This window comes from Paracerasibacillus soli, assembly GCF_042432965.1.
Lineage (GTDB): Bacteria > Bacillota > Bacilli > Bacillales > Amphibacillaceae > Paracerasibacillus > Paracerasibacillus soli.
Genome location: NZ_JBHLWL010000010.1, coordinates 115,343 through 169,791, shown reverse-complemented (window position 1 = coordinate 169,791; position 54,449 = coordinate 115,343). Strand labels below are relative to the sequence as shown.

Here is a 54,449-nt window from a genome sequence, read left to right as displayed (position 1 = left end):
CTGTTTATCCTGCCGCTTAAGTGGCAGGATAAACAGATCCCGAATCATTAATATTTTAGCGACCTTAATTCAGCCACCAACACTATTTGACAAAGAGCCGCTTTTTAAAAATCGACATAAAAAAAGACAACCGGAGTTGTCGTATGTAATAAAAGCGTCCCAGGCAGGATTCGAACCTGCGACCCACAGCTTAGAAGGCTGTTGCTCTATCCAGCTGAGCTACTGGGACAAATATGTATGGAGCGGGTGAAGGGAATCGAACCCTCGACAACAGCTTGGAAGGCTGTAGTTTTACCACTAAACTACACCCGCATCATCGTTGTAAGTTTTTAGAAACCTAATAGCGATTAGTACACAAAACGAAATTGAAGCTTTAAGGTAACTTATCTTAACCACAAAATATATTATATGCATATAGACTTTTTTTGTCAACATTTAAAACCAATCTTTTTTGATCGTTACAAATCGATCTTCATTATCTAGTTCAATTCGATATTTTATGTACCGATCATGTGGAACGTCATGAAATCAATTGTTAGAAAGTATAATTTTTAGGATTTATAAACAATTACTGGCAAATATGTTAAAATAACTAAAGAATCATAATTGATTTTGGGTTTAGATTTTCTTTATCTGGGTACTTTTATATAATAACTGACTACTGAAGACATGAGGAGGAAGTTCATGCAACAACCCTCGCAAAATATAATTCTTTTCCCAAAGTGGAAAGAGCAATTAGAAAATGAGAGTTTACAGGCATTACATGAAAAAAGATATAAAGAAGCATTAGAGAAATTTAATAAATTAATTCACTATGCTATTACCAGTCATGAAATATTAATTGGAAAAATAATTTGTTTAATTGAACTTGAAAAATATGAAGAAGCAGAAGAAATGTGTCTACATGCTATGAGTCAACGGGATACGAATTATTATCATTTTGTTCACATTTATTTAACTATATTATTTCAAACTAATCAATACGATTTACTTATGGATACAGTCGAGGAAGCATTATCAAATAAAACAAAAATACCTGTTATTATCCAAGAGCAGTTTCAACAGTTATATGATATGAGTGTGAAAATTAAACAGGATCTAATTAGCGAACAATCAGTCGAGTTAATCAGTGAGTTGTTTGAAGCAATACAGACTAATGATTTTATTAAACAATGGGTGCATATCGAAAACCTGCGATCAATTAAAGCAATACCAACTAAAAAAGTAATCCAATTATTAAAAAATGACGATATCCATCCAGTAGTAAAAACAGCTATTTTTCAATGGTTACAATCGGTGAACTTTTCGGATTTTATACATATTACAAAGTTTGGTGCGAGCCTCCACTTAAACCCATTAGATATTCCGGATTTAAAAGCATTATCAACCATAAAACAAACGATGCTCTTATTTGCTAACCTTGAACAAAAAAATCCATCTCTATTCGATATACTAGAACAACTATTGTATCGATATGTTTACGTATGGTATCCATTTATACCATCACACCAGGATGTGATGGAGATTGCAGAGGCGCTAAAGTATATTGGAAACCAATATTTATACGGCGAAAACGATGCATATGAGGTAGAGATGGAAAGTAAGACAGGAAAGTACATAGAAGAAATAGAAATGTGTGAAAAACTATACCTAAGTATAATTGATGCATAATATGGATTTAACCCAAAACTGTCTGTAGAAGCGATATTTTCAACGTAATATAGATAGATTTGGGTCTTTAGTATGTATATAAGGGACTAAAGCTTGAAAAAAACTTGAAAGCAAAGTAAATTATGATATAATATAGTGGTTGAAATTTGATAGAATATAGTTAATCGTGTAGATTCAAAATTCATCAAATCTAGTACATCTGTTTAACGTTTATATTTTATAAAATTGGCACAAACAATCTACTAGGTAACCAATCATATATATGCAAAACATAATGTATGAAATAATAGTTTTTTGGAGGGAACACAATTATGTCAGCTAAATGGGAAAAGCAAGAAGGAAATGTAGGTGTTTTAACGTTTGAAGTCGAAGTTGACGAGTTTGAAAAAGCTTTAGACAAAGCGTTTAAAAAAGTAGTAAAAGATATTCAAGTACCAGGGTTCCGTAAAGGGAAAATGCCTAGAGGACTATTTGAAAAGCGTTTTGGCGTTGAATCATTATATCAAGATGCCATTGATTTTGTTTTACCAAATGCTTATTCAAAAGCAATTGATGAGACAGGTATTGAACCTGTAGATCAGCCAGAAGTTGATATTGAAGAAGTTGAAAGAGGTAAAAACTTAGTATTCACAGCTAAAGTTACTGTCAAACCAGAAGTTAAACTTGGTGAATATAAAGGACTAGACGTTCAAAAGGAAGATGACAAAGTTTCCGCAGAGGATGTCGATCATGAATTAGAACATCTTCGTGACCGTTATGCTGAACTCGTTGTCAAAGAAGAAGGCACAGTTGAAGAAGGCGACACGGTAGTTATAGATTTTGAAGGATTTGTTGACGAAGTAGCTTTCGAAGGTGGAAAAGGAGAAAATCAATCTCTTGAAATTGGTTCTGGTCAATTTATCCCAGGGTTTGAAGAACAGCTTGTTGGGAAATCAGCAGGAGAAGATACAGAAGTGAATGTGACTTTCCCAGAAGACTACCATGCAGAAGATTTAGCTGGTAAGGAAGCTATCTTTAAAGTGAAAATTCATGAAATTAAAGTGAAGGAATTACCTGAACTAGATGATGAATTTGCAAAAGATGTAGATGACGAAGTTGAAACATTAGAAGAATTAAAAGCTAAAAAACAAGAAGAACTATCTGCTCAGAAGAAACAAGATGTAGAGAACAAAATGAAAAATGAACTCATTGAAAAAGCAACTGAAAATGCTGAAGTTGACATACCTGATGCAATGATCGAAACGGAATTAGAACGTATGATGAATGAATTCCAGCAAAACTTGCAAATGCAAGGAATGACGATGGAAATGTACTTCCAATTTTCAGGCCAAGATGAGGCTGCATTGAAAGAGCAGATGAAAGACGATGCTGCAAAACGTGTAAAAACGAATTTAACACTTGAAGCAATTGCTCAGGCTGAAAACATTACGCCATCTGATGATGACGTGAAAAAAGAAGTCGAAAGAATGGCTGAAATGTACAGCGTTGAAGTGCAACAAATTGAGCAAATGCTAGGTGGTAACACAGAATTATTAAAAGACGATCTTAAATTACAAAAAGCAATCGATTTTCTTGTTGAAAATTGTAACGCTAAGTAAAGTTAAAAAAACATGGTGAAATCGTACACCATGTTTTTTTTATGATTAAAATTCATATCATTATAATTTTATACGCCCTTCAACATACATTATTAATACGGATGATTTGACATTTCTTAAAAACCCTCCATAATAAAAAACATAAACATAACAAATACTAGGTTAACCTTCATGAATAAAGGGAATATTTATAGTAACAGTTGAAATATAATAAATGGACCTATGCTTTTATTTTGTTTTCCAGATTTGTTCTGATATGATAACATTGACAGATACATTGTTATGGGACAGAGAAGCTGATATATATCTTTTAGGGGTGAAAATAAGCATGTTTAAATTTAATGATGAAAAGGGACAATTAAAATGTTCATTTTGTGGAAAAGGCCAGGAACAAGTTCGAAAGCTTGTTGCAGGACCAGGCGTTTATATATGTGATGAATGTATAGAGCTATGTACAGAAATTGTAGAAGAAGAACTAGGTACCGAAGTAGAAGCTGAATTTAAAGAAATTCCAAAGCCTAAGGAAATTTGTGAAATCTTGGATGATTACGTAATCGGTCAGGATAATGCAAAGAAAAGTTTGTCTGTAGCAGTATATAACCATTATAAACGGATTAGTTCGCCGAAAAAGCCAGATGAAGTAGAACTTGCAAAAAGTAATATTGCGCTTTTAGGACCTACAGGTAGTGGTAAAACATTACTTGCTCAAACGCTAGCGCGTATATTAAATGTACCTTTTGCCATGGCAGATGCAACCTCGCTAACTGAGGCTGGATATGTTGGAGAAGATGTTGAAAATATTTTATTAAAGCTCATCCAAGCTGCAGATTATGATGTCGAAAAAGCAGAAAAAGGGATTATTTATATCGATGAAATTGATAAAGTTTCCCGTAAATCAGAGAATCCATCTATTACAAGAGATGTCTCGGGTGAGGGTGTTCAACAGGCTTTGCTAAAAATCCTCGAGGGTACAGTAGCAAGCGTACCGCCACAAGGTGGTAGAAAGCATCCACATCAAGAATTTATCCAAATTGATACGACTAACATTTTATTTATTGTTGGTGGGGCGTTTGATGGAATTGAACAAATTATAAAACGTCGTTTAGGTAACAAAGTAATTGGATTTGGTGCGAATCTAGAAACTGATGACTTGGATAAAGGTCAGTTACTTGCAAAAGTACTTCCAGAAGATTTGTTGCGCTTTGGTTTAATTCCAGAATTTATTGGTCGTTTACCTGTTATTGCGAGTTTAGAGCCATTAGATGAAGATGCTTTAATTAAAATTTTAACATTGCCGAAAAATGCACTTGTTAAACAGTATAAAAAGCTATTTGAAATGGATCATGTTGAATTAGAATTCGAAGATGAAGCGCTAGTTGAAATTGCGAAAAAGGCAATAGAACGTAAGACTGGAGCGAGGGGATTGCGTTCTATCATCGAAAGTATTATGCGCGATGTTATGTTCGAATTACCATCAAGAGATGATATTGACAAATGTGTCATTACTGAGGAAACCGTAATAGATGAAAATACAAATCCAAAGTTGATATTCCATGATGGAACAGTGCAAAAAGGAAATAGTAAATTACCAAAAGAGAGTGCATAATCAAATTATCAGCTCAAATTTATGAGACTGACTTGGCCTATCAGCTCCTTCTCTAGATAAAGAGATGTGTGTATGGGGATGCCTATGGTCAGTCTCATTATTTATATCATAGTCTCTAATAGGATTGGACATACTATATACGATATAAAAGCATTTCTACTATAAAATACATATATTATACAATCAAATAATGGAGGTACATTTATGTCACAAGAAAAGCACTTATTACCCCTCCTTCCTTTACGTGGCTTATTAGTCTTTCCAACAATGGTTTTGCATTTAGATGTAGGACGTGAAAAGTCAATTGCTGCTTTGGAAAAAGCAATGATGAATAACCAACAAATTCTGCTAGCTGCACAACAAAAAATAAGTATTGAAGAACCAAAACCTGAAGATATTTATCGAATTGGTACAGTGGCGGAAGTTAAACAGATGCTAAAACTACCAAATGGCACGATTCGTGTATTAGTAGAAGGGATGTATCGCGCAGAAGTAACTCGTTTTGAAGACGATGCAGACACATTTGTCGTTGAATATGAAAAGTTGGAAGAAATAATAGATAATCAAAATGAATTGGAAGCCCTAGTTCGGAACCTATTAGATCAATTTAAAGCGTACTTAAAGGTTTCACGAAAAATAACAAAAGAGACATTTCACACTGTATCTGATATCGAGGAACCAGGTAGGTTAGCTGATGTTATTGCTTCACATTTACCATTAAAAGTGAAAGAAAAACAAGGGATTTTAGAGAAGGTTAATGTTAAAGATAGATTGAAGCACTTAATTCGGTTGATTTCTAATGAACAAAAAGTACTTAATTTGGAAAAGAAGATTGGCGAACGCGTAAAGAATTCCATGGAAAAGACGCAGAAGGAATATTATCTACGTGAACAAATGAAGGCAATTCAGCAAGAGTTGGGGGATAAAGAAGGAAAAACAGGTGAAATTGAAGAACTTAGAAAAAAAATTCAAGATTCAACTATGCCAGAACGGGTTGAAGAAGTTGCGTTAAAAGAATTGGAGAGATACGAACGTGTACCGCAAAGCTCTGGAGAAAGTTCTGTTATTCGCAACTACTTAGAATGGCTACTATCATTGCCATGGACTGAAAAAACTGATGACACGATAGAAATTACGAAAGCGAAGAAAATTTTAAATCAAGACCATTATGGATTGGAAAAGGTTAAAGAACGGATTTTAGAATATTTAGCTGTACAAAAATTAACCCAATCTATAAAAGGCCCTATTTTGTGTTTGGTTGGCCCACCTGGTGTCGGTAAAACATCACTTGCAAAGTCGATATCGAAAGCAATTAATCGTAATTTTGTTCGTATTTCGTTAGGTGGTGTCCGCGATGAAGCAGAAATTAGGGGACATCGTCGTACATATATTGGGGCAATGCCAGGACGAATCATTCAGGGAATGAAAAAGGCAAAATCTGTTAATCCTGTATTTTTATTAGATGAAATTGATAAAATGTCCCATGATTTTCGAGGAGATCCATCTTCTGCGATGTTAGAAGTACTTGATCCAGAACAAAATCATACTTTTAGTGATCATTTTATTGAAGAAAGCTATGATCTTTCTAACGTATTATTTATTGCAACTGCAAATTACGTTAATAATATTCCAGGTCCATTATTAGATAGAATGGAACTTATTTCGTTAGCTGGATATACAGAAGTGGAAAAACTACACATTGCAAAAGAGCACTTATTGCCAAAACAACTTAAAGAAAATGGATTACAAAAGAGTCATTTACAAGTAAGAGAAGAAGCAATATTGAAGTTGATAAGAAGATATACACGAGAAGCGGGCGTACGAAGCTTAGAACGGCAACTTGCCAATTTATGTAGAAAAACAGCGAAAATTATTATTTCCGGGGAAAAGAAACGAGTTATTGTAACGGAAAATAGCTTGGAAGAATTACTTGGGAAGCCTATTTTTAGATATGGACAAATGGAACAAGAAGATCAAATTGGTGCTGCAACTGGGCTAGCCTATACTTCAGCAGGTGGAGATACGTTATCTATTGAAGTGGCCCATTATCCTGGAAAAGGTAAATTAATTTTAACAGGGAAATTAGGAGAGGTCATGCGAGAATCAGCTCAAGCAGCTTTTAGTTATATTCGCTCACGAGCAAAACAATTAGATATTGACCCAGACTTCCATGAAAAATATGATATTCATATTCATGTACCGGAAGGAGCAACACCTAAGGATGGTCCATCAGCAGGAATTACGATGGCAACCGCACTCGTTTCTTCTTTAACAGGTCGTGCTGTAAAAAAAGAAGTCGGAATGACTGGAGAAATCACACTTCGTGGTCGGGTGTTACCAATCGGAGGGCTGAAAGAAAAATCATTAAGTGCACACCGTGCGGGGATAACGACAATTATTATTCCAGAAGAAAATGAAAAGGATATTGAAGATATACCAGAGAGTGTACGTAAGGATTTATCATTTATAAAAGTAAATCATCTTGATCAAGTACTAGATCAAGCGTTAGCGGGGAAAAAGATAAAATGAAAGTAACACAAGCAGAATATGTCATTAGTGCAGTTAGTCCAAAACAGTATCCAACAGAAAATATACCGGAAATTGCTTTAGCGGGTCGTTCCAATGTTGGAAAATCGTCTTTTATTAATAAACTTATTCAAAGAAAAAGCCTAGCAAGAACATCATCAAAGCCTGGTAAAACACAAACACTGAATTATTATTTAATAAATGAACAATTTTATTTTGTAGATGTCCCAGGATATGGCTATGCAAAAGTATCAAAAAAGGAACGTGAAAAATGGGGTAGTATGATGGAAACATATTTCCAGTCACGCAAGCCTCTAAAAGCAGTTATATTAGTAACAGACATACGACACGAGCCGACAAAAGATGACATTCAAATGTATCAATATTTAAAGTATCATCAATTACCAGTAATTGTGATTGCGACTAAATTGGATAAAATACCAAAAAACAAACAAGCACAATTTAAAAAGCGCACTCAGACAGTGCTAGAATTGGATAAAGATGATCATTTGATTGCTTTTTCATCTGAAACAGCTGAAGGAAAAGAGCAAGCTTGGGCAGCGATTAGGCACTATTTAGCGAAGTAAAAAATGAGGTTGAGACAAAATAAAAGGTTAGACCCTTCCACACTGTAATTAGTATTTTTGTTAAAATTACAATGGTGAAACGAGGGGGGGGCAAAGCCTTATGTCTCAGCCTCTTTTTGCTTTCTTATTTTCTTTTGATTAAGATATATGCACCAATCAAGATTAAAACAATTGGCCAGTACTGCTCTAAAAATCCAAGAACAGTGTAAATCCATTGAAACCATTCGGGAATTTGAATTGTGAAAATCATTAGTAAAGAAATGCCAATTAAAATAATACTAATGAAAAAACCTCGTTTCGTTTTTAGTGCGCGAAGAAATAATGCAATCCCAACGATTAAAGGATAAGCAGCCCAATGATCAATCCAAAATGAATAATGTTCAAGTCCATGAAAATGGACACCTAATCCTATCAATAGCACGCCTGGGAAAATTTGATCATAGTCCTTTGTTTTTATACTATGTATTAAAAATACAAGGCCAATAATAATGAGTAAAGTAGTCCACGAATAAAAATCTGTGATGATTGGTATTTTAAACTGTCTAAGTAAAAAGAATGTTCCTATCCCTATTAATAAATATCCTGAAAATCTATAAGGCTTTTTCACTTTGTATTCTCCCCCAAATTGATATCTTACTATTTAATACGTTTATCGTAACATATAGTTTCATCTTTCATGAAAGAGAAAAGCTTTTGTTTTTATGATAGAGAAATTCACTGTAAAAGCATATCCCCTCATTCTGATTCATATAGATAATTATGACTTTCGTGTAGATTTAGTTTTATAGAAGGGGTGATAAATATTGTTTAACGATCAATCTGTTTTTAGTTTTGACTTGGAAGAGTCTTTGTATTTTGAAAGGGAACAGGAAGTGGCCGAGATTGTTAGTATTTCACTGGATCCAGAAATATCCATTCAATCTTTTCATGATTACATTTCTATTCGAGGTGTAATTAGTTTACAAGGCCAATATGTACCTGTTCAAAATCAAGAAGCAGAAGAATCTTCTTTTCAAGAATTTCAATCTAAAAGATATATCGAAAAGGTAGAAAAAATTAATGATACATTTGCACAATTTTCACATCGCTTTCCAGTAGAGATATCAGTACCAGCTTATCGGGTTGCTAATTTAGAAGATGTGACAGTAAATATTACAACATTTGATTATGAATTACCTCACACAGAACGATTAATTGTGAAATCGACTGTTGAAATCCATGGTATTTCAAATGAAGCAGATCCAAACAAACAAAGAATGAAGGAAAAAGAAATTGTAGAAAGAGTGGTTGAACATGACGAAGTACTTGAGGTGGAACAAGCAGATGACGATGTAAACGAAGCACAAGTATTACAAGAACAGGGTGAACTTACGGATACATTTGAATTTGAAATCAAGAAAAAGAAAGAGGAAGAAAAAGAAATTGTTCGAGAATCTGAACCGGAAGCACATGTAGAAGAGAAAAACGATGTTCAAAACGATTCTACTGAGGAAGAGGAAGACCCGGAGCGGTGGAAGAAAAAGAAAACACAAACATTAGCGGAATTCTTTGGAACGGATTCATCTGAAGAAACTGTCGAGAGTCCACATTCATCAGATATTGATCAAGATGATTATGACGATTATGATGATACAGAGAATGATGATGATGGATTGGAAACAGTTGAATATGATGAATATGAAGCGTATGACGACAACTATGATGATAGAGAAGTAGAGGTTGCTGATTTAAGTTATTTATCAGATATGATTCGGAATCATGAAGAGACATACACGAAAATGCGCCTTTGTATCGTTCAAGAAAACGATACTTTGGAGAGAATTGCTGAACGATATGAGACAACTACCATGCACATTATGAAGCGAAATCATATGCAAGATGAGGATGTTGTTATCGGACAATTATTAAATATTCCAGTAAAGAAGAAAAGAGAGAATAAATAAAGGAACTATTATACCTTTTCGTACCCCTTGATTGCATTGCAAGGGGTTAACTTATGTATTGTTAGAAATATGAATGTGTGTTGGTATGTGAAATAAAGTGGAAGGGTCTTTGAACACAAGTTATACTCGTATTGTTTTGTAAATGACCTAAAGATAATATGTGAGGAGGGCGTGATATGGAGAAAATCTGGCATGTTCTAGAACAGTATAGCATACGTCCGGACACAATAGAGCAAGTTACAGATCGCGTTTATAAAATCAAGGTGGGACAACAAGTATATGCCTTAAAACGAAGTAACTTAACGGAGCAAACAGTTAAAAATTTAGAGAACTTTTATCATGTTGCTTACTATGAAAGACTCCCATTAGTTTTGCCAGTTTATTTAACAGTAGCAGAAAAGCTTTATGCGGAATTAGACAATGAATTTTATTATATAGCACCATGGATAGAACAAGAAGAGCACCATCGACAGCAAGATTTTTATACCGCCTTTTTCCGTAGTATCGGTCAATTTCATCATAAAACAATGCAAAAACATACATTTTCTGTTGATAAAATAAAAAGTTCATTTACAAGTTATAAAATCCAATGCCAAACAGACTACAAAAAACTTTTGTCAATGGTAGAGAGATTTGAGCATCATCCTTATATGTCGCCATTTGAATTATTAGTTTGTTCACAATTTCATTATTTGGAATATGTGTTTAAGAATTTGGAACGAGCAGTTGATGAATTTTTAGAATGTGAAATGGATGCATGGCGAACATCTTTATGCCATGGAAAGTTAGAACAGGAGTATCTGTTCTATCGAGAATATTTTTGGGTGATAAATTGGGAGCATGTCCGTAATGATAATCCGATATCTGATTTGCATTATTATTTAACAGAGCAAGCAAATCGATACGATATAGAAACTACGTCCATATTTGAAACATTTCATGCTTATATGGAGGAAAATGAGCTAAGGCGTGAAGAACTACATCTGCTTTCAATTTATCTTTTAAATCCACAAAAGTATATAGAAACAGTTTTGGCTTATGTCGAAAAGGGGAATGAAACCGATATGATCGGTTTCATTCAAAAATTACAACAAGCATTTCGAAACTTACGTTTTGGTTTAGAATGGACTGATTTTGTGAAAGAAACGTATATTTACCGCATAGACTTAGAAAGTAAAGAAGAAACTTAAAATGGATATACATCAAACTTTTAAATCCATTTTAGTTGAAAAGCAATAAATAGCCCTACAAGTAGACCGAGTAGAAGTACATCAAGTGTTGTTGGAAAGAATAAAGTGCGTATAAGTTGAAAAATCATGATTGGTAAAGTGACACTTTCAATTACAATTAAACAATGTCTCGCCCATGGAGGAAGGCGGTATCGATAATATCTAGCCATCATCATCCTCCTTTTTGCAAAATGCTTCACTTTTTTGTTATTATTTAATATGATATGATTAATAGACACATATTTGTGCATACTGTAGAAATAAACAGCTAAAATAATTAAATATATAAAATGCAAATGATAGGGAGTAGTACAAATCTGATGGCCTTTCAGAGAGGGAAATATATGCTGAGAGTTTCCTAGGTACATGATTTAGAAGTCGTCCTTAATGCAGCTTCTTTGAAATAAGTTTGCTATGAACATCCAAACTTGAATTAGAAGAATGCCGGATAAATACCGATATATTTAAGTGTTCAAGTGTTTCACTTGTGAACAAAGGTGGTACCGCGGAAAATAGCCTTTTCGTCCTTTTTATAGAAGGATGGAAAGGTTTTTTATATTTCTCAGTATGAAAGTACAAATTATTTCGTAGGCAAAGGTCTAATATGCTTAATAAAGGCATGTTCCTAACAACAAACAAGCAAGCATTTTTAAAGGAGGAAATGAGATGGAAGAAAAAGGATCATTACCATCGAAATATAACCCAAATGATGTCGAAGCAGGCCGCTATCAATTTTGGTTAGATGGGAAGTATTTTGAAGCAACTGGTGACAAGAAGAAAGAACCATTTACGATTGTTATTCCGCCACCAAATGTTACTGGAAAACTGCATTTAGGACATGCGTGGGATACGACCATGCAGGATACGATTTCTCGTATGAAAAGAATGCAGGGATACGATGTTCTATGGTTACCAGGTATGGACCATGCTGGGATTGCTACACAAGCAAAAGTAGAAGCAAAACTAAGGGAACAAGGTACGAACCGATATGAATTAGGGCGTTCAAAATTTGTTGAAAAGGTTTGGGAATGGAAAGAAGAATATGCTGATTTTATCCGCAGTCAATGGGAAAAGGTCGGACTAGGTTTAGATTATTCACGTGAGCGATTTACCCTCGATGAAGGATTATCTGTTGCAGTTAGAGAAGTATTTGTGAAGCTTTACGAAAAAGGATTAATCTACCGTGGAGAATACATTATTAACTGGGATCCGAAAACGAAAACAGCACTATCAGATATTGAAGTTATTTATGAAGAAGTGAATGGTCATTTTTATCATATGAAATATCCAATTAAGGATAGTAAAGAAACGATTGAAATTGCAACTACTCGTCCAGAAACAATGCTAGGGGATACTGCTGTTGCTGTACATCCTCAAGATGAACGCTATCAACATTTAATTGGTAAAACAGTTATTTTACCAATTGTAGGTAGAGAGATAGAAATTGTTGCAGATGATTATGTTGATATGGAATTTGGATCAGGGGCTGTAAAAATTACACCAGCACATGACCCAAATGACTTTGAAATTGGCAATCGTCATCAATTAGAACGTGTTCTTGTGATGAATGAGGACGGAACAATGAATGAAAATGCCGGTAAGTATGAAGGGTTGGATCGGTTCGAATGCCGTAAAAAAATTGTAAAAGACCTACAAGACATGGGGGTTTTATTTGAAATCGAAGAACATGTCCATCAAGTGGGTCACTCTGAACGAAGTGGTGCAGTTGTAGAGCCTTATTTGTCCACACAATGGTTTGTTAAAATGGATCCATTAGCAAAAGAAGCATTAGCTTTACAAGAGAACGAAAATGAAAAAGTTAATTTTGTACCAGAACGATTTGAAAAGACATATTTCAATTGGATGGAAAATATTCGTGATTGGTGTATTTCCCGTCAATTATGGTGGGGACATCGCATTCCAGCTTGGTATCATAAAGAAACAGGCGAGATATACGTTGGAATAGAAGCACCGGAAGATCTTGAAAATTGGAATCAAGATGAAGATGTGTTAGACACATGGTTTTCTTCTGCTTTGTGGCCGTTTTCCACGATGGGCTGGCCGGATGAAGATGCTGAAGATTTCAAACGTTATTTTCCAACAGATGTTTTAGTTACTGGATATGATATCATTTTCTTTTGGGTAGCCCGGATGATATTCCAGTCGAATGAATTTACAGGTCAACGTCCATTTAAAGATGTGCTCATTCATGGTTTAATTCGTGATGCGGAAGGGCGAAAAATGAGTAAGTCACTGGGTAATGGCGTCGATCCAATGGATGTCATTGAAAAATATGGAGCAGATTCATTACGTTATTTCTTATTAACTGGTACAACTCCCGGTCAAGATTTACGCTTTAATTGGGAAAGAGTTGAATCGACTTGGAATTTTGCTAATAAAATCTGGAATGCATCGCGCTTCTGTTTAATGAACATGGAAGGATTCACGTACGAGGATATCGATTTAACGGGTAATTTATCACTTGCAGATAAGTGGATTTTAACCCGCTTAAATGAAACAATTGAACAAGTAACGCGTAATAACGATAAATACGAGTTTGGTGAAGCCGGTCGTTATTTGTATAACTTTATTTGGGATGACTTTTGTGACTGGTATATTGAAATGGCAAAAATTCCATTGTATGGTGAGGATGATTCCCAAAAACAAACGACTCGCTCTGTACTGGCACATGTACTTGATATGACGATGCGTATGTTACATCCATATATGCCTTTTATCACGGAGGAAATATGGCAAAAGCTTCCTCATCAAGGAGATTCTATTACGATTGCAAAGTGGCCTGAAGTAAACGAAGTATTTCATGATGAGCAAGCAGCTGCCGAAATGAAGCGACTCGTTGCCATTATTAAAGCGGTCCGTAACATTCGTGCTGAGGTAGATACACCAATGTCGAAACAAATTACATTACTTATTCAAGCAGAAAGTGAAGAAATTGTGCATGAACTTGAAGCTGAACGTCACTATTTAGAACGTTTTGCAAATCCGAGTGAGTTAGTTATTGCGTCAACAATTACAGCACCGGATAAAGCGATGTCAGCAGTTGTAACTGGTGCAGAACTATTTTTACCATTGGAAGGATTAATTGACTTCGATAAAGAAATTAGCCGTCTAGAAAAGGAATTAGAGAAATGGACAAAAGAAGTAGAACGTGTTCAGAAAAAATTATCAAATCAAGGGTTTATCAATAAAGCACCAGAACAAGTTGTTGAAGAAGAACGGGAAAAAGAAAAGGATTACTTGGATAAACAAGCAAAAGTAAAAGCGCGCTTAATGGAATTAAAGGGTTAGTAAAAAGCACTAAAGATAAAAATTTTGTTACAAGTAAGAGGCTGGGACAAAATCAAAGTGTCAGGCCCCTCGACTACTACAGCTAGTATTAAAAAAACGGTGAGTTTTTTTACTAGTTATATTAGTTGTACGAGGGGGGTCAGATCTTTATGTCCCGGCCTTTTTTTCGTTCATTATGGATTGGTGCTGTTTCGATTACTATGAATAAACTTATTTGGAGATTGAGGTAAGGATACTGTATCAATAACGAATATAATATTTAGATCATAAAATAAATAGATTATAAAAAGGCTCATAACAAACATTAGTCCAATTCATTGGACTAATGTTTGTTATGTTAGCGGGATATTTCATTTTATTTCAAACTTCGTAAAATCCAAGTTACATAATGTTCTAGTAAATTGATATCTGAAACTTTACTTAATGTTCTTGAACCAACAACATCTTCTATTTCGTTAAATAGTATGTTATTTTGTTTATCGATTAGAAAATCAATGCCAACCATTCCAAAATCAAAGTGATTGATAATCGTTTGTACAATTTTACGTTCAGATTGCGATAAATTATACCATGTTGCAGTGCCACCAAGCGTAAAATTTGCTCTGAAATCTTTATCACTTTGTCGCAAAACGGCACCGATAATTTCCTTCCCCACGACAAAAACGCGAATATCCTTTCCAAATTGTACATCACATGTTTGGATGATGATATTTCCTGTTGGTTTTGAATTCAAATAAATATCCCAATCACGAGTATGTTGTATTAGTTTTACATTCTTTCCTCCATGTCCATCTGTTGATTTCACAATAAATGGATAAGGAATCGGGGGTATCTCGTGTACATTGTAGGTTCGCAAAAACAGTGTATCAACCATAGGAATTTCTAGTTTGTTTACTTCTATATGAGTTAATGCTTTATCATTACAAATACGCGAAATATAAGCGGAGTTAAAAACAGCAATACCGAAGTCCTCTAACACTTCATTTAGTAATGGCTCAATCGTTCGTACGATTGCAATGTCGGGTTCATGAATGGACTGATGTTCATATAGGATTGTACGTTTATTGTCCACGATTCCAATTTGTAAATATTCCCGAATGATTAACGTTAAATCTATGTTTTGCTTTTCTGCTTCTTCTATAAACCAATCAATAAATGTTTGATTGGTTTTCGCATCTTTTAAACTATAAATAAGCCAACCCGTTCGCGTCATATCTTCCTCCAATTTACTTACTTAGTTTAGTTAGTACGTGTTTTATCATATTGTCTGCTGCATTAATACCTGTACAATCATATAGATTACGAATATGTGCATTAGAGTTAATTTCACAAACTAAAGTTTGACCGTTTTCTCCGAATAATAAATCGACACCTGAAAAATCAGCGCCGATTGCTAGGGAACTTGCGACAGCTAAATCTATTTCCGTTTGCGTCGGAATGTACGGTTCCATTCTACCTCCTGACGTTATGTTAGCACGAAAATCATGTTGTGATGTCCGTTTCATAGCAGCGACGACTTGATTGTTAACAACTTGTAAACGCAAGTCTTTCCCATAGCTCGTTGTGATAAACTCCTGAAACATGAATGCTTGACCGTGAATGTTTTGTATGATTTCACGTAATTCTTCTTTTGTATGTGCTAAATACACTTGTTCACCAAATGAGCCAAATGCCTCTTTTACGATTAAAGGTAAACCTAATTGTAAAATGATGTTATCAAGCTGATAAAATGTATCTGGATTCATTTTAAAAAAAGATAAAGGAGCTATTATTGTTTTAGGCATTGGTATATGTTGTTTGGCTAATATTTGATAGGTTAAAATTTTGTCATCACTAATCGAAATTGTTCTAGCTTTGTTAAAGACAGGAATTCCTAGTAACTCAAGTTGATTGGCCAAATAAATGTCTTTATCAATAAAAATAACATAGTCAGGTAATAGCTTTTGTTCATGAAATAATTCCATTTGTTGGTGCTTTAAAATTGGTAGTACCTCGTTGTTTTTTAATATAATTGTTTGGCTGTTTTGTCTATGGGCTGCTTCTTGTAGCATTGTTGCATAGTCAATAAATTTGTCGCTGTTTAAACTGCCATTGTAAATAATCCATCCAGTAAGAGCCAATGTCTATTATCCTTTCCATTATCAATTTGTTATCTGTTATACTTAACTATTATAAAATGTTATGTAATGTTTTGTACAATTCAAGAAATGATGGTGAGCGCAATGTTTAGTCAGTTTGATGAAATTCAACAATTTTTTGAAGCCAGAAAAAAATATGGAATTAAACCTGGATTGGAAAGAATATATCAGTTACTTGCCTTACAGGGCCATCCCGAAAAACAAATAACAGCCATTCACATTGCTGGAACAAACGGAAAAGGTTCGACGTTATCCTACATAAATCATGCATTACTTGCAAATAACTTTCAAGTGGGTGTATTTACATCTCCAAGTATTACTGGTTTAACTGGACATATTTTAAAAAATGATAAACCTATTTCAGAAGGTACCTTTATACATATCATGAATGAGTTATACCCAAATATTAAGCGATTAGATGAAATGGATATGCATGTTACGGAATTTGAGATTTTAACCGTATTAGCTTTTTGTTATTTTGCAAAAGAAGTGGACATTGCAATTATTGAAGCGGGTATGGGGGGGCGGTTTGATACGACGAATTGTATACATCCTGCTGTATCCATTATTACGAATGTAGCACTTGATCATCAAGCTTTTTTAGGGGATACGACTAAAGAGATAGCCTATCATAAAGCGGGTATTATAAAAGAGCATGTACCCGTTATTGTTGGCCGTATTGATCCTGAAGCTTGGAGTGTTGTAAATGGGGAAGCTAAGAGGAAAAATTCAGCAATATACCGCATAGATGAAAGTTTCAAACCACAAAATTTGAAACGGCGGGATTTTCTTCAACAATTTGTCTGGAAAAGTGAAACTGCTATGTTTGATGTTTCGATTCCGATGGCGGGAGAACACCAAATTGATAATGTATCATTAGCTATACAAGCGATTGTGTTATTGATACAACAAGGTTATGCAATTAAAATGCCTCAAGCTCTATCTGCTATTGAAAAAACTGTTATTCCTGGTAGATTTGAGTTAGTAAAAAGAAATCCATATATTGTGGTAGATAGCGCACATAATCCAGCAGGGATAGCTTCATTTTTGGAAGCCTTAAATTATTTACCTCGTGGTAGAAAGCGGCATTTAATATTTGCTGGGTTCAAAGACAAAGATTTACAAAATATGCTTCATATGTGCGAACCATTTTTTTCGACCATAACAGCAACGTCGTTTCAACACCCGCGAGCAATTCGTGCGAAAGACTTAGCTGCACTACTAGAAAGCAACCATATAGTCGTTCTAGAAAATTGGCAAGAAGCGTTGAAACAAATTTGTACATACCCAGCACATGATCAAATCTTTATAACCGGATCATTTCATTTCATTTCACTTGTTCGTACTTATTTACGAAAAGTAAATAAAATGTAGAAAATTGTCAAAGGGACACCGACAAAATTCCCCTTACTTTTTATCGCTTATATGCTAGATTATAAAACATAGGAATCTAGTAAAGTGAGGGGAAGAGATGAAAGAAAAACGATCCATCGTAGTGAAGTTAAATGAGCATACGCAAAAAGACCATACGAGCAGGGAGCACGCAGCGGCCCTTGAAAGTATAGAGAATCAACAGAGAAGTGAAGAAGAAATACCATCTTTTTACCGGAATTATACAGATTTCCAATATAATAAAGAGAAAAAGCGGCGTGATGTACCTGTTATGATCAAAAAGTTTTTCGTTGCTTCTATTTCAGCTATTATAATTGGATCGTTATTTGGTATTATTATGTTAAAGATGTTTAGTAATCTTGACAATCAACAAACATCTGAACCCCAATATTCAAATCAATACAATTCTACTAGTGGCGATATGGAATCAGATGCTGAAGATAAGCAACGAGGGGCAAAAGAAAAGTATACGCTTCAACCGTTGCAAATGTTTGTGCTGCAAGGTGGACTTTTTTCTGAACAAGTAAATGCAGAGTCAGGGGCCGAACAATTCCTGAAAGTTGGACATGCAGGAGTGGTGTGGGAACGTGAAGGTCAGTATTTCTTATTTGTAGGGTTGGCAGAAACAGAACAACAAGCGAAGACATTAGTAAAAAGTATGCAAGATGAATCATTTGAAACATTTGTGAAACCATTACAAGTGGACGAAATTACAATAGAATTATCAAAAGCGGAGCATACATGGTATACGAAATTTCACACTTTATGGCAACAGATGTTAAAACAAGAAGATGACTCCTATGAAGAACAGTTGAAAAAACTAATAGGGGACTCACCATCTAATCGTACGGACTTCATTGTGCAAGGAATGGAACCATTGCTTAAACAACTAGAACTGGGAAATTTGAAGAATAAACAACAACTATTATTATATATGGCAAAGTATTATGAACAATCATTAAAAGAATGATGTAATAGCTGAAATTACCAATTAAAGATAATATACTTTCTTCTTTTACTTAGAAGGAATGAAGAATTTCAAATGAATACACCGCCTAATTTCGTATTTTGGCAATTTGCCGTTCATACGTTCCTTCGTTATGCTTAAAGGCAAAAAGGAGGAGCGCATATGCCTGTTTCGACTATTAAAATAAAAGATGTGCCAAAACAAGACCGTCCTCGTGAAAGGTTATTAAATTTAGGTGCTGAGCATTTATCGAATCAAGAGCTGATTGCCATACTGTTAGGGAGCGGCACACGGGATGAATCTGTTACAACGATCGCAACTCGGGTGCTCATGCATTTTGAAGGTCTTAAGCTACTAAAAGATGCTACAATTGAAGAGTTAACAGCAATTAAAGGAATAGGAGATGCTAAGGGAGTAGTCATATTGGCTGCATTGGAACTAGGTAAGAGGTTAAATAAGTTCAAGCCAGATGAACAATATGTGATTCGTTCACCAGAAGATGGTGCTGATTATGTAATGGAGGAAATGCGTACATTAAAACAAGAACATTTTGTGGCAATTTTTCTAAATACGAAAAATCAAATTATCCATCGCCAAACAATTTTTATTGGTAGTTTAAACGCTTCAATCGTGCACCCTAGAGAAGTGTACCGAGAGGCAATAAAACGTTCCGCTGCATCTATTATCGTTGCACATAATCACCCCTCTGGCGACCCCACGCCATCACAAGAAGATATACATGTGACAAGAAGGTTAGCTGAATCCGGAAAAATGATTGGAATTGAATTACTAGATCATTTAATCATTGGTGATCGTAAATTTGTATCATTAAAAGAAAAAGGGTATTTATAGTACTATCAATTTTATTACTTTTTTCGTATAATTGAATAGACGGACTAAAAATAGCGCCAATTTCAATCGAGTGAAATGTGGCGCTTCTTAAAATTTGGTACTTTTACGGTTATTTTAAATAGAGAATACATACGTGTGATTGCTTTATCTAATTAATCCCATGCGAAAATGCTATTTTTTTTGATTCTACATAAAATAAATCGTAATAGTTATGCTACATATAAGATAATCAATCAATGGGTTTGTAGAGAGAGGTACATGGAAAGGGAGAATATAATTGGGATTGTTTAACTTTACACAAGATTTAGGGATAGATTTAGGTACAGCTAATACACTTGTTTTTGTCAAAGGAAAAGGTGTTGTAATGCGTGAACCATCAGTTGTGGCTAAAAATATTGAAACTGGTGAAATAGAGGCCGTTGGTGGAACAGCTAAAAATATGATTGGAAGAACACCGGGTAATATTTCTGTCGTACGTCCGATGCGTGACGGTGTTATTGCTGATTATGATACTACAGCTATCATGATGAAATATTACTTGAAAAGAGCAATGCGAAAGCGATCTTTTTTTGCTGGGAAACCAAGCGTGATGATTTGCGTGCCATCCGGCATTACGATGGTGGAAGAAAGAGCAGTCATTGATGCAACAAAGCAAGCAGGTGCGAAAGACGCATTCCCTATTGCCGAACCATTTGCGGCCGCAATTGGAGCAGGCCTACCAGTTTGGGAGCCGACCGGTAGTATGATTGTAGATATTGGTGGTGGAACAACGGAAGTAGCTGTTATTTCTTTAGGAGGCATTGTTACAAGCCAATCTATCCGCACAGCGGGAGATAATATGGATGAAGCGATTATTCAATATATCCGAAAAAATCATAACCTCATGATAGGGGAACGTTCTGCGGAATCAATAAAATTTGAGATTGGATCTGCAGGCAACGTTACAACAGATGAGGAAGTCGAGATTCGTGGGCGAGATCTCCTATCTGGTTTACCAGAAACCATTACGATAACAGCTAAAGAAATTGCAACAGCATTGCAAGAATCGGTTTATGCTATTGTAAATGCTGTGAAGTCAACTTTAGAAAAAACCCCACCTGAATTGGCTGCTGATATTATGGACCGAGGAATTGTCCTGTCGGGTGGTGGAGCATTATTAAAAAATCTTGAACAAGTCATAAGCGATGAGACAAAGATTCCAGTTTTTATAGCGGAGGACCCATTAGATTGTGTCGCGGTCGGAACAGGAAAATCTTTAGAATACATTCAACATTTTCGTTCACACCCGAATGTTTCATCTCGTCCAACTGTTGAATAAGTAGGTGTTCTTATATGCAATTTTTAAGAAAGAAAAGATTATTTATTTTATTAATAGGTGTGATTTTATTTGTCACCCTTATTGGTTTTTCATTAAAGGATCGTAAAGAATTATCGCTACCGGAAAGGTTTATTAATGATACGGTTGGTTGGGTTCAATCTGTCATACATAAACCTATTAAATATGTGGCAGATTTCTTTTATAACATTGATGATATGCGTAACACTTATGATGAAAATCAAATACTGAAGGAAAAACTTGCAGAATATAAAAGTTTAATTTATGAAGCACAAGAATTAAAAAAAGATAATGATGAATTACAAAAGATAATAGACAAAACAGACTCTATTCGTGATTATAATCCGATTCAGGCGACGGTAATTGCCCGATCGCCCGAAAGATGGATTGATCAGGTAACCATCAATAAAGGTAAAAAAAATGGTGTGAAACCTAATATGGCTGTTATTACTGCTGAAGGTATGATTGGGAAAATACAAAGTACGAGTGATTTTACGTCTACTGTGCAGTTGTTAACGGGTTTTGATCAGTTTAATCGTATATCAGCTACAATACCTAGAGAAGATGCCAAAGACACTTTTGGCCTTATTGAGGAATATGACAAAAAGACGCACTCCTTACTTTTTCGAATTATCGAGGAATCTGATAAGGAATTAAAAAAAGGTGATATGGTTTTTTCTTCAGGACTAGGTGGGGTCTTTCCGTCAGGTCTGCCCATCGGAACTGTAAAAGATGTTATACCTGATCAATATAGTCTGACAAAAACAGCATTAGTAGAGCCTGCTGCAAATATGTATGAAATGAATCATGTCATAGTAGTAGCGCGTACTTTACCAAACCCTGATGAAGATACGAGTGGGGAGGATAAAAAGTGAAGCGCCTATATATAACGCTTATTTTATTCCTCTTATTAATTCTAGAAGGAGTAGCACTAGAAATATTACCTAATAAATGGTTAATCGGATCGTTCTTAATTGTGCCGCATTGGGTACTTGTTTGGTTGATTATCATTGCACTTTTTTACGACAAGCAAGAAACGCATCATGCTGTCGTATTTGCGGCCATTTTTGGCTTTTTAATAGATACGGTATATACAGGTATATTAGGTGTATATATGTTTACCTATGCCGTTACAATTTATTTAATTCATGGCGTATCGCGCTTTTTGCAGGTTAATTTCTTTTCCACCATGTTATTTGTTATTTTAGGTGTAGCGATAGTGGATATCTCAATTGAGTCCATTTATTATGTGATGGGGATTATACAAATATCTTGGCAAGATTATGTGGTACACCGTTTGTTTCCGACAATTGTTGCAAACCTTCTTTTCCTTTTTCTCTTTTATCCATTGGTGATGAAGCGAATAAAAAGATGGAGTAATGAAAAGTACAATCGTGGTCCTACTATGTAAGTAAACATAAAAAATGATGGCGTGTAAGTGATGAGGTGAACGTATGGTACTCGAAAAAAGTCAGTTAATCACGATAAAAGGAACAAGAGATGGATTAACGATGATGGTAGACGATAGCTGTTCTTTTTCTGAAGTATTAGAAGAACTACGCGAAAAGATTGAATTAAATCCTCAGGATGAGAGTCCTGTAGTTCCAGTTCGTATAGAACTTGGCAATCGTTATCTTATAGATGATCAAAGAGATCAGTTAAAAGAAATTATAGAACGAGGTAACCAGTTTTCTGTACAGACCTTTCATACTAATGTTGTGCATAGAGATGAAGCACAATCTTGGTTGGAAGAAAGTGAAATGAAAGTATTTACTAGAATGGTAAGGTCTGGACAAGTACTGGAGGCTACAGGAGACATTTTGTTAATTGGAGATGTAAATCCTGGTGGTATGATTATGACTACTGGTAACATTTATATAATGGGCGGCTTATATGGTATTGCACATGCCGGTGTAGACGGGAATCACGATGCCGTCATAGCCGCATCCTACATGAAACCAACGCAACTTCGAATTGCTAACTACATTAGTCGTGCACCTGATTATGAATCAGATGGTATTTATATGGAATGCGGTTATATTGATCAAAATGATGATAAAATTACGATTGAAAGATTACAAACACTTGCACGAAAAAGAAGTAGCTTAAGTGGATTTGAAAGGAGAATGCTAAATGGGTGAGGCAATAGTCATTACATCTGGGAAAGGCGGTGTTGGAAAAACAACGACATCGGCGAATATTGGAACTGCTTTAGCGCTTATGGATCAAAAGGTATGTTTAATTGATACAGATATTGGACTTCGTAATCTAGATGTTGTGATGGGGCTTGAAAACCGTATTATTTACGACATTGTAGATGTTATTGAAGAACGATGTAAATTAAAGCAAGCGCTAGTGAAGGATAAACGTTTTGATTATTTATCTCTATTACCAGCGGCACAAACTAGTGATAAATCCGCTGTAACAACTGAAGGAATGAAAAAAATTATTACGGAATTAAAGACAGAATATGATTATATTATTATTGATTGCCCTGCTGGTATCGAACAAGGATTTCGTAATGCTATTGCAGGAGCTGATCGTGCGATTGTTGTAACGACCCCGGAAAAGTCAAGTGTACGGGATGCTGATAGAATAATAGGTTTGTTAGAAAAGGAAGAAATGGAAGCTCCAAGCCTAATTATTAATCGAATACGAAATCATATGATGAAAAATGGAGACATGCTAGATATTGATGAAATCATGCAAGTTTTATCGATAGATCTAATTGGTATTGTCATTGATGATGATGAAGTAATAAAAGCAGCGAATAATGGCGAGCCAGTTGCTCTACAATCTAAACCCAAGTCAGCTATTGCTTATCGAAATATTGCGCGTAGAATTCTTGGAGAAAATGTGCCATTACAATCTTTAGAAACGGAAACCGGTATATTTAGAAAAGTAAAATCGTTTTTTGGCCTAAGATCATAAATTTGGGGAACAAGATGAACTGATGTATGTCATGTCATCTTGTTTTTTTTGTATGCTTTCATATAAAGATAGCTTGCATCGTATTTAAATCATTATTTTATTCAAAGCAGTACCTTTTGAATGGATTAATAATGAAGTTCAATCATATCTTGAAACTATTTATCATACGATATACAAAGACTTGTACTATAGATGATAAAAGGAATGAGAGAGCAGATGAATAAGGGGATTGAACAAGTTCGAAAATCAATTTCGAAAAGAAAAGAACAAAAACGTGAAACATTAGGCAAACGAAACGTTACTACAAAGGCAATCATGCCAAGTATCCCCCAAGAAGAGGAACGGCATGGTTATTATCCAATGATGCCTGCAAATGTGGATGAAAACTTGCAAAGTAAGCATATGAACATATCGGGTTTTGTTCTAAAAGGAGTTTTAGCAGTTATCTTATTTTTGATTACAGCATTTATATGGCAAACAGACTCTAGTAAATTTAATAAAATAAAAAACTGGACAAGTTATGCCTTAGAGGAAGATTTCCCCTTTGCAAAAGTTAATCATTGGTATCAAGAAACTTTTGGTGACCCGCTTGCCTTGTCACCACCATTTATGAAGGAAAATGAAAATGTGGATATTGCACTACCTGTTAATGGAGATATTGCACAAAGTTTCCAGGCAAATGGAAAGGGTATTCTTATTTCAACGGACGAATTAACAAATGTTACAGCATTACATGAAGGTGTTGTAGTTTTTGCCGGTAAAAAGAAAGATACGAAGAATACAGTAATCGTACAACACGTCGATGGGAGTAAATCAACCTATGGATATTTAAGTGAAATTGATGTGCACCTTTACCAAGCCGTTCAAGTAAATCATAAACTAGGTGAATTTTCACCAACTGACGAAGAAGAAATGGTCTACTTTTCAATTGAAAAAAATAACGAGTATATTGATCCTATACAGGTGATTAAAGTTGATGACAATCCGTGATTTTTTTGCGCCCTTTTATATACACCCTATTGTTTTTATATTTATATTTATTTCATTTGTGACCGGTACCTTTATCCAATTGTTCATCATTTTAGTAATCGTAATGGTTCATGAAATGGGTCATTATATAGCGGCGAAGATATATAATTGGCGTATTAATCGTGTCATGTTATGGATATTTGGGGGTGTAATGGAAACCGAAGAACATGGGAATAGACCTTTATACGAAGATCTTATTGTAACGATTGCCGGACCGTTCCAACATATTTTCATATATATATTTGGTTTATTCATGTCTACATTTGGATTTCTACCAGAAATAATCGTAGAGCAGCTAATGTTTTTTAATACAGTCATCCTATTGTTTAATTTGCTCCCTATTTGGCCATTAGATGGTGGAAAGCTATTATTTTATATTTTGGCTTTTTATATGCCATTTCGCAAGGCCCATCACTGGACAATTATTTTATCTCTTTGTCTTTGCCTAGGTGTAATGATAGTGCAATTATTTATTCTTCCATTTACACTTGCGACATTTTTAATTTTTGCTTTTCTAATCATGGAGAATCGCCTAGAATGGAAACGAAGAACATACGTTTTTATGCGGTTTTTAATGAAGCGAAGTGAGGGGAACTCAGAAGTTAGATCGATGCGCCCCATTGTTGTCCATCATACGCAATCTTTACAAGAAGTTTTATATTTATTGCAGCGAGATAAAAAGCATTCCATTTATGTTACATTTCCGAATCGAGAGCGACTAATCGTGGATGAAGCGGAATGTTTACGGGGCTTTTTCTATGAAAAAAAGTATAAAAAAACTATTGGTGATATTGCGATGGGTTCTTTATAATAGTATTGTGTAAAAATATTATTCATAAGAAGCTATCTTCATAATGAAACCAAAAGATGTACTTGACAGAAAACGTGAAAACATGGTAAGATATTAACGTTATTTGTAGCACCAGTGCTACAACCGCACAGAAAAGGTTTTTAAATCTATTTAGATACCTTAATGGCGAGTCTTAGTTAATTAGGGAGGTGCAATATCCATGTATGCAATTATTGAAACAGGCGGTAAACAAATTAAAGTAGCAGAAGGACAAGAAATTTATATTGAAAAACTTTCTGCTAATCCTGAGGAAACAGTAACTTTTGATAAAGTATTGTTTGTTGGCGGCGAAGATGTAAAAGTAGGTGCTCCATATGTTGAAGGTGCTACTGTTACAGCTAAAGTTGAAAAACAAGGACGTCAAAAGAAAATTACAGTTTTCAAATATAAGCCTAAGAAGAACTACAGCCGTAAACAAGGCCATCGTCAGCCTTATACAAAATTGGTTGTAGAAAAAATTAGTCTATAAGTACGTGTTTAAAAGAGGAAATCATTACTTCCTCTATGAGAAAGCGACTTCTGTATGGAGTAAAAGGAATATAATATGATTCAAGTTACGATATACAAAAAGGATAATTTTATAGAAGCATTTGAACTCTCTGGTCATGCTGATAGTGGTCCTTATGGTTATGACCTTGTTTGTGCAGGCGTTTCTGCCGTTTCATTTGGGACGGTGAATGCTGTTATCGCATTATGTGAAATAGACCTAGAAATCAAGCAAGGGACAGATGGTGGGTATTTATATGTTAAAGTACCGTATACGTTGCATCATGATCAAAAGGAAAAAGCAGACACATTACTAGCGGGTATGCTTATTGCGTTACAAACAATTGAACGGGACTATGCCCAGTTTATAAACGTAAAAGTAAAAGAAGGAGGTGCCGGACATGCTACGTCTTGATTTACAGTTTTTTGCATCAAAAAAAGGTGTTGGTAGTACTAGAAACGGTCGTGATTCAGAAGCGAAACGTTTAGGTGCTAAACGTGCTGATGGTCAATTTGTAACAGGTGGTTCTATTTTATATCGCCAACGTGGTACTAAAATTTACCCAGGTGAAAATGTAGGTCGCGGTGGTGACGATACATTATTTGCGAAAGTGGACGGTGTTGTAAAATTTGAACGCTTTGGCCGTGATCGTAAAAAAGTTAGTGTATACCCATTAGCGTTAGAAGCGTAATTATCATACGTGATGTTATATACATTTATACAGAAAGCCTAACCGTATCAATGGTTAGGTTTTTTTATTTCTGTTATACTTTTCTTCAGAAGTGGGAGGGGAGTAGATTGGATTCAAATGATGTTCTACGCTTAGTTCAAGGCTTTCGGCATGATTTGATGAATCAATTACAAATCATGCAAGGATACGCTACCATGGGGCAATCAGAAAAGGTACAGCAAAAGATTGATAATCTTGTTCAAATGTACATAGAAGAAAGAAAGTTATTTCAACTAAATACCCCAAGTTTTACGCTATGGTTGATGCAGCTAAATTGGCATCAAAACATTCGAATGGAGTATGTCATTGACCTATATCAAAAAAATCTTTTGCATTATGACCAATTGCTGTTGACACGCTTCCAACAATTGGTGAAAGCAATAGAGGAATTTGGGGATACTACTGAACTATATACAGGAAAAATATTAATGGAAGGTTCGAAAGATGATCAAGTAAAGGTTTCCATATGTGTGGTGGGAAATTTAAAGGACTATACATCTTTCCAATCTGTTTTGCAACAAAGCGGTTGGGAGAGTACGAAAATAAATAAATATTATTTTTATATCCCTTAATGAGGTGAAAGAATGTTTGTAGATCAAGTTAGAGTATATGTGAAGGCTGGCGATGGCGGGAATGGTATGGTTGCCTACCGGCGTGAAAAATATGAACCACTCGGTGGACCAGCTGGAGGTGACGGCGGAGACGGTGGAGATGTCATTTTTAAAGTAGATGAAGGATTAAATACTTTAATGGATTTTCGTTATAATCGGCATTTCAAGGCAAAACGTGGCGAAAATGGGATGAGTAAAAGTATGCACGGAAAAAATTCATCACCTTTAATTGTCCCAGTACCACCTGGCACAACTGTATTTGATGAAGATGCGGATGATCTGTTAATAGCTGATTTAACTGAGCATGGCCAGGAAGCGGTAATAGCAAGAGGTGGTAGAGGTGGTCGAGGAAATATTCGCTTTGCAACATCCAAAAACCCTGCACCTGATTTTGCAGAAAATGGTGAGCCGGGGATAGAAAGAAATATTCGTGTAGAGTTAAAAGTCATTGCAGATGTTGGTTTAGTTGGCTTTCCAAGTGTAGGGAAATCTACTTTACTGTCGGTTGTAAGTGCTGCAAAACCGAAAATTGCTGATTATCATTTTACGACACTAGCACCTAATTTGGGTGTAGTTGAGACTGGTGATCATCGGAGTTTTGTAATGGCGGATTTACCTGGATTAATTGAAGGTGCGCATGAAGGAGTCGGTTTAGGACATCAGTTCTTGCGCCATGTTGAAAGGACACGAATTATTTTACATGTGATAGATATGGCGGGAACAGAAGGTAGAGAACCGTACGAAGATTATACGAAAATAAATGTAGAGTTAAAAGCTTATGACCAAGACATATTAGACCGGCCACAAATTATAGTAGCGAATAAAATGGATATGCCAGAAGCGGAAGAAAACCTTAAAGTATTTAAACAAAAATTAAATCATGATATCCCTATTTATTCCATTTCAGCAGTAACGCGTGATGGCTTACGCGCATTGCTATTCGCCATTGCTGACTTATTGGACAAGACACCAAAACGTAAAGTAGAAATTAAACAGGAAGATAGTGTTGTCTACAAGTTTGTAGAAGAGGCAGAACCATTCATCATCAACCGTGATTCAGAAGGAACATTTATTTTATCAGGTGAAAAATTAGAGAAGTTATTTAAAATGACAGACATTACACGTGATGAAGCTGTACAAAGATTTGCTAGACAATTACGAGGAATGGGCGTAGATGAAGCATTACGTAAACGTGGTGCGAAAGATGGCGATACTGTTCGAATACTTGATTTTGAGTTTGAATTTGTGGAATGAATTGAAATATAGACCTTTCATGACGAAAATGTTCCTTTATGAAGGACGTTTTTGATATAAAAATGAGGGGTCTTTTTCTTTTGTAATGAATTCATGAAATAATGGTTCAACTTTTAATGTGCAGTCGCATATGTTGATATAGAGTGATTAGCCCATACAAGAGAGATGGAAAGGAGATTAGATGACGTTGAGAATTCATATCGTACAAAAAGGCGATACATTGTGGGATATTGCAAAAAAATATGGTGTTGATTTTGAAGAGTTAAAAAGCATGAATACACAAATATCGAGTCCTGATATGATTATGCCTGGTATGAAAATTAAGGTGCCGGGTACCGCAAAACATGTAAAGAAAGAAACACAGAAGAAAGAACAAGTAAAGACACCATATAAAGAGGTTCCTATTCATCCGCAACCAGTAATTCAACCTGATGATCATAAAAAGAAAAAAGAAGTGCAAATTGAATCGCCTTCTTTGCAAATGCCAAAACCACCAGCACCAGAATTACCACCAATACAACAAGTACCTGAAACACCAGTGATACCACAAATGCCATTACAACCTATTATGCAAATGCCAATTATGGAGCAGGAAATGAAAAATTATACGACGATTAATTTTCCGGAAATACCTATTCATCATCACCCAAAAGAGGAAAAGGTTGAAAAAAAGCCAGTGAAAAAGAAGGAGAAACCAAAGAAAGAGCAAAAGCCTGTTGCACAGCCAGCACCAGCACCGGTACCAATGCCATATACACCAATGCCTATGCTACCGCAAATGCCATTTTGCTGTTTAATGATGCATCCTTGTCAACACCAATGGTCTGTACCGGTCCCGATGCCATGTGAAGCCCCAATGCCATTGATGGATCCGATGCATTTTGCACCATTTCATAAGTGGCAAGGGCAACCGATGCCAGTACCAATGCAAGGAGGAGGCGACTGTGGTTGTGGAGAAGCAAATGTTGGAGTCGTAAATCATCCAACTTCATTGCCACATTCCCATTCCCATGGCAGTCTTATGCAGCAACCACCAGAACAATCACAAATGCACACATATCCTCCGCAATCTCAATTCCAAACAAATTTCTATCCAACACCGCCAGGGTTTTCTCCATATCGCAAAGACGATGAAGAAGAGAAAAATGAAAATGAATAATCATTTAAGAAGAGACGACAAGCCTAATGATCGTCTCTTTTCTTTTTCTAGATATAAGTATTTCGTATGCTTTTCACTTAAAAAGTAAAGTATATATTTAACAAACCTTTTGGTGGCTTGTGAAAGTAAATTCAATGAGGAAATGATATAAGCATATATTTTAAAAATTATATTCATTACATGGTAAATTTACTTAAAATAGTTTTCTTCTCCATTTACGTAAGGTAAAATAAACATGAAGAAAAGTGGAGAATCTTATTCAAATTGAGCTTAGGATGAAAAGTTCTCCTTGAGCAGTCAAGATATACATAGGCTTCAAATCTTTTTGCTTTAAATTTACTACTTTTTATATGTATGATGTAAGATGTGCTACGACAAATTCAAGTAATAGTAAGTTACTTAGATAATAATATGCAAGTCAAGATGAATAGCAATCGAAATTTCATTTATTATATAGATTGCTGTACGAGAGTGAAGCTATTAGTAAAAGGAGCGTTTGCAAATGGAAAAACAAGTAGATAAAATTGTACATTGGTTGCAAACTAAAGTAAAAGAATCAGGAACTAAAGGTTTAGTTGTAGGCGTTAGTGGAGGACTGGATTCTGCAGTTGTAGCATTTTTAATTAAACGTGCATTTCCAAACAATTCCATAGGGGTTATTATGCCGATAAACAGTAATCCTGTTGATATTCAACACGCAAAAGAAGTGACACGAACGTCTAAAATGACGGAAAAAATTGTTGATTTAACGGAAGCCCATCATCTGATGTTCCATACGATACAGAAAGCAATCGGAACAGCAGATGTTATTAAAGAACATGAACGAATGGCGGATGCTAATTTAAGAGCTCGATTAAGGATGAGTACTCTTTATACAGTCGCGACAAATTATAATTATTTGGTTGTGGGTACAGACAATGCTGCAGAATGGCATACTGGTTACTTTACAAAATTTGGTGATGGTGGTGTAGACCTATTGCCTATCATCGATTTAACAAAAGGTGAGGTACGTGAAATGGCAGCTTATCTTGGGGTGCCACATGAAGTAATTGAAAAGAAACCGAGTGCAGATTTATGGGAAGGACAAACGGATGAGGCGGAAATGGGAACAACATATGATGTGATTGATGCTTATTTACAAGGAAAACAAATTCCAGAGCAAGACAAAGCGATAATTGAAAACATGCATAAAAGAACTGAACATAAAAGACATACACCTGCACAGTGTCATTTAAAAGAAGATTAAACGGAATTTTTACCATGTCTAAAAAGACCTTCCTAATCCAAACTATGGATAAGGGAGGTTATTATTATGCGTAAATGGATGTGGATGGTTGTTGTAAGTATGCTTTTGATTGGGTGTTCTGATCAAAAAAAGCCAGAAGCTGAGCAAGATGTAAAAAGAACACAGCCAGTACGATATGAGACGAAGAAAGAACAAGATATGCGCAGTCAAAATAATCATACAGAACGTCAAGAGTTTACTGAAGGAGATTATCAATTTAGTCGAAGTGATCAAAAACGTGGCTTCACAGACGCCTTTACAAACGAGGAATCAAAAAAAATACAAGATCATTTACAAGGGATGAAAGATATAAAGCAAGCACAAGTAGCGTCAACCGATGATAAAATTGTCATTGGTGTTTTATTAAGATATCGACACCAACAAGATCATGACATAGCGAAAAGAATAAGCGATGAAGTTCAAAAATTAAACCCCCATAATAAAAACGTTATTGTTTATACGGATGATACGCACTGGGATAGGATGAGAAATATACAGTCCAAACATCGCGCTAATCCAAATATGAATATAAACGACATGTTAGATAAATTTAAAGATGAAAAGTAAATATTACTTGCAACTTTATATCTCAAAAAAATTTTGATATAGTAAAGTAGGAAATTTTTTGAGAGGAGAATGTCCAATGGCTGGTCATTCCAAGTGGAAAAATATACAAAGAAGAAAAAACGCACAAGATGCAAAACGTGGTAAAATCTTCATGAGGCATGCTAAAAATATTTATATAGCTGCCAAACAAGGGGGAGGAGACCTTGATACGAATGCCGCACTTCGGGCAGTGGTAGATAAAGCGAAGGCAGATAATATGCCAAATGATAATATTGAACGGGCGATTAAAAAGGCAACCGGTATGTTAGACGGTGCAAGCTACGAAGAGGTTACGTACGAAGGGTATGGCCCTGGTGGTGTAGCTGTTATTGTTCAAGTTTTGACGGATAATCGTAACCGTACAGCTGCAGAAGTAAGGCATGCATTTAAGAAAAATGGTGGAAACTTAGGTGAAACGGGTAGTGTTTCGTTTATGTTTGACCGCAAAGGATATATTTTGATTGTGAATGAAGATGAAAAAATAGATGAAGATGATATCACATTAGAGGCAATAGAGGCAGGTGCCGATGATATTGTTACAGAAGATGGGGCATATGAAATATATACAACACCTTCCAACTTTGACGAGGTTTGCCTCTATTTACAAAATAAAGGCTATGAATTAGAAGAAGCGGAAGTAACATTAATTCCTCAAAATTACAATGACGTTTCCTCAGATGATGCAGAAAAGTTGAATCATTTAATTGAAATGCTTGAAGATGATGAAGATGTTCAAGATATTTATCATAATATGAATAGTGCAGAATAAGTGTTATTTTCGACTGTCGAATTAAAACTTCCATTAAATTAAAAATGGAAGTTTTAATTTGTCCTTAGTGCTCACCACTATACATGTTTTAGTCAGCACATTGTACGGAAATTGAAGAGTTGTGATAGAATAGAAATTAGGACTGTAAAGGGAGAAGAAGAGATGATTGCGTATATTGAAGGGGACTTAATGTCAATTTTAGATGAGTCGATTATCGTGGACGTACAAGGAATCGGCTATGAAATATTTTGTCCAAATCCATTTATTTTTTCTAATTATGAAAAACAGCGACTTAAGGTATTTACATATATGCATGTTCGAGAGGATTTACAAGTTTTATATGGATTTAAAAATGAAGATGAGAAGTATTTATTTATGAAACTTATTTCTGTCTCGGGAATAGGTCCTAAAAGTGCACTTGCAATGATGGGTTCTGTAAATATACCTGATTTTGTCGCTGCTATTGAACGCGAAGATGATAAATTTTTAACTAGTTTTCCTGGAATTGGAAAGAAAACATCACGACAAATTATTTTAGATTTAAAAGGAAAATTAATATCACTATTATCTACAAATGAGCAAACGGTTGAGCAACAAGAAAGCCAATCTCATCATGCTGAGAATATCCGTGAGACACAAGAAGCATTAAAAGCACTTGGTTACAAAGACAATGAAATTAAACGAGTTTTACCGATATTACAAAAAGAAGAAAATGAACATACGGATGTATTAATTCGTAAAGCACTGGCATTACTTACAAAATAGTTGGGAGGTGTAAACTGGTATGGAAGAACGAATGGTAACAGGTGATCAATGTGATGAAGATGCCATTGTTGAGCTAAGTTTACGTCCAACGACTTTAAGTCAATATATTGGACAACATAAGGTAAAGGAGAACTTAAAAATTTTTATAGAAGCTGCTAAAATGCGGCATGAACCTTTAGATCACGTGTTATTATACGGACCTCCAGGGTTAGGTAAAACGACATTAGCAGCAATTATTGCCAATGAGATGGGCGTGCAGTTTAGAACAACGTCTGGTCCATCTATTGAAAGAGCAGGTGATTTAGCTGCAATATTATCATCGCTAGAACCAGGCGATGTCCTTTTTATTGATGAAGTACACCGATTACCGCGGTCTGTTGAAGAAGTGTTATATCCAGCTATGGAAGATTTCTTTATTGATATTGTCATAGGGCAAGGTCCTAGTGCCAGGTCTGTAAGAATCGATCTTCCACCATTTACATTAGTAGGTGCAACAACGAGAGCAGGTTTACTTACAGCACCCTTACGAGATCGTTTTGGCGTTCTTAGTCGTTTAGAGTATTATGAACCGAAAGACTTATGTGCCATTGTTGAACGAACAGCGGAAATCTTTCATACATCGATAACAAAGGAAGCAGCGATGGAAATTGCTCGACGTTCGAGAGGAACACCAAGAATTGCTAATCGCTTATTAAAACGAATTCGTGATATTTCCCAAGTAAAAGGGGAAGACAAAATTAGTTTAGACATGACAAGTTTGGCTCTAAGTATGCTGCAGGTAGATGAAGTTGGACTGGACCATATTGACCATAAATTTTTAAAAGGGATTATTGAAAACTTTAATGGTGGTCCAGTAGGTTTAGATACAATTGCTGCAACGATAGGAGAAGAACCACAAACAATAGAAGATGTATATGAACCATATTTGTTACAAATTGGGTTTATTCAGCGGACGCCTAGGGGAAGAATAGTAACACATAAAGCATTCGAACATTTTGGATTGAAAGCGAATGAATAAAAATGAATGTAGGGAAACTATTTATTATACTTGGCATTGTCTTTTTAATTGTCGGGGTAATTTGGACATTTATTGGCAAACTTCCAGGAGATATAACCTTTAAAAAAGGGAATGTTACGTTTTATTTTCCAATCATGACATCTATTATTATTAGTATTATTTTGTCTCTAATCTTTTTTGTTTTAGGCAAATTTAGATGAGAAAATGCAAGGAGATTTTAATATGAAAGTTGAAGATTTTGATTTTGATTTACCGGAAGAATTGATTGCACAAACACCTTTACAAGACCGGACGGCATCCCGTTTACTCGTGCTTCATCGTGATACAAAAGAAGTGGAACATGAACATTTTCGTGATATCACAAACTATTTACGAAAAGGAGATTGTCTTGTATTAAACGATACACGTGTATTACCTGCGCGCTTATATGGTGTAAAAGAAGATACAGGTGCAAAAATTGAAGTGTTGCTATTACATCAAATAGAGGGTGATCGTTGGGAAGTTCTCGTGAAACCCGCTAAACGTGTAAAAGTAGGGACAACGTTAAAATTTGGCGATGGAAAATTAACAGCAACTTGTTCAGAAGTTCAAGAACACGGGGGAAGAATATTAGAGTTTTCCTATAACGGGATATTTTATGAAGTATTGGACGAGCTTGGTGAAATGCCGTTACCGCCATATATTAAAGAACAGTTACCAGAAAAAGAGCGTTATCAAACCGTTTATGCGAAGGAACAAGGTTCAGCGGCGGCTCCAACAGCAGGGCTTCATTTCACAACAGAGCTTTTAGAAGAAATTAAAGCAATGGGTGTAACAATTGCATTTATTACATTACATGTTGGCTTAGGTACGTTTCGTCCGGTAAGTGTTGAATCTATTGATGACCATAAGATGCATTCGGAGTTTTATCGGATAACAAAAGAGACAGCCGACACATTAAACCAAGTAAGAGAAAACGGTGGGAGAATTATCTCGGTTGGGACCACTTCAACAAGAACATTAGAAACGATTATAAGAGATTATGGTACATTTCAAGAAGCAAGTGGTTGGACGGATATCTTTATTTATCCACCTTATGAGGTAAAAGCAATCGATGGTTTAATTACGAACTTTCATTTGCCAAAATCTACTCTCATTATGCTTATAAGCGCAATTGCTGGAAAGGAAGCGGTTTTATCTGCTTATCACGAGGCGGTTCAAGAGCGTTATCGATTTTTTAGTTTTGGAGATGCCATGCTCATTATATAGGAGATATACGCACATCTAGGGAAAAGGAAAGGGATTATATGCAACCTATTAAATATGAACTAATCAAAACATGTAAACAAACAGGTGCAAGACTAGGAAGGGTAACAACACCGCATGGTTCATTTGAAACACCAATCTTTATGCCGGTAGGAACGTTAGCTACAGTTAAAACAATGAGTCCAGAAGATTTACATGATATGAATGCAAAAATAATATTAAGCAACACATATCACCTTTGGTTACGACCTGGCGAAGAAATTATTCGTGAAGCGGGCGGACTGCATAAATTTATGAATTGGGATGGTGCAATCTTAACCGATTCAGGTGGTTTCCAAGTATTTAGTTTAAGTGATATGCGTGAAATTGAAGAAGAAGGTGTGCATTTTAGGAATCACTTAAGTGGTGAAAAGTTATTCCTTACACCTGAAAAAGCAATGCACATTCAAAATGCACTCAGTTCTGACATCATGATGGCATTTGATGAATGTCCACCTTATCCTGCTTCATATGAATATATGAAGAACTCTGTTGAACGCACTTCACGTTGGGCAGAACGTTGTTTACAGGCTCATGAAAGAAAAGATGTACAAGGATTGTTTGGGATTGTGCAGGGTGGTGAATATGAAGATTTACGTAAACAAAGTGCAGCAGATCTAACTTCACTAGATTTTCCAGGCTATGCAGTTGGGGGCTTGTCTGTAGGTGAGCCAAAAGAAGTAATGAATCGTGTACTAGATTTTACTACTCCACATTTACCGACTAATAAGCCACGATATTTGATGGGAGTCGGTTCACCGGATTCACTAATTGATGGTGCAATCCGAGGTATTGATATGTTTGACTGCGTGCTACCAACTAGAATAGCGCGTAATGGGACATGCATGACTTCTGAAGGTAGATTAGTTATTCGAAACGCTAAATATGCGCGTGACTTCCGTCCTATTGATGAGCATTGTGATTGTTATGCTTGTAAAAATTACTCGCGTGCATACATTAGACACTTAATGAAATGTAACGAAACATTCGGATTTAGACTTACTACTTATCATAACTTATATTTTCTGTTAAAATTAATGGAGCAAGTACGAGAAGCTATTAAAGAAGATCGACTTGGCGATTTTAGAGAAGCATTCTTTGAGCAATATGGTTTTAATAAACCGAATGCGAAAAATTTTTAAGAAAGGAGTGTATATGAATGGATCCACAATTATTTAGTCCGATTATTATGTTAGTGTTAATGGTCGTTATTTTTTATTTCTTGCTAATCCGTCCGCAACAAAAGCGTCAAAAGCAAGTACGTACAATGCAAGATAATTTGAAAAAAGGCGATGCTATTGTAACAATTGGTGGATTTCACGGTATTATTCACGCAATGGATGAAAACACAATTGTTATTCAAGGTGACGACGGTACAAAACTTACATATGACCGTGCAGCTATCCGTGAAGTGAAATCTGAGTAGATGAAATGAATAGGATGTCCAATATTGGACATCCTATTTTTTGATTTAAGTTTATTTGGTATAAGTAGCTTTTTTAACCATTATTTTGGAGCAACGGTATTTACACCTATAACCCCACCAATTAATGCAGCTAAAATATAACCTGTATGATGAAGCGTCTGTTCGATTGAAAAACCGTGTTTGTATCCTAAGTATTGAACTAAAAATGTAAGGACAGTAAATCCTAACCCAGTAAACATACCTATCATCCAACCCTTTGATTTTCCTTTCATTCCAGCAATAAGTCCTCCGAAGAATAATGCGATGAATCCGACACTTAATGTAACCCAGGAAAGTGTAGGATCATTAAACGTAGTAAATCTAAGTAACAAAGCTAAAACAGTACTTGCACAAAGGATAAGTCCGAAAATTACAATCCAACCATACATTAATCCGATAAATTGTTGTCGCAATTGATCCATCCCCTTTAATTAATCATGATAAAGAGTGTTCAAAATACATGGTGAAAAAGTGACATGATTATGTTTGTTTATGTGCTATTCTGTTTTGAACACATACTTATTGATAGCTTATTCATTCGTTTTAAAAAAAGACGTGCTATTCATAATAAAACTAAGTTCATTTTTTTATGAGGTTAACTTGTTGTGTCAAACTCACTTTAAACATTCTCGCAGCATAAAAAGTGAAAAATGCTGGATCTACTAGTAAAACCCCAAATTTTGCGGCATACAATCAATTGGGGAGTAGAAAACCTGATTGATTGAGTTTGACGTTATCGTATCCATTTTTGTAGAAATGGAATTTGTTGCAATTCTTCCTTTGAAATGAATCGAAGCAAAAATAAAAATAATAGGTATGCGATACATAATACAATTAAGCAAGCAATGAAAATAAGGAAATGTTCATTTGTTTGGGTAAACCACTGTTTGATAAATTTTGCGGTTAGCCATGTTAAAAGTATAAGAGCAGACATTTTTGTGAGATCTTTGATTGGAATGTAAAAACGAATCGCTTTTTGTAAAGTTGCAAGATGTAATAAAGTAACTAAAACAACACCAACAAGCATGGCGATGGCAACGCCCATGATGCCGAATTTAGGGCTTGAAGCTAATGTAAAGAGAACAATGAATTTAATCACATTACCTATTAAACTATTCCACATAGCAGGTTTTGCTAAATCGAGTGCTTGTAATGTTGCTTGTAAAGGTGATTGAATATAGAGTAAAATGAAAAATGGAGCCATAAGAATCAAAAACTGACTAGCGTTTGCTGTTCCGTACATATATGTTAATATTTGCTCGGAAAATAAAGAGAGAACAACTGTTGCGATTGCCCCAGAAGCAAAAGAAATACGAATTGCCTGGTGAATACGGTAATGAATAAGGCTTTTATTAGCAACTGCTTCTGCTTCTGAAATTGATGGAACAAGTGCAACGGAAAGAGATTGCGTTATAAAAGTTGGTAGAAATAATAACGGAAGTACATAACCAGTTAATTCACCATATTGTTTTGTTGCGAGTGTCGCAGATATACCAGCTATTGCTAAACTTTGGGCAACAATAATTGGCTCAAAAAAATGGGATAATGACCCAATCATACGGCTGCCTGTACTAGGTAAGGCAATGGAAAATAGTTCCTTTACTGTTGATTTACTAGACTTTAAATAGGTGAAAAATCGTGTTCGTAATTTGATTGTTTTTTTATGCTTAAATTGGTAAACCATATAAAGTAACGAAGTAAATTCGCCTAGGATGACACTGATCATTGCTCCAGCAGCAGCAAATTCAATTCCGTATGGTAAAAGGATTTTAACAAATAGAGCCACACATGTGATTCGTACAATTTGTTCAATTACTTGTGAATAACTTTGTGGTTTCATATTTTGCTTTCCTTGAAAGTAACCACGTAAAACGGAAGAGACAGCAATAATCGGTACAATCGGGCTAATGGCTAGTAAAGGATAAATCGTACGTTCATCAGTTAATAATGTTTTTGCGATGAAAGGTGCTCCAAAAATCATGACTACCGTAAAAAAAAGACTCGAAACAGTTGTAATGATTAATGATACGATGAGAATTCTTTTTACCTTTCCTTGATTATGTTGTGCTTCTGCCTCAGCAACGCGCTTTGATATTGCTACAGGGAGTCCCATTTGAGTTAATGCCATAATCAAAAATAAAGTTGGTAGAGCCATCATGTATAGACCTACACCTTCTTCACCCATTAATCTTGCGATGACTAGGCGATTGATAAAGCCGAGGAAGCGTGTAATCATACCAGCAAAAATTAATATCAATGTTCCTTGAAGAAAAGTTTGTTTCGACAATATGGTTAACCTGCCTTCTCAAAAAATAAAATTTCATATACAATGATATATATGCAATAGATGAGGCCAAGCATGACAAGTTTGGTAAAATATAATATGCTTGGAAACGGGGGGCTAGGCTTGGACGAAAAAAGGACAGTAAACGATTGGAAAAGTGAAATGAAAGTTATTCTGGAAAGTAAAACTACTGAATTCCATTTAATCGGTTATCCACGAGCAACACCCGAGGAAATTTGGAGTTGCTTAGTAAAGAAGGTGTGGAAAGGGAACCCTGAAAAAAGATTGTTTGAAATTGTACAAGATATTTTTCATTTGTCTACGACAACATATATGAGTTACATAACGGTGAATGCTTATCAAGCTGATGAAGATTTGGCATCTTCAATCGCAGCTCTTACTGGGTCAAATTTATAAAAGTGTGCAGTTGGAGTTAGAGGAGGAAATGGTATATGAAAAATAGAGGCAGAATCATTGCCTTTTTCCTAATCGTTTTAGTTTTTGCGGGAACGATTAGTGGCACGATAAAAGGTATCGTTAAAAATATTAATCTCGGTTTAGACTTACAAGGTGGATTCGAAATCCTTTATGAAGTTGAACCAGTAGATAAAGATCAAAAAATTACGCGTGACTTGTTGGAAGGTACAGTGCGTACCTTGAATGACCGGGTTAACCGTCTTGGTATTAGCGAATCTGTCATTGATATTGAAGGTGAAGATCGTATTAGGGTACAGTTGGCGGGAATTAAAGATCAACAGCAAGCTCGTGATATGCTAGCAACTTCAGCTAGATTATCATTTCGAGATGTGAATGATAACAAATTATTAGATGGAGCAGATGTGAAAGAGGGCAGTGCGAAACAAGACTTCCATCCTGATACACATCAGCCAATTGTAACATTGTCCTTAAAAAGTGCTTCAAAATTTGCAGATGTGACAACTAAAATTAAAAATATGGGAACGCCCAATAATCTATTGGTCATTTGGATGGATTATGATGAGGGGGATTCTTATCAGAAGGAAGCAACAAAAGCTGACCATAAATATGTTTCTGCACCTGCTGTAAGCCAAACATTGAATACGACAAACGTGATGATTGAAGGTCAGTTTACGGTAGATGAAGCAAAATATTTAGCGGATATTATAAATGCGGGATCTTTACCTGTAAACATGAAAGAAATGTACTCTACATCTGTTGGAGCACAGTTTGGTGAACAAGCTTTAAATAAAACGATTTTTGCAGGATTTGTGGGCATAGCACTTGTATATTTATTTATGTTGCTTGTTTATCGTTTTCCAGGTGCTATTGCAAGCATCAATTTAACGATTTATATCTTTTTGATTTTATTAGTCTTCCGTTTAATGCATGGTGTATTAACATTACCGGGTATTGCGGCATTAATTCTTGGTGTCGGAATGGCTGTTGATGCGAACGTTATTACATTTGAGCGGATTAAAGAAGAGATGAGGTCAGGAAAATCGCTGCGTTCTTCCTTTAAAGCTGGAACGAAAAATTCACTTTCCTCTATTATTGATGCCAACTTAACAACGTTATTAGCTGCTGGTATTTTATTTATATTCGGTACTAGTTCTGTTAAAGGGTTTGCGACAATGCTTATTGTTAGTATATTTGTCAGCTTTATCACAGCAGTATATGGTACAAGGCTTTTATTACAACTATGGATTAATAGCCCGTTCCTTAAGAAACGTCCAGGTTGGTTTGGTGTGAAAAAGGAATCAATACGCGATATTAAAGAAAAAGAACCGAAAGAAGCCAAGTTTCTTAATCGCAACATTGATGTTGTACAACATAAGTATAAATTTATCACAGCGTCATCCATTATGATTATTTTAGGGATTATCTCATTACTCATATTTAAGTTAAATCCTGGTATTGACTTTACGAGTGGTTCAAGAATTGAAGTGATGGCTAATGACGCTATTAACACGGAAGAAATTGAAAAAGACTTTGACACACTAGGTGTAAAGGCGAAATCAATCATTTTATCAGGCGATAATAATAATATTGCAGTATCTCGATTTGATACAGTTTTATCCGATGATAAGATCAAAGAAGTGAAACAGTATTTTCAGGATAAAATGGGTGTTGAGCCTAACGTTAGTGTCGTCTCTCCAATTGTTGGACAAGAACTTGTAAAAAATGCTTTATATGCAGTCGGTATTGCGATAATAGGAATGATTATTTATGTCACAATACGCTTTGAGTTTTTCTTTGGAATAACTGCGATTATTGCACTCGTGCATGATGCATTTTTCATGCTCGTATTCTTTAGTATTACGAGGATGGAGTTTGATGTCACGATTGTGGCTGCGATATTAACAATTGTCGGTTACTCAATCAATGATACGATTGTAACCTTTGACCGAATAAGAGAAAACTTACAGAAAGAAAATCGACAAATTAAGTCTGTTAAGGAATTAGCAAGAGTTGTTAATAATAGTTTACTTCAAACCTTTACAAGAAGTATTGCTACATCTCTTACGACGTTATTAGCAGTATTAGCGTTCATGATTTTAGGTGCACAGTCCATCCAACCATTTGCCTTTGCTTTAGCAATTGGATTGATTATGGGAACATATTCATCATTATTCCTCGCTAGTCAATTATGGCTAATTTGGAGAGGGAAGATGATCAAAAAGCGCCCGGTTGACTTCAGAAAGAAAAAAAGGGTTGAAGGACCTCAAGTTTAATACAAAAGCAGCATTCCTCCATTTGTTAGGAATGCTGCTTTTCAGTTGCGTGTCAATTCAGCAATTCAATTTTTTCCTACACATAGAAAAATATTGATCGAAGCTTGACTTGTATAAAAATAGTGCTTAACCTCTCAATATATGGGGAACGTTATATCTAGAAAGGTGGATCATGATGAAAGGTCAAGTATATATTATAACTGCAATTGTTTTAACCATTTTAATTGCTGTTTTTGCTGTTATTAATGTGGCTCCAGTAGAAGTAAACTACTTCTTTTGGACAACAACATCCCCACTCATTCTTGTTATTTTATTTTCGGTATTAATGGGAGGAGTTATAACAGGTGCATTTGGTATGATTAAAGTATTTCAATTAAATCGTCAAATAAAAACATTGAAAAAGGAAAATAATATGTTACAACAAGCACTCCCAGAGGAAACAGTTCAAAATGAGGAGAAACAGTAGTACCCATGTAAAGTGGAAATAAAATGATATCATTGCCCCTGAATCATCTGTTTTGTATAATAGATAAGTCAGGGGTGAATTTATGTTACCAAGTAAATCAAAATGGAATTTTTTAAAAATACATGAACAAGATAATTTTAATGGGACAGATGAAACGTTAAACATGTCACCATTTTTAATAAACTTATTAATGCAGCGTGACGTGATGACAATAGAAGAAGCGAAGAAATTTTTAAATCCTGTTATACAAGATTTACATAATCCTGTACAACTTCATTCGATTGAAAAGGCGAGCGAAAGAATTGTAAAAGCGATAGAGTATGGCGAGAAAATCCTCGTATATGGGGACTATGATGCGGACGGTGTTACTTCCACGACGGTAATGATAGAAGCACTACGTGAACTTGGTGCTAATTGTGATTTCTATATTCCAAATCGTTTTTCAGAAGGATATGGCCCAAATGAACAAGCGTTTCAGCTAGCTCATGAACAAGGTGTTTCCGTTATCATAACAGTCGATAATGGTATTGCCGCAGTGCAAGAAGCGGCAGTTGCTAAAGAGTTAGGAATCGATTTAATTATTACTGATCACCACGAGGTACAAGATGCAATACCTGATGCTTTTAGTATTATTCACCCTAAGTGTTCGGAAAACTATCCATTTAAAGAACTAGCGGGAGTGGGTGTTGCATTTAAGCTAGCGCAGTATATACTAGGTTATTTTCCAGAAGATCTACTTGATCTCGTTGCAATTGGAACGATTGCAGATATGGTTCCGTTATTAGATGAAAATAGAGTGTTAGCTTTTTATGGGTTACAGCGACTAACGACAACTCGCCGACCAGGATTAAAAGCACTTATTAAAAGTTGCAAAATCGAAGGCAATGTTACAGAAGAGGATGTTGGCTTTTTAATTGGTCCACGTCTAAATGCGGTAGGTCGTTTGCAAGATGCAACACTGGCTGTTGAGTTGCTGTTAACAGATGATGAAATGGAAGCAGAAGTAATTGCAGAAGAAATTGAACAACTGAATCAAGAACGTAGGAATATCGTAGAAAAGATTGTGAAGGAAGCGGAACAATCTGTCGATGCGAATGATCTACCTGGTGTTATTGTTGTAGCAAAGCCAGGATGGAATCAGGGAGTATTAGGTATCGTAGCTTCCCGGCTTGTTAAAAAGTTTGATCGACCAGCCATTGTATTGACAATTGATGAGACAACAAATATAGCAAAAGGGTCGGCACGAAGTATTCCTGCATTTGATTTGTTTACGAATTGCATGGAAATCAAATCGTTGTTTACACATTTCGGCGGACATGCCCAAGCAGCGGGGATGACATTGCCCATCGAAAATATCAGTACAATACAAAAGAAATTACACACGCTTATTACGTCACAACTAGATAGCGAAGACTTTAAACAGCAGATTACAATTAGTCAAACATTAGCTATTGCTGATATAAATGCGGAAATGATTGAAGATACACGAAAGTTAGCCCCATTTGGTATGGCAAATCCAAAGCCTGTTTTTCATATTCGACATATCCCATCTGATATACGTCAACTAGGTAATATGAAAAAACATTTGAAAATGCAATTTCAAGACGATGGTGTGCAAATAGAAGGTATTGGTTTCGGTTGGGGAAATCAATATGATGATATGACGGACAAGGTCCCTGTCTCCATTGTCGGTGAACTAGGTTTTAATGAATGGAATGGGATGAAAAAGATTCAAATGATGATTCAAGATATCAATATTGATCAATGGCAATTATTTGATTTTCGCGGAAAAAGAAATGCTACTCTTGAAAATTATATCAAAAGCTCTCCAAGTGTAATGTTAACGTCAGCACATAGCTTAAAACAAAGAAAACTACCGAATGTCACTTATTTAACATACGAAGAAGACATGCCGGCACAAATTGTTGGTGAATCATTATTTATATTAGAATTACCACCTACTTTACAAAAATTGCAACATATTGTGACGGTGTTGCAGCCTAAACGTATTTATGTTTGTTTTTATGTTGAAAATAGTACTTTTTTATCTGCTTTTCCATCACGTAATGATTTTAAATGGTATTATGCAGTGCTTGTAAAAGAACGCAAATTACAGGTGAATTATCATTTGAATAAAATCATGCAAACAAAAAAATGGTCAAAAGAAAAAATTGTTTTTATGTCAAAAGTGTTTTTTGAACTAGAATTTGTTAATATAGAAAATGGAGTTATTGAACTAAATCCAAATCCAATAAAAAAAGATCTAACAGAATCTAGGTTGTATCAAAATCGTGTAAGACAAGCAGAAATAGAACAAATATTGTACTATTCAACTTATGATGAATTATATCAATGGTTTTCCAAATGCTTGGATTACGACAAGGAAGATACGCCTAAGGAGGAAGTAAACGATGGACTACAAACAATATATTAAAATCGTAGATAATTGGCCTAAAGAAGGAATCGAATTTAAAGATATTACGCCGTTAATGGATAATGGAAAAGCATTTAAATCAGCAATTGATGAAATTGTTGATTTTGCAAAGGAAAAAGAAATTGACATCGTCGTTGGACCTGAGGCAAGAGGTTTTATTATTGGTTGCCCTGTTTCTTACGCACTTGAAGTAGGATTTGCACCAGTGCGTAAAGAAGGAAAATTACCAAGGGAAGTAATTAAAGTCGATTATGGTTTAGAATATGGCGAAAATGTATTGACGATTCATAAAGATGCCATTAAACCAGGTCAACGTGTTTTAATTACAGATGACCTTCTAGCTACTGGTGGAACAATTGAAGCGACAATCAAACTTGTAGAAGAACTAGGTGGCATTGTAGTAGGTTGTGCATTTCTAATTGAATTATCTTACTTGAATGGAATAGATAAATTGAAAGATTATGATGTGATTGCATTGATGAAATATTAAGGATGAAGTATTTTAGATACAATCATTGACACATCATTATTTCGTATTTGGTCTGGCGTATTATTAAAATATACGTCAGGCCTCTTATTTTATGTCGAAATCAGCCTTTTTTACTTTACATTTAGTTGAAAATTTTCGATACTATTAGAAAGCACATATAATGAAGTGATGATTATATTCTCTACAACGGATAAAGGTGATATAAAAATGGGAAAGAATACAGTAATAACAATTGAACAATTAATAGAAAAGGCACGAGATTATTTATCTGAAGAAGATATTCAACTTATTCAGCGTGCATATGAATATGCGAAACAGGCTCATGATGGCCAATTTCGGAAGTCTGGAGAGGCTTATATTATCCATCCTGTTCAAGTGGCGGGGATTCTTGTTGAATTAAAAATGGATCCTGTTACAATTGCAGGCGGATTTTTGCATGATGTTGTAGAGGATACAGATATCACACTTGAAGATATGGAGAAAGCATTCAATTCGGAAATCGCAATGCTCGTTGATGGCGTAACAAAGTTAGGGAAGATTAAATATAAATCGAAGGAAGCAATCCAGGCTGAGAATCATCGGAAAATGTTTGTTGCAATGGCAAAAGATATTCGAGTTATATTAATCAAGTTAGCTGACCGATTACACAATATGCGGACATTGAAACATTTACCACCAGAAAAACAACGAAGAATTGCAAATGAAACTTTAGAAATTTTTGCACCGCTTGCACATCGTTTAGGGATTTCAACGATAAAATGGGAATTAGAGGATACTGCTTTACGTTATTTAAATCCACAACAATATTATCGGATTGTCCAATTAATGAAACAAAAACGTGTAGAACGTGAGACATATATTGCGGATGTAATGAAGGAAATTAATGACCAAGTAAAACAAGTACACATTCATGCAGATATATCAGGACGACCAAAACATATTTACAGTATTTATCGGAAAATGGTAAAACAACATAAGCAATTTAATGAAATTTATGATTTGTTAGCTGTGCGTGTTATTGTTAATAGTATTAAAGATTGTTACGCTGTACTTGGTATCATTCATACATGTTGGAAGCCGATGCCAGGTAGATTTAAAGATTATATAGCTATGCCAAAACCAAATTTATACCAGTCGTTGCACACAACTGTAATCGGACCTACTGGAGATCCACTAGAAGTGCAAATTCGTACGAAAGAAATGCATGAAATCGCAGAGTACGGTATTGCGGCACATTGGGCTTATAAAGAGGGAAAACAAATAAATACAGATAGGAAATCTTTTGAAGAAAAACTGACTTGGTTTAGGGAGATTCTCGAATGGCAAAACGAGACCCATGATGCCGAGGAATTTATGGAATCGTTAAAGATGGATTTGTTCTCGGATATGGTTTATGTTTTTACACCTAGAGGCGATGTGATTGAACTACCTGCTGGCTCCAACCCAATTGATTTTGCATACCGTATTCATACGGAAATTGGAAATCAAACAATTGGTGCAAAAGTAAATGGAAAAATGGAACCGCTAGATTATCAATTGAACAATGGCGATATTATTGAAGTGATGACATCTAAGCATTCTTATGGACCATCACAAGACTGGTTAAATATGACGCAAACTTCTCAAGCTAAAAATAAAATAAGGCAATTTTTCAAGAAACAGCGGCGAGATGAAAATATTGCAAAAGGGAAAGAACTCGTTGATAAGGAGATTCGCGTGTTAGGTATAGAACCAAAGGAAGTATTAACGCAGGAAAATATCCAACGGGTTTCTGAAAAGTTCAATTTTACTTCATTAGAAGATTTGTATGCTGCGGTTGGCTACCAAGGGATTACAGCAGCATTAATCGCCAATCGTTTAACAGATAAATTACGTAGTACAAGACAAAAGGAACAAGAGTTAACGGAGACATTACAAGAAGTTAAAAATGATGTAAAAGAAAATAAAAAGGCACAAAAGAGAGATTCCGGCGTAATTGTTGAGGGAGTAGATAATTTATTAGTTCGACTTTCAAAATGCTGTAATCCTGTACCGGGTGATGATATTATCGGTTATATTACTAAAGGACGTGGTGTATCTGTTCACCGTGTAGATTGCCCGAACGTACAAGCTGATGAAGTAAAAGATCGTTTGTTGCGAGTTCAGTGGTAAGGTCATCAAAATCAAAAACAGTATCACGTTGATTTAGAAATAACAGGATATGATCGTCGTGGTTTATTAAATGAAGTACTTCAGACAGTAACTGAGGAAAAGACAAACATTACACATGTGAATGGAAAATCGGATCGTTATAAGATGGCCGTTATTCAGTTGACAATACTCATTTATAACACAGATCATCTACGTAAAATAGTGAAGCGACTACAGCAAATTAAAGATGTTTATACAGTAACACGTGTCATTCAGTAGCAATGATGGAAGGAGGCTATTAAATGAAGGTAGTTATTCAAAGGGCGAAAGACGCAAGTGTGCGAGTTGCGGGAGAAACAATTGGAAAAATAGATAACGGGCTTGTCGTTCTCCTAGGTGTTACCCATGATGATACAATTGATGATGTGAATTATATTGTAAATAAAATTGTTAATTTACGAATCTTTGAAGATGAAAATAATAAGATGAATTTATCCTTAAAAGATGTAAAAGGAAGTATTTTGTCGATATCACAATTTACATTATATGCGGATACGCGAAAGGGAAGAAGACCTAGCTTTGTACAGGCTGCTCCGCCAAATATTGCAGACGAATTGTATCGCACTTTTAATGAGTTGTTAGCAAATGAAAATATTCATGTAGAAACGGGACAATTTGGAGCTATGATGGACGTTTCTTTTACAAATGTAGGACCTGTTACAATTATTGTAGACTCAAAAGACAATAAGTAGGAATAGCTAAAGATAAATAAATGGTTCCCGTCATCAGAAAATTGGTGATAGGAACCATTCTTCATTATCTATAAATAGCTATGTTCATAAAGCGTGGTTTATTTATAAAAGATTATATGTGGAAATTAATTGCTCATGGACCGAGTTAGGTGCAAAGAATATTTAACCACCTTATTGCCAAACGTCATGTGCTAAATAATATAGTAGACCTGAGGCTATACCCCTTACCAATTGTCGTTGGTATATATTTGTGAGGAGTATTGGTTCTTGTTGTTTATTTGAAAGAAAGCCGAGTTCAATTAAAATAGCTGGTTTAACACTTTGCCGTAACACTTGATAATTCCCGTAAGAAATATCTCGATCTGTTGCTTTTGATTCGTGTATGAGATGTTGTTGAACCGTTTTCGCGAAATTCGTGTTATTACTATCATAGTAATATGTTACAATACCTTCCGCTTCTGGATGATCAGGTGCACTATTATAGTGTAAACTAATGAAAGCGTCAGCATTTTCATTATTAATAAATGTAGCGCGGCTTGCTAATGAAATATATTCATCGTCATCTCTCGTTAAAATAGGCTCGATTCCAAGTAATCGAAGCTCGTCTGCTAATTTTAATGCCGTACTTAATGTTAAATTTTTTTCGGAATGGTGATGAACACTTAATGCCCCGTTATCACGACCTCCATGCCCTGCATCGATGACAACGACTTTGTCTTGAACTTGTAAGTTCATCGAATCATTTTTATCATCCACTAAAGATTTTAAAATATATCCATTCCCAGCTTTCGTCTTCACTTTATACCAATCATTCTCTTCTTCAATTACTTTCAACAATGTCCCGCGGTTAACAAATGTTAAAATGTCATATTCAGAAGAAGGCCCACTACGAATGTGTGTCTGATCATATTTGATTGTAACTTTTTCGTTCTTTGACTGCCTTTGATTCCGCGAGGTTGATACATATTGGACATATATCCATCCAGACACACCATTCATATCAATCTGGATCCAATCCTCATTCTCGTCTAAAACGGCATAGGACTCCTGTTTGTTTACTTTACCGATGACATTATAACTAGTTCCAGGTCCATTTCTAACATTTACATCTTCTCCTGTAACGATGATATGGTTTGCAAAGGTAGCAGGAGCATGTAGAAATATAAAAACTAGAAAAGCGGGAAATACCCGTTTGAAATAGCGCATACAATCTAAACTCCCTACAAATTATGAAATGTTGTTTCTATTTTAATAAAAAACGAACAAGAAGGCAAAACTAAGAGATATAGTAATGAAGGGATGAGATGAATGCGACAATCAGAAAAGCTTTGGAAAGCAAATCATAATAAAGATATTTTTGGGGTAAATTTTCACCGTTTTATTGAGTTAGAAGAAAATGCAAGTCATATGGAAATCGCGCACGAACTTGGTATATCTTTAGGTGAAGTTCGGATGTTGAAAAATCAGATGAATCGCACTTGACTTTATGCAAAACAACCCTTATCATAGTATTCATTCAAATTAAATGAAAAATGGATTGATAGGTAGCCTATGAAGGAAGAAGTAGTCGGATCACAAATGTTCAGAGAGAAAATGCCGTGGGCTGAAAGCATTTTTACATGTTGTCCCAATGAAAGACATTCCTGAGGTTCTACACTGAAAATCGTTGGTAATAGACGATAACTAGGTATAGACGTTTGCAGGCGTTAACTGTGTAAGGTGCAAGGGAAGCTTGCATGAATAAGGGTGGCAACGCGGGTTAACTCTCGCCCCTACGACAGGGGTGGAGGGTTTTTTTGTATTCATTTTTATTTTTTATGAGAACTGGAGGAGAAAAGTATGAAAATTAATGCACCAAGAGGTACAACTGATATATTACCGCAGGATGCAAAAAAATGGCAATATGTTGAAGGTAAAATCAAGGAAGTGTGTAATCGATATAATTATGGAGAAATTCGAACGCCGGTTTTTGAACATACAGAGTTATTTCAACGAAGTGTAGGAGATTCAACAGATATTGTACAAAAGGAAATGTATGAATTTAAAGATCGAGGTGGTAGAAGCTTAACTCTACGTCCAGAAGGTACTGCGTCTGTAGCAAGGGCATTTGTTCAAAATAAGCTCTTTGGACTAGCCAATCAACCAGTTAAATTATTTTACTTTATGCAAATGTTCCGTTATGAAAGGCCGCAACACGGTCGTATGCGCCAATTAAATCAATTTGGAGTAGAAGTGTTAGGTAGTGCAGATCCTGCCGTTGATGCAGAAGTTATTGATTTAGCAATGACGTGTTATAAAGAATTAGGATTATCATCTATTAAATTGGTCATTAATTCATTGGGAGATCAAGCAAGTAGACAAGCATACCGTGATGCACTAGTAAATCATTTTACACCGCATGTAGAGGAATTGTGTTCAGACTGTCAAGCGCGGCTTCAGCAAAACCCTTTACGCGTTTTAGATTGTAAAACGGATCATGAACATGAAGCGATGAAAACAGCACCATCCATTCTTGATTATTTGAATGATGAGTCACGGCAATATTTTGAACAAGTAAAAGAAAATCTATCGAACATGGGCATTACATACGAAGTTGATCCTAACCTAGTTAGGGGACTTGACTATTATAACCATACAGCTTTTGAAATTATGAGCGAAGCGGAAGGATTTGGAGCAATCACAACACTTTTAGGTGGTGGTCGTTATAACGGATTAATCGAGGAACTTGGTGGTCCAAACACTCCTGGCATAGGTTTTGGTATGGGATTAGAGAGATTACTATTAGCTTTAGAAGCTGAAAACAAAGAAATTCCAGTTGCAGAAACGCTTGATAGTTATCTTGTTACGATGGGAAGTGAGGCTGTCAAGGAAGGAATAAAAATTGTTCATGAACTAAGGCAGCATGGTATTCAAATTGATAAAGATTATCAGCAAAGAAGTGTAAAGGCACAATTTAAAGCAGCAGATCGTTTGCAATCGAAATATGTACTTGTTTTAGGTGAAACTGAACTTGAAAAGCAAGTGATTAATGTAAAGGATATGCAAAGTGGTGACCAAGAAGAAGTCGCCTTAAATGAATTGATCACATATATGAAAACAAAGCTTCAAGGAGGGAGTACACATGCGTAAACGGGTTTATGCAGCTACATTAAATCGTAATCATGTTGAAGAAACTGTTTTATTAAAAGGATGGGTTCAGAAGAGACGTGATTTAGGCGGTCTTATCTTTATCGATTTACGTGACCGTTCTGGAATTATTCAAATAGTATTTAATCCAGAAGTTTCTAGCGAAGCGTTAAAAGTTGCAGATTCTATTCGAAGTGAGTATGTCATAGAAATTTCAGGTACGGTTGTACTTCGAAGTGAAAATACGATTAATCGTGCGATGAAAACAGGTGAAATTGAAATTGTTGCAACACATATTCAAGTTTTAAATAAAGCTAAAAACCCACCATTTCTAATCCAAGATGAAACGGATGTATCGGAAGATTTACGCTTGAAATACAGGTATATCGATTTAAGACGTAAAGAATTACAAGATACATTTAAATTACGCCATCAAATTACGCAAGAAATTCGCACGTTTTTAAACAATCAAGACTTTTTAGAAATGGAAACACCAATTTTAACAAAAAGTACGCCAGAAGGGGCAAGGGATTATTTAGTACCTAGTAGAGTGCATCAAGGGGAATTTTATGCATTACCACAATCTCCACAACTATTTAAACAACTACTTATGATGAGTGGTTTTGAAAAGTATTATCAAATTGCCAGATGTTTCCGTGATGAGGATTTACGTGCTGATCGTCAACCAGAGTTTACGCAAGTTGATATTGAAACTTCCTTTTTAACACGTGATGAGATTATGGAGTTAACGGAAAATATGATGCATCATGTGATGAAAAAAGTGAAAGGTTATGACATGACGCTTCCTTTGCCACGAATGAAATATGATGAAGCAATGTCAAGGTTTGGCTCAGACAAGCCGGATACTAGGTTTGCGATGGAACTGCAAGATGTTTCTGAGTTTGTAGCAGATTCATCATTTAATGTGTTTAAGAGTGCTGTTCAATCTGGTGGAAAAGTATGTTTATTAAATGTAAAAGGTGAGGCGGCAAACTTTTCACGAAAAGATATTGACCGGTTAACTGATTTTGTTAAAGTATATGGAGCAAAAGGATTAGCATGGTTAAAAGTAGATGCAAATGAATTTACTGGTCCAATTGCGAAGTTTTTATCAGATGAAGAGAAAAGTCAGATTGCAAAAACTGTTCAAGCGGAATCAAATGATTTATTATTGTTTGTTGCAGATAAAACAACTGTTGTTTATGAAAGTTTAGGTGCGTTACGACTAAAATTAGGACAAGAGTTAGATTTAATCGACCAATCTTTGTTTCATTTCCTTTGGGTAACAGATTGGCCTCTATTAGAATATGATGAAGAAGCAGAACGTTATTTTGCTGCACACCATCCATTTACGATGCCGGTTGAAGGGGATTTAGACAAGTTAGCTACTGATCCGGGTAGTGTACGAGCAATCGCATATGACCTTGTTCTTAATGGCTATGAACTTGGTGGGGGATCGCTACGTATCCATAAGACAGAACTACAGCAAAAAATGTTTGAGGTTCTTGGATTTACACCAGAACAAGCACAAGAACAGTTTGGGTTTTTATTTGAAGCATTACAATATGGAGCACCACCACATGGAGGAGTTGCATTAGGGTTAGATCGTATTGTTATGTTGTTGGCAGGCAGAACAAATCTACGTGACACGATTCTATTTCCAAAAACCGCTTCAGCTACAGATTTACTTACTCAAGCACCTAGTGAAGTAAGCGAAAATCAACTAGACGAACTTACGATTCAAATTAAAAATATGACCGATAAGTAATATTGTATAAAGATTGTAAAATTGTAATGAATTCTTCATATAATGAGCGTTGAAAATCAGCCTTTAATATGTTACGATTACGTTAATTCAGTAATCAAGTAGACTATAACATCTGAGGAAATACTGGCTTTGAAGCTGGCTTTCCTCAGCAATATATATCCGTTTTAAATGAATATTCTTGAATCACACTTTACGTCATGAAGTACATGTATGGTAACGAGTAAAGGCACAGTTTTAATGATTTGGTATATATAAATCCTGATATGTTTGTCCAATAAAATTGTTTTGACCGAACATTTTTTTGATAAGGGAGTCTAATAGGTTTTCATATGGCATACATACCTTTTTGGAAGTATAAAGTATGAAACAGGACACCCACCTGCATGGAGCGGGATCAAAACCTAAATTTGGACGGCATGATTGGGATTTTTTGTTTTGGAATATTTTTGCAAGCAGTGGTCAATTTAAAACCACAAAAAATGACCTGTAACCAACTCCAATTCGTTGTACAAGTCATTTTTTATTTGCTTATTTTTAAATAAAGGTCATTAAACTAGTTAGTCTAAATAGAATATATCTCAATTGATAGTACAAATTCACTAATTGGATATGATTAGTTTGCTCCATCCGCTATTTGTTCGAGATTTCCGTTTTTATCCATTCTAAACATAGGTGTCCGCATGGATTCCTGTCCCTCAAAAACGGTCATTCTTCTAGCCCGTTCCATTATCTGAATAAAAGCTTGATAGTCTTCTTGAATTGTAACTAATTGCGTCTCAGTTTGCTTTAATTGTTTTTCTAAATGTGTTACTTGTTCACGTAAACGTATATTTTCACTTTTTGTTTGTTCTAGTATCGCTTTTGATTGATTGGAAGCATAATAGTCATTTT

General features: G+C 35.4%; 50 protein-coding genes, 2 tRNA genes, 1 other RNA gene, 1 pseudogene and 3 other annotated features (1 of these 57 cut by a window edge). Of the genes and pseudogenes, 44 read left to right on the top strand and 10 right to left on the bottom strand.

Going from position 1 to position 54,449, the window contains the following annotated elements; genetic code table 11:
• Positions 1-155: 155 nt before the first annotated feature.
• Together ACFFIS_RS03515 and ACFFIS_RS03510 are read right to left on the bottom strand one after the other, a co-directional pair.
• Positions 156-229 (bottom strand) — tRNA-Arg (locus ACFFIS_RS03515).
• Positions 230-238: 9 nt separating this feature from the next.
• Positions 239-312, bottom strand: a tRNA-Gly gene (locus tag ACFFIS_RS03510).
• Between the two features lie 372 nt (positions 313-684).
• Between ACFFIS_RS03510 and ACFFIS_RS03505 the strand changes: the two genes are divergently transcribed.
• From ACFFIS_RS03505 to yihA, 5 genes are all read left to right on the top strand, one after another.
• The gene (locus tag ACFFIS_RS03505) at positions 685-1,671 is read left to right on the top strand and encodes a tetratricopeptide repeat protein (RefSeq protein ID WP_320379317.1); all 987 of its coding nucleotides are present in this window, start codon (positions 685-687) and stop codon (positions 1,669-1,671) included.
• Between the two features lie 311 nt (positions 1,672-1,982).
• Positions 1,983-3,269 (top strand): trigger factor, encoded by a 1,287-nt coding sequence (tig, locus tag ACFFIS_RS03500; protein ID WP_390186178.1) that lies wholly within the window; start codon positions 1,983-1,985, stop codon positions 3,267-3,269.
• 328 nt (positions 3,270-3,597) lie between these two features.
• The gene (clpX, locus tag ACFFIS_RS03495) at positions 3,598-4,875 is read left to right on the top strand and encodes an ATP-dependent protease ATP-binding subunit ClpX (protein WP_320379316.1); all 1,278 of its coding nucleotides are present in this window, start codon (positions 3,598-3,600) and stop codon (positions 4,873-4,875) included.
• Positions 4,876-5,079: 204 nt separating this feature from the next.
• Entirely contained in the window at positions 5,080-7,404 is a 2,325-nt protein-coding gene (gene lon / locus ACFFIS_RS03490; protein ID WP_390186177.1) for an endopeptidase La, read from the top strand.
• A complete protein-coding gene (gene yihA, locus ACFFIS_RS03485) occupies positions 7,401-7,988 on the top strand; it encodes a ribosome biogenesis GTP-binding protein YihA/YsxC (RefSeq protein WP_320379315.1) in 588 nt (195 codons plus the stop codon). Before lon ends, yihA begins: the two co-directional genes overlap by 4 nt.
• Before the next feature lie 124 nt (positions 7,989-8,112).
• Here the strand turns inward: yihA and ACFFIS_RS03480 are convergent, their stop codons facing one another.
• A complete protein-coding gene (locus ACFFIS_RS03480) occupies positions 8,113-8,595 on the bottom strand; it encodes a LiaI-LiaF-like domain-containing protein (protein ID WP_390186175.1) in 483 nt (160 codons plus the stop codon).
• A 196-nt stretch (positions 8,596-8,791) separates the two neighbouring features.
• Between ACFFIS_RS03480 and spoVID the strand changes: the two genes are divergently transcribed.
• Entirely contained in the window at positions 8,792-9,931 is a 1,140-nt protein-coding gene (spoVID, locus tag ACFFIS_RS03475; RefSeq protein WP_390186172.1) for a stage VI sporulation protein D, read from the top strand.
• A gap of 176 nt (positions 9,932-10,107) precedes the next feature.
• Positions 10,108-11,121: a hypothetical protein gene (locus ACFFIS_RS03470; RefSeq protein ID WP_390186170.1), complete on the top strand. Its 1,014-nt coding sequence runs from the start codon at positions 10,108-10,110 to the stop codon at positions 11,119-11,121.
• Positions 11,122-11,141: 20 nt separating this feature from the next.
• Here ACFFIS_RS03470 and ACFFIS_RS03465 read toward each other — a convergent pair whose 3' ends face one another.
• Positions 11,142-11,330 (bottom strand): YszA family small membrane protein, encoded by a 189-nt coding sequence (locus ACFFIS_RS03465; protein ID WP_512700590.1) that lies wholly within the window; start codon positions 11,328-11,330, stop codon positions 11,142-11,144.
• Positions 11,331-11,446: 116 nt separating this feature from the next.
• Positions 11,447-11,692: a binding site (T-box leader), on the top strand.
• A gap of 134 nt (positions 11,693-11,826) precedes the next feature.
• Here ACFFIS_RS03465 and ACFFIS_RS03460 point away from each other — a divergent pair.
• Positions 11,827-14,469: a valine--tRNA ligase gene (locus ACFFIS_RS03460; RefSeq protein WP_390186168.1), complete on the top strand. Its 2,643-nt coding sequence runs from the start codon at positions 11,827-11,829 to the stop codon at positions 14,467-14,469.
• A gap of 355 nt (positions 14,470-14,824) precedes the next feature.
• On the opposite strand, the gene ACFFIS_RS03455 is transcribed toward ACFFIS_RS03460, so the two are convergent.
• Both ACFFIS_RS03455 and ACFFIS_RS03450 read right to left on the bottom strand, forming a co-directional pair.
• On the bottom strand, positions 14,825-15,682 hold the full coding sequence (locus ACFFIS_RS03455) for an ATP-grasp domain-containing protein (RefSeq protein ID WP_320379309.1): 858 nt from the start codon (positions 15,680-15,682) through the stop codon (positions 14,825-14,827).
• A gap of 13 nt (positions 15,683-15,695) precedes the next feature.
• Positions 15,696-16,589, bottom strand: a complete 894-nt coding sequence (locus ACFFIS_RS03450) for an ATP-grasp domain-containing protein (RefSeq protein WP_390186166.1) — start codon at positions 16,587-16,589, stop codon at positions 15,696-15,698.
• A gap of 66 nt (positions 16,590-16,655) precedes the next feature.
• Here ACFFIS_RS03450 and ACFFIS_RS03445 point away from each other — a divergent pair, with 66 nt between their 5' ends.
• The 25 genes from ACFFIS_RS03445 to yajC all read left to right on the top strand — a co-directional run bounded on the left by ACFFIS_RS03445 (position 16,656) and on the right by yajC (position 37,358).
• Positions 16,656-17,981, top strand: coding sequence for a bifunctional folylpolyglutamate synthase/dihydrofolate synthase (locus tag ACFFIS_RS03445; RefSeq protein WP_390186164.1), 1,326 nt, complete (start codon positions 16,656-16,658; stop codon positions 17,979-17,981).
• A gap of 97 nt (positions 17,982-18,078) precedes the next feature.
• Positions 18,079-18,969, top strand: a complete 891-nt coding sequence (locus tag ACFFIS_RS03440; protein ID WP_390186161.1) for a hypothetical protein — start codon at positions 18,079-18,081, stop codon at positions 18,967-18,969.
• A gap of 159 nt (positions 18,970-19,128) precedes the next feature.
• On the top strand, positions 19,129-19,818 hold the full coding sequence (radC, locus tag ACFFIS_RS03435; RefSeq protein WP_390186160.1) for a RadC family protein: 690 nt from the start codon (positions 19,129-19,131) through the stop codon (positions 19,816-19,818).
• 277 nt (positions 19,819-20,095) lie between these two features.
• A complete protein-coding gene (locus tag ACFFIS_RS03430) occupies positions 20,096-21,136 on the top strand; it encodes a rod shape-determining protein (protein WP_390186159.1) in 1,041 nt (346 codons plus the stop codon).
• Between the two features lie 14 nt (positions 21,137-21,150).
• Positions 21,151-22,029 (top strand): rod shape-determining protein MreC, encoded by an 879-nt coding sequence (gene mreC, locus ACFFIS_RS03425; RefSeq protein WP_320379305.1) that lies wholly within the window; start codon positions 21,151-21,153, stop codon positions 22,027-22,029.
• Entirely contained in the window at positions 22,026-22,565 is a 540-nt protein-coding gene (gene mreD / locus ACFFIS_RS03420; RefSeq protein ID WP_390186157.1) for a rod shape-determining protein MreD, read from the top strand. Before mreC ends, mreD begins: the two co-directional genes overlap by 4 nt.
• Positions 22,566-22,608: 43 nt before the next feature.
• Positions 22,609-23,295: a septum site-determining protein MinC gene (gene minC / locus ACFFIS_RS03415; RefSeq protein WP_320379303.1), complete on the top strand. Its 687-nt coding sequence runs from the start codon at positions 22,609-22,611 to the stop codon at positions 23,293-23,295.
• Complete coding sequence (gene minD, locus ACFFIS_RS03410; protein WP_320379302.1) at positions 23,288-24,085, top strand: septum site-determining protein MinD; 798 nt, start codon at positions 23,288-23,290, stop codon at positions 24,083-24,085. Before minC ends, minD begins: the two co-directional genes overlap by 8 nt.
• A gap of 216 nt (positions 24,086-24,301) precedes the next feature.
• The gene (locus ACFFIS_RS03405; RefSeq protein WP_390186155.1) at positions 24,302-25,075 is read left to right on the top strand and encodes a peptidoglycan DD-metalloendopeptidase family protein; all 774 of its coding nucleotides are present in this window, start codon (positions 24,302-24,304) and stop codon (positions 25,073-25,075) included.
• Positions 25,062-25,925, top strand: coding sequence for a M50 family metallopeptidase (locus ACFFIS_RS03400; RefSeq protein WP_320379300.1), 864 nt, complete (start codon positions 25,062-25,064; stop codon positions 25,923-25,925). The genes ACFFIS_RS03405 and ACFFIS_RS03400 overlap by 14 nt, the downstream gene beginning before the upstream one ends.
• A gap of 111 nt (positions 25,926-26,036) precedes the next feature.
• Positions 26,037-26,108: a sequence feature (ribosomal protein L21 leader region), on the top strand.
• Positions 26,109-26,124: 16 nt separating this feature from the next.
• The gene (gene rplU, locus ACFFIS_RS03395) at positions 26,125-26,433 is read left to right on the top strand and encodes a 50S ribosomal protein L21 (protein ID WP_320379299.1); all 309 of its coding nucleotides are present in this window, start codon (positions 26,125-26,127) and stop codon (positions 26,431-26,433) included.
• Between the two features lie 75 nt (positions 26,434-26,508).
• Entirely contained in the window at positions 26,509-26,865 is a 357-nt protein-coding gene (locus ACFFIS_RS03390) for a ribosomal-processing cysteine protease Prp (RefSeq protein WP_390186154.1), read from the top strand.
• Positions 26,852-27,142 carry a 50S ribosomal protein L27 gene (gene rpmA, locus ACFFIS_RS03385; protein ID WP_320379815.1) on the top strand — a complete coding sequence of 97 codons (291 nt, stop codon included), beginning with the start codon at positions 26,852-26,854 and terminating at the stop codon, positions 27,140-27,142. Before ACFFIS_RS03390 ends, rpmA begins: the two co-directional genes overlap by 14 nt.
• 107 nt (positions 27,143-27,249) lie before the next feature.
• On the top strand, positions 27,250-27,753 hold the full coding sequence (locus tag ACFFIS_RS03380; RefSeq protein WP_390186152.1) for a Spo0B domain-containing protein: 504 nt from the start codon (positions 27,250-27,252) through the stop codon (positions 27,751-27,753).
• Between the two features lie 12 nt (positions 27,754-27,765).
• On the top strand, positions 27,766-29,046 hold the full coding sequence (obgE, locus tag ACFFIS_RS03375) for a GTPase ObgE (protein ID WP_390186150.1): 1,281 nt from the start codon (positions 27,766-27,768) through the stop codon (positions 29,044-29,046).
• Positions 29,047-29,233: 187 nt separating this feature from the next.
• A complete protein-coding gene (gene safA / locus ACFFIS_RS03370; protein WP_390186148.1) occupies positions 29,234-30,205 on the top strand; it encodes a SafA/ExsA family spore coat assembly protein in 972 nt (323 codons plus the stop codon).
• Positions 30,206-30,707: 502 nt separating this feature from the next.
• Positions 30,708-31,451 (top strand): NAD(+) synthase, encoded by a 744-nt coding sequence (nadE, locus tag ACFFIS_RS03365; protein ID WP_390186147.1) that lies wholly within the window; start codon positions 30,708-30,710, stop codon positions 31,449-31,451.
• Between the two features lie 66 nt (positions 31,452-31,517).
• The gene (locus ACFFIS_RS03360; protein ID WP_390186145.1) at positions 31,518-32,057 is read left to right on the top strand and encodes a YhcN/YlaJ family sporulation lipoprotein; all 540 of its coding nucleotides are present in this window, start codon (positions 31,518-31,520) and stop codon (positions 32,055-32,057) included.
• A 76-nt stretch (positions 32,058-32,133) separates the two neighbouring features.
• The gene (locus ACFFIS_RS03355; protein WP_390186143.1) at positions 32,134-32,865 is read left to right on the top strand and encodes a YebC/PmpR family DNA-binding transcriptional regulator; all 732 of its coding nucleotides are present in this window, start codon (positions 32,134-32,136) and stop codon (positions 32,863-32,865) included.
• Positions 32,866-33,027: 162 nt separating this feature from the next.
• Positions 33,028-33,630, top strand: a complete 603-nt coding sequence (gene ruvA, locus ACFFIS_RS03350; RefSeq protein WP_390186142.1) for a Holliday junction branch migration protein RuvA — start codon at positions 33,028-33,030, stop codon at positions 33,628-33,630.
• 19 nt (positions 33,631-33,649) lie between these two features.
• Positions 33,650-34,648, top strand: a complete 999-nt coding sequence (ruvB, locus tag ACFFIS_RS03345; RefSeq protein WP_320379293.1) for a Holliday junction branch migration DNA helicase RuvB — start codon at positions 33,650-33,652, stop codon at positions 34,646-34,648.
• Positions 34,649-34,650: 2 nt separating this feature from the next.
• On the top strand, positions 34,651-34,848 hold the full coding sequence (locus ACFFIS_RS03340) for a DUF2905 domain-containing protein (RefSeq protein WP_320379292.1): 198 nt from the start codon (positions 34,651-34,653) through the stop codon (positions 34,846-34,848).
• A 22-nt stretch (positions 34,849-34,870) separates the two neighbouring features.
• Positions 34,871-35,896: a tRNA preQ1(34) S-adenosylmethionine ribosyltransferase-isomerase QueA gene (gene queA, locus ACFFIS_RS03335; RefSeq protein WP_320379291.1), complete on the top strand. Its 1,026-nt coding sequence runs from the start codon at positions 34,871-34,873 to the stop codon at positions 35,894-35,896.
• 38 nt (positions 35,897-35,934) lie between these two features.
• Positions 35,935-37,074 carry a tRNA guanosine(34) transglycosylase Tgt gene (gene tgt / locus ACFFIS_RS03330; protein ID WP_320379290.1) on the top strand — a complete coding sequence of 380 codons (1,140 nt, stop codon included), beginning with the start codon at positions 35,935-35,937 and terminating at the stop codon, positions 37,072-37,074.
• Positions 37,075-37,091: 17 nt separating this feature from the next.
• Complete coding sequence (gene yajC / locus ACFFIS_RS03325; RefSeq protein ID WP_320379289.1) at positions 37,092-37,358, top strand: preprotein translocase subunit YajC; 267 nt, start codon at positions 37,092-37,094, stop codon at positions 37,356-37,358.
• An 80-nt stretch (positions 37,359-37,438) separates the two neighbouring features.
• Here the strand turns inward: yajC and ACFFIS_RS03320 are convergent, their stop codons facing one another.
• Positions 37,439-37,810: a TIGR04086 family membrane protein gene (locus ACFFIS_RS03320; RefSeq protein WP_320379288.1), complete on the bottom strand. Its 372-nt coding sequence runs from the start codon at positions 37,808-37,810 to the stop codon at positions 37,439-37,441.
• Between the two features lie 320 nt (positions 37,811-38,130).
• On the bottom strand, positions 38,131-39,684 hold the full coding sequence (spoVB, locus tag ACFFIS_RS03315; RefSeq protein ID WP_390186139.1) for a stage V sporulation protein B: 1,554 nt from the start codon (positions 39,682-39,684) through the stop codon (positions 38,131-38,133).
• Positions 39,685-39,804: 120 nt separating this feature from the next.
• On the opposite strand from spoVB, the gene ACFFIS_RS03310 reads away from it, so the two are divergent.
• The 7 genes and pseudogenes from ACFFIS_RS03310 to dtd all read left to right on the top strand — a co-directional run bounded on the left by ACFFIS_RS03310 (position 39,805) and on the right by dtd (position 48,664).
• Complete coding sequence (locus tag ACFFIS_RS03310) at positions 39,805-40,098, top strand: post-transcriptional regulator (RefSeq protein WP_390186138.1); 294 nt, start codon at positions 39,805-39,807, stop codon at positions 40,096-40,098.
• Between the two features lie 35 nt (positions 40,099-40,133).
• Entirely contained in the window at positions 40,134-42,392 is a 2,259-nt protein-coding gene (secDF, locus tag ACFFIS_RS03305) for a protein translocase subunit SecDF (RefSeq protein ID WP_390186137.1), read from the top strand.
• A 175-nt stretch (positions 42,393-42,567) separates the two neighbouring features.
• On the top strand, positions 42,568-42,858 hold the full coding sequence (locus tag ACFFIS_RS03300; RefSeq protein WP_320379286.1) for a LapA family protein: 291 nt from the start codon (positions 42,568-42,570) through the stop codon (positions 42,856-42,858).
• A gap of 82 nt (positions 42,859-42,940) precedes the next feature.
• Positions 42,941-45,292, top strand: a complete 2,352-nt coding sequence (gene recJ / locus ACFFIS_RS03295) for a single-stranded-DNA-specific exonuclease RecJ (RefSeq protein ID WP_390186136.1) — start codon at positions 42,941-42,943, stop codon at positions 45,290-45,292.
• On the top strand, positions 45,270-45,782 hold the full coding sequence (locus tag ACFFIS_RS03290) for an adenine phosphoribosyltransferase (RefSeq protein ID WP_390186135.1): 513 nt from the start codon (positions 45,270-45,272) through the stop codon (positions 45,780-45,782). The genes recJ and ACFFIS_RS03290 overlap by 23 nt, the downstream gene beginning before the upstream one ends.
• A gap of 207 nt (positions 45,783-45,989) precedes the next feature.
• A pseudogene (locus ACFFIS_RS03285) lies at positions 45,990-48,191 on the top strand (RelA/SpoT family protein).
• Positions 48,192-48,214: 23 nt separating this feature from the next.
• Positions 48,215-48,664, top strand: a complete 450-nt coding sequence (gene dtd / locus ACFFIS_RS03280; RefSeq protein WP_320379283.1) for a D-aminoacyl-tRNA deacylase — start codon at positions 48,215-48,217, stop codon at positions 48,662-48,664.
• A 171-nt stretch (positions 48,665-48,835) separates the two neighbouring features.
• Here dtd and ACFFIS_RS03275 read toward each other — a convergent pair whose 3' ends face one another.
• The gene (locus ACFFIS_RS03275; RefSeq protein ID WP_390186134.1) at positions 48,836-49,870 is read right to left on the bottom strand and encodes an N-acetylmuramoyl-L-alanine amidase family protein; all 1,035 of its coding nucleotides are present in this window, start codon (positions 49,868-49,870) and stop codon (positions 48,836-48,838) included.
• 102 nt (positions 49,871-49,972) lie between these two features.
• On the opposite strand from ACFFIS_RS03275, the gene ACFFIS_RS03270 reads away from it, so the two are divergent.
• The 4 genes from ACFFIS_RS03270 (at position 49,973) to ssrS (ending at position 53,989) form a co-directional block, all read left to right on the top strand.
• Positions 49,973-50,146 carry a hypothetical protein gene (locus tag ACFFIS_RS03270; RefSeq protein ID WP_390186133.1) on the top strand — a complete coding sequence of 58 codons (174 nt, stop codon included), beginning with the start codon at positions 49,973-49,975 and terminating at the stop codon, positions 50,144-50,146.
• A gap of 60 nt (positions 50,147-50,206) precedes the next feature.
• Positions 50,207-50,441 (top strand) — a binding site (T-box leader).
• Between the two features lie 62 nt (positions 50,442-50,503).
• Positions 50,504-51,793 (top strand): histidine--tRNA ligase, encoded by a 1,290-nt coding sequence (gene hisS / locus ACFFIS_RS03265; RefSeq protein WP_320379279.1) that lies wholly within the window; start codon positions 50,504-50,506, stop codon positions 51,791-51,793.
• Positions 51,786-53,558: an aspartate--tRNA ligase gene (aspS, locus tag ACFFIS_RS03260; protein ID WP_390186132.1), complete on the top strand. Its 1,773-nt coding sequence runs from the start codon at positions 51,786-51,788 to the stop codon at positions 53,556-53,558. The genes hisS and aspS overlap by 8 nt, the downstream gene beginning before the upstream one ends.
• A 252-nt stretch (positions 53,559-53,810) precedes the next feature.
• Positions 53,811-53,989, top strand: a non-coding RNA gene (gene ssrS, locus ACFFIS_RS03255) — 6S RNA.
• Between the two features lie 182 nt (positions 53,990-54,171).
• On the opposite strand, the gene ACFFIS_RS03250 is transcribed toward ssrS, so the two are convergent.
• Positions 54,172-54,449: the 3' end of an RsfA family transcriptional regulator gene (locus ACFFIS_RS03250; RefSeq protein ID WP_320379278.1), read on the bottom strand. The gene runs 406 nt beyond the window's last position; only the last 278 of its 684 coding nucleotides appear in the window; its start codon lies off the right edge, out of view; its stop codon occupies positions 54,172-54,174.

What these genes read in the sequence shown, in the direction of transcription:
- ACFFIS_RS03460 (WP_390186168.1), top strand. Translation starts at nt 11,827, where the DNA reads ATGGAAGAAAAAGGATCATTACCATCGAAATATAACCCAAATGATGTC.
- recJ (WP_390186136.1), top strand. Translation starts at nt 42,941, where the DNA reads ATGTTACCAAGTAAATCAAAATGGAATTTTTTAAAAATACATGAACAA.
- aspS (WP_390186132.1), top strand. Translation starts at nt 51,786, where the DNA reads ATGCGTAAACGGGTTTATGCAGCTACATTAAATCGTAATCATGTTGAA.
- ACFFIS_RS03355 (WP_390186143.1), top strand. Translation starts at nt 32,134, where the DNA reads ATGGCTGGTCATTCCAAGTGGAAAAATATACAAAGAAGAAAAAACGCA.
- ACFFIS_RS03445 (WP_390186164.1), top strand. Translation starts at nt 16,656, where the DNA reads ATGTTTTGTACAATTCAAGAAATGATGGTGAGCGCAATGTTTAGTCAG.
- ACFFIS_RS03340 (WP_320379292.1), top strand. Translation starts at nt 34,651, where the DNA reads ATGAATGTAGGGAAACTATTTATTATACTTGGCATTGTCTTTTTAATT.
- ACFFIS_RS03405 (WP_390186155.1), top strand. Translation starts at nt 24,302, where the DNA reads ATGAATAAGGGGATTGAACAAGTTCGAAAATCAATTTCGAAAAGAAAA.
- ACFFIS_RS03400 (WP_320379300.1), top strand. Translation starts at nt 25,062, where the DNA reads ATGACAATCCGTGATTTTTTTGCGCCCTTTTATATACACCCTATTGTT.
- minD (WP_320379302.1), top strand. Translation starts at nt 23,288, where the DNA reads ATGGGTGAGGCAATAGTCATTACATCTGGGAAAGGCGGTGTTGGAAAA.
- lon (WP_390186177.1), top strand. Translation starts at nt 5,080, where the DNA reads ATGTCACAAGAAAAGCACTTATTACCCCTCCTTCCTTTACGTGGCTTA.
- ACFFIS_RS03470 (WP_390186170.1), top strand. Translation starts at nt 10,108, where the DNA reads ATGGAGAAAATCTGGCATGTTCTAGAACAGTATAGCATACGTCCGGAC.
- ACFFIS_RS03455 (WP_320379309.1), bottom strand. Translation starts at nt 15,682, where the DNA reads ATGACGCGAACGGGTTGGCTTATTTATAGTTTAAAAGATGCGAAAACC.
- yajC (WP_320379289.1), top strand. Translation starts at nt 37,092, where the DNA reads ATGGATCCACAATTATTTAGTCCGATTATTATGTTAGTGTTAATGGTC.
- rpmA (WP_320379815.1), top strand. Translation starts at nt 26,852, where the DNA reads ATGCTACGTCTTGATTTACAGTTTTTTGCATCAAAAAAAGGTGTTGGT.
- secDF (WP_390186137.1), top strand. Translation starts at nt 40,134, where the DNA reads ATGAAAAATAGAGGCAGAATCATTGCCTTTTTCCTAATCGTTTTAGTT.
- ACFFIS_RS03300 (WP_320379286.1), top strand. Translation starts at nt 42,568, where the DNA reads ATGAAAGGTCAAGTATATATTATAACTGCAATTGTTTTAACCATTTTA.
- obgE (WP_390186150.1), top strand. Translation starts at nt 27,766, where the DNA reads ATGTTTGTAGATCAAGTTAGAGTATATGTGAAGGCTGGCGATGGCGGG.
- ruvA (WP_390186142.1), top strand. Translation starts at nt 33,028, where the DNA reads ATGATTGCGTATATTGAAGGGGACTTAATGTCAATTTTAGATGAGTCG.
- yihA (WP_320379315.1), top strand. Translation starts at nt 7,401, where the DNA reads ATGAAAGTAACACAAGCAGAATATGTCATTAGTGCAGTTAGTCCAAAA.
- hisS (WP_320379279.1), top strand. Translation starts at nt 50,504, where the DNA reads ATGAAAATTAATGCACCAAGAGGTACAACTGATATATTACCGCAGGAT.
- mreC (WP_320379305.1), top strand. Translation starts at nt 21,151, where the DNA reads ATGCAATTTTTAAGAAAGAAAAGATTATTTATTTTATTAATAGGTGTG.
- minC (WP_320379303.1), top strand. Translation starts at nt 22,609, where the DNA reads ATGGTACTCGAAAAAAGTCAGTTAATCACGATAAAAGGAACAAGAGAT.
- rplU (WP_320379299.1), top strand. Translation starts at nt 26,125, where the DNA reads ATGTATGCAATTATTGAAACAGGCGGTAAACAAATTAAAGTAGCAGAA.
- clpX (WP_320379316.1), top strand. Translation starts at nt 3,598, where the DNA reads ATGTTTAAATTTAATGATGAAAAGGGACAATTAAAATGTTCATTTTGT.
- ACFFIS_RS03270 (WP_390186133.1), top strand. Translation starts at nt 49,973, where the DNA reads ATGCGACAATCAGAAAAGCTTTGGAAAGCAAATCATAATAAAGATATT.
- radC (WP_390186160.1), top strand. Translation starts at nt 19,129, where the DNA reads ATGCCTGTTTCGACTATTAAAATAAAAGATGTGCCAAAACAAGACCGT.
- ACFFIS_RS03440 (WP_390186161.1), top strand. Translation starts at nt 18,079, where the DNA reads ATGAAAGAAAAACGATCCATCGTAGTGAAGTTAAATGAGCATACGCAA.
- ACFFIS_RS03390 (WP_390186154.1), top strand. Translation starts at nt 26,509, where the DNA reads ATGATTCAAGTTACGATATACAAAAAGGATAATTTTATAGAAGCATTT.
- dtd (WP_320379283.1), top strand. Translation starts at nt 48,215, where the DNA reads ATGAAGGTAGTTATTCAAAGGGCGAAAGACGCAAGTGTGCGAGTTGCG.
- ACFFIS_RS03505 (WP_320379317.1), top strand. Translation starts at nt 685, where the DNA reads ATGCAACAACCCTCGCAAAATATAATTCTTTTCCCAAAGTGGAAAGAG.
- nadE (WP_390186147.1), top strand. Translation starts at nt 30,708, where the DNA reads ATGGAAAAACAAGTAGATAAAATTGTACATTGGTTGCAAACTAAAGTA.
- ACFFIS_RS03465 (WP_512700590.1), bottom strand. Translation starts at nt 11,330, where the DNA reads ATGGCTAGATATTATCGATACCGCCTTCCTCCATGGGCGAGACATTGT.
- ACFFIS_RS03275 (WP_390186134.1), bottom strand. Translation starts at nt 49,870, where the DNA reads ATGCGCTATTTCAAACGGGTATTTCCCGCTTTTCTAGTTTTTATATTT.
- tig (WP_390186178.1), top strand. Translation starts at nt 1,983, where the DNA reads ATGTCAGCTAAATGGGAAAAGCAAGAAGGAAATGTAGGTGTTTTAACG.
- ruvB (WP_320379293.1), top strand. Translation starts at nt 33,650, where the DNA reads ATGGAAGAACGAATGGTAACAGGTGATCAATGTGATGAAGATGCCATT.
- ACFFIS_RS03290 (WP_390186135.1), top strand. Translation starts at nt 45,270, where the DNA reads ATGGACTACAAACAATATATTAAAATCGTAGATAATTGGCCTAAAGAA.
- ACFFIS_RS03360 (WP_390186145.1), top strand. Translation starts at nt 31,518, where the DNA reads ATGCGTAAATGGATGTGGATGGTTGTTGTAAGTATGCTTTTGATTGGG.
- queA (WP_320379291.1), top strand. Translation starts at nt 34,871, where the DNA reads ATGAAAGTTGAAGATTTTGATTTTGATTTACCGGAAGAATTGATTGCA.
- tgt (WP_320379290.1), top strand. Translation starts at nt 35,935, where the DNA reads ATGCAACCTATTAAATATGAACTAATCAAAACATGTAAACAAACAGGT.